Origin of the sequence: Jannaschia seosinensis (genome assembly GCF_001408515.1) — a bacterium.
GTDB classification, from domain to species: domain Bacteria; phylum Pseudomonadota; class Alphaproteobacteria; order Rhodobacterales; family Rhodobacteraceae; genus Jannaschia; species Jannaschia seosinensis.
Map to the genome: position 1 here is coordinate 1 of NZ_CYPR01000162.1, position 54,233 is coordinate 54,233.

Here is a 54,233-nt window from a genome sequence, read left to right on the forward strand (position 1 = left end):
GGGTGAGGTGATCGACGATCACCGCCTGCGCACGCCGCTTGGCCTGCGTGCCCTCGCCCGGATCGTTGACGATGAAGGGATAGACATTCGGCATCGGGCCGAGCGCGATTTCCGGCCAATCCTCGTCTCCGAGCGCCAGCGCCCGGCCCGGCAGCCATTCGAGGTTCCCGTGCTTGCCCATATGGACCGCCGCATCCGCCTCGCGCCGCAGAAAGGCGTAGAAGGCGAGGTAATTGTGCGGCGGGACGAGGTCGGGGGAATGATAGCTGTCTGTGGGATCGACGTTGTAGCCCCGCGCCGGCTGTAACCCCACGAGAACCTGCCCGAAGCGATGGATCGAGAGCGCGAACCCGCCAACCCCGAAGAACGGGTCGTCCTCGGGCGCGCCCCATCTCTCGGCGATCTGCGCGCGGGCCTTGAGGGGCAGGGCATCGTGGAAGGCGCGGTAATCCTCGAGGCTCAGCGTCTCGCCGCCCGTGCGTGTCGCCCGGTCGGTCAGCCAGTTCGTCGGCCCGGCCATCAGGCGCGTCATCAGCGCGGCGCTGTCGACCGGGGGCGCCACGTCGTAGCCGGCATCGCGCAGCAGGGTCATCGCATGAACCGTCGCGGCCGGCGTATCGAGGCCCACACCGTTGGCAAGTCGGCCATCACGGTTGGGATAATTCGCCAGCACCAGCGCGACGCGCCGCCGCGCGGGCGGGGTCCGGCGCAGGTTCGTCCAGTTGGCGATCAGTTCGGCGGTGAAGGCGATCCGGTCGCCCTGCGCCTTCCAGGTGGCGATCGGACATTGCGTGGCGTCGTCGAAGAACACCTCGCCCTTGAAGCCGATGGCGCGCGTCAGGACGCGGCCGTCGAGTTCCGGCAGCGCGACGTTCATCGCGATGTCGCGGGCCGACAGCCCCGTCAGCCCGTCTTCCCAAGCCCGTTCGGTCCCGCTCGACAGGACGGCCTGGAAGACCGGGGCGTCGTTCGCGCCGTGCAGCGGGTTCGCATCGGCATCTCCCACGGCGAAGGAGGTCAGGTTCACGACCGCATCCGGCGGCGCTTCGGCGAACAGCGCCTCAAGGGTCGCGCGGCTGACGGGATCCTTGAGGGAGGCCACGAAGACCGGCATCGGGTTCTGGCCCGCGCGCAGGAGCGCCTTGACGAGCCGGTTCACGGGATTGAGGCCCGCCCCCTGAAGTAGCGCGCGGTAGAAGATCACCGGCACGACCGGCGCCCCGTCGGTCCAGTTCGCGCGCAGGGTCGCGAGATCCGCATCGGCCATGCCGGGCCAGTAGAGCCCCGCCCGCAGGAGCGGACGGGCGGGGGCGGGGCGCGCCTCGTCGCGGATCATGGCGCGCGCATGGGCGAGGAAGGTCGCGGCGTTGGCCGGGCCGCCCTCCACGAGGCAGGACCACAGCGCGTCGTAATCCTCGGACGTGACGGTCGAAAGCTCGCGCAATTCGGCGTCGGGATTGTCGTCGCCGGGCAGCGCCGCGAACGGCACGCCCGCCTCGTGCAGTCGGGCGGCATATTGCTCCAGCCCGTAGGTCCAGTAGCCCCGCCCGCCGAGAATGCGCGCGACCACGAGGCCCGACCGCGCGGCGCAGGCATCGAGATGCATGTCCACCGACATCGGATGGCGCAGATGCATGAGGCTCGTCAGCCGGGTCTCGGGCGGATCCTCCATCGCGGCACGGGCCGCCGACAGGGCGGCGAGTTCGGTATCGGCCGCGGTGATGACGACGAGTTCGGCCGGGCTCTGCCCCGGATCGACGGGTTCGCCGTCATCGACGGCGCCGGGCTGTGCGGCGAGCAGGTGCATGGAGGTCTCCCTTCGTCGGCCCCGTGTGCGCGGCGGGGCAGGGGGGTGCAAGGGGGCGCGGCGCGACCTATCTGTCGCGGCATGGCCAAGATACCAAGCCCCTGCATCGACGTCTGCAAATTCCGCCGCACCGGCCCGGAAGGAGCACATCACTGCATCGCGTGCTCGATGACCAAGCCGCAGAAGCGGGCGTTCAAGCTGGTCAAGGCGCCCGGCCCGCGTGCCGCGCTGGTGCGGCTGATCGCGCTGCAGCAGGAGGTGATGGGGCGCTACGACCATTGGCGGCCGGCCTATCTGAAACGCTGCCGGAAGAAGGACGTGACGCCGCCGCTCTGAGCGGGCATGACGTGCCTTTTGACGGAGGTGCTCATGGCCGGATCTGAGAATGTCGCGATGACGCGGGAGGTTGCCGAAGCGCTGGCGGAGGGCGGCCCCGTCGTCGCGCTGGAGAGCACGATCATCAGCCACGGGATGCCATGGCCGCAAAACGCCGAGGTTGCGATGGCGGTCGAGGCGGCGGTGCGCGAGGCGGGTGCCGTGCCGGCCACGGTCGCGGTGATCGACGGCGTTCCGCGCGCGGGCCTGAACGCGGATCAGGTCGCGCGTCTGGGGCAGGGCGGGGACGTGGTGAAGGCCGCGTCGCGCGATCTCGGGGTGGCGATCGTGCGCGGCCTGACCGCGGGAACCACGGTGTCGGCCACAATGCGGATTGCCGCGTCGGCCGGAATCGGCGTCTTCGCCACCGGCGGTATCGGCGGCGTGCATCGCGGCGATGCCTTGGACGTGAGCGCTGACCTGACGGAGCTGTCGGTGACGGATGTTCTGGTCGTCTGCGCGGGGGTGAAGTCGATCCTCGACATCCCGCGCACGATCGAGGTGCTGGAGACGCTCCGAATCCCGGTCGCCGTTTTCGGACAGGACGCCTTTCCGGCCTTCTACACCCGCGATTCGGGCGTCGTGGCCGGCGAGCGGTGCGACGATCCCGCCGAGATCGCCGCGATCCGGGCCGCCAACCGGACGATGGGGCTCGGGACGGGAATGCTGGTGGCCAATCCCATCCCCGAAGCGCATGCGCTCGAGGCAGGCGAAATCGGCGCGACGATCGAGGCCGCGCTGGCTGCCGCCGAGGCGCAGGGCGTGCGTGGCAAGGACGTGACGCCGTTCCTGCTGGGCCGGCTCAACGCGGTGACCGAGGGACGTGCGCTGAGGGCGAATATCGAACTCGTTCTCGACAACGCCCGACTTGCGGCCCGGATCGCGGTGGCGGAGGCGGCGCAGGCTGCCGAGTAACTTGGACGGCGACGCATTCGCGTCCGCTCCGGCTGTTGAAGAAGCAGCGGTGATTGCCCGCTTTACGCAGCCGCCTTGGGAAGTGGGCAGGCCGCGCATGAAAGTGGCTCGCGAGATGACGCATCGGAGGGCACAGGATGCGCTCCGATGCCCAAGGCTGCTCTTCGAAACTGCGGTCGCTGGAAGGTCCTGGGGCGAAAGCTCGATCGGATCAGACGGTGTCAGGAAATCGGCCTTCACCGGTACACTTGGTGTTTTCAAGTCAAGCTTCCGCGGTTGCAGGTAAACGCGCATTTTCCCGTTGTGCGGATACTGCGGCCAAGTGGGTTCCCGTTGATCCTCCTGACATATTATGAGCGGGATCCGATGGACGCGCATGATCGATCCACGGGGGCCAAGTAGAAAGCAGACAACGTGAAAAGCTGCTTCAGCGTTTTTTCGAACATTGCCTGCAGCGTTGCGGTTTCCGTCCCGAAGCGGCTGAGAAACAGCCAGCTCCTAGCCACCGCTTCGCAACGGGCTCAGGTGGAGCGCTCGAAAAACAGGGAAGATCCGTCGTCGGGATAGGGCCCGAACCGGCCGCGGCGCCGGAATCCGTGGCGGGCATAGAGCCTGTGGGCCACGTCAAGTCCGGGAGCGGTTTCGAGGCGCAGGCAGGGGCGCCCCTCCATACGGGCCAGCGCGATCAAGTGCCGCAGGACGGCATCGGCCACACCACGGCCCCGCGCGTCGGACGCCGTGAACATGGCTTTCACCTCGGCATGATCGTCGTAGAGGACGATGGCGCCGATGCCACACACGCACATCTCGTCGTGCGCGGCCACGAACCGGATTTTCGGCGCGATCAATGTCTCCGGATCCGGAAACTCACATGCTTCCCGCGGGAACATGGCCGTCATGAACATATGCCGCTGCGCCACGAGCGCGGCGCAGCCCGGTTCGCGCGGGTCGGCGGCCGCGACCTTCAGGACAAGGCGGCCGCGATCGCCTCGCGGTCCAGCCCGGCCTGGCCAATCACCACGAGTTGTGCCCCGCGAGGATCGGTGCCGAGGGGGCGGTCGAAGTAATGGTCCACGCGCGGGCCTACAGCCTGCACGGTCAGACGCATCGGGCGGCCCGCGACGGAGGCAAATCCCTTGAGCCGAAGGATGCCGTGTTCGCGGATCACATCCGAGACGCGGGTGGCAAAGGCGGCCGGATCGGACACTTCCGGTATGGTCACGGTGAAACTCTCGAAGGCGTCGTGGCCATGTTCGTGCTCATGGTCGTGGTGGTCGTCCTCCGCATCGTCGTGGTGATGATGGTGGTGGATCTCGTGCCGCGCGGCCAGATCGCCCTCGGCCTCCTGTCCGCGCCCGAGCAGGACCTCCACCGGCAGCGCGCCCATCGTGGCGGGCACGACCTGCACGCCGGGCCGGGCCTCGGCGCGAAGGCGCGCGATCAGCGGTTCGGGATCGTCCATCAGGTCGGTCTTGTTGACGACGATCATGTCCGCGCAGGCGACCTGATCGGCATAAAGCTCCGACAGCGGCGTCTCGTGGTCGAGCCCGTCATCGGCGGCGCGCTGGCGATCCACGGCGGCCACATCGGCGGCGAAGGTGCCGGCGGCCACGGCGGGGCCGTCCAGCACCGTGACCACACCGTCCACCGTCAGTCGCGTCTTCAGGTCAGGCCAGGCGAAGGCGCGGACGAGGGGCTGGGGCAGGGCAAGGCCGGATGTTTCGATCACGATGTGATCCGGCGGCACGTCGCGCGCGAGCAGGGCCTGCATCGTCGGCACGAAATCGTCGGCCACGGTGCAGCAGATGCAGCCGTTCGACAGCTCCACCACGTCATCGTCGGTGCAGTTCTCGATGCCGCAGCCCTTGAGGATGCCACCATCGACGCCGAGGTCGCCGAACTCGTTGATGACCAGCGCGATACGCCGGCCGCCGGCATGGGTGAGGAGGTGGCGGATCAGCGTCGTCTTTCCCGCGCCGAGGAAGCCGGTGACGATCGTGGCGGGTATCTTGGGCATGCGGCGTTCTCCATGAAAAGGGCCGCCGCCCTCGCGGAGCGGCGGCCCGGATGCGTCGAGGATCAGCCCGCGAGGGCGGCGACGATCGGCCCTTCGGCGAATTCCAGCGCAAGAAAGGCGCCGATGCCGAACACGGCCGCGCCGGCCAGACGGGGGGCGGTCGCGCCCGCCCGTGTGGCGCGAAGCCCGAAGCGGGTCACGGCCATGACGGTCAGCGCGATGAGGTATTGCGTGGCCGCGAGACCGATCAGATAACCGGCGAAGACCGCGCCGCCGACGCCGCCTTCCTGCCCCGCAATGGAACCGCCGAAGGCCGCGCCGTGGAACAGGCCGAACCCGGCGAAGAGGACGAGCGCGGGGGTCATGGCCATCGCCCGGCCGGAGGCGACGATGCCGCCAACCAGAAGGAGCGAGGCGACGATCACCATCTCCTTGGCGGGAAGTCCGACACCCGAAGCCACCATCACGCACCCGGCAAGCATCGCGGCGATATAGGCCATCGGCGTGACGGTGCGGGCGGGCGTGAACGCCGCGGCCAGGCCCATCACGATCACGAAGGCGAGGTGATCGAAGCCGAGGACCGGATGGCCGACACCGGACAGGATGCCGTGTCCGAACGTCTCCATCGGGAGGCCGCCGAGCGGATGATGCGCCATCGCGGGGCTCGCCAGGAGGGCGAGGGCGGGCGTGAGTGCGAGAAGTCTTTTCATGTCGGTCCCCTTCGGGTGTCTGCTGAAGGGGGGGTCCTGGGCGGGCCTGCACGACCCGATCACGGAACACCCCGTCCGTTACGTCTGGCCGCCCAGAAGGACGGTGCAGGGCTGGTCTCCTGGCTCGCGGGTCGATGCTCGGCGCCGCCTTCCCGAACCCCGTCGCGGGGCCAGTGGCATCTCGGCGCGTCGCTCTCCGCTCACAGTCGCGGGGGCGGCTGCGGTCTCGGGCCCCGGATTGGGTCGCCTTCACCGCATTCCCATTTCATCCCCTCGGATCTCATACGTCGGGGAACCTTGCGGGGGCGACGATGCGCGCGCGGGCGGGGCGGGTCAAGCGCGTTCGCGTCGATTCGACGCGCAGCCGCGACACCGTTTTGCACAGTCCGAGACAATTCCATGCCCGCTCGCATGAAAAAAACGTGCCGGGAGGGGCAAATGCAGCCCGCGCGCCTTGACCCCCGGGGCTTGGGCGGAAAGATCGGCCGGATGCGCTTCTCTCGCCTGCGGTTGAACGGCTTCAAGAGCTTCGTCGATCCGACCGATCTCGTGATCGCGGACGGGCTGACGGGCGTGGTCGGGCCAAACGGATGCGGCAAGTCGAACCTGCTCGAGGCGCTTCGCTGGGTGATGGGCGAGAACCGCCCCACCGCCATGCGCGGCGGCGGGATGGAGGACGTCATCTTCGCCGGCACGTCGTCCCGGCCCGCGCGCAACTTCGCGGAGGTGATGCTGGCGCTCGACAATGCCGACCGGACGGCGCCCGCCGCGTTCAACGATGCCGATGCGCTCGACGTCGTGCGGCGGATCACGCGGGATGCGGGATCGGCCTACCGGCTCAACGGGCGCGAGGTGCGGGCGCGCGACGTGCAGATGCTATTCGCCGATGCCTCGACCGGGGCGCATTCGCCGGCCTTGGTCCGGCAGGGGCAGATCAGCGAGCTCATCAACGCCAAACCCAAGAATCGCCGCCGTATTCTGGAGGAGGCGGCGGGAATTTCCGGGCTCTACCAGCGGCGGCACGAGGCGGAGTTGAAGCTGAACGCGGCCGAGGGGAATCTCACGCGCGTCGATGATGTGGTCGAGCAGCTTGCCACGCAGCTGACTGCGCTCGCCCGACAGGCGCGGCAGGCCGCGCGCTACCGCGAAATCGGCACGGCGCTTCGCGCGGCCGAAGGACTGTTGCTCTACCGCCGCTGGCGGGAGGCGGATACGGGACGTGCGGCGGCCGACGATGCCCTGCGTCAGCGTCTGAACGCGGCGGCGGCGGCGGAGCGGTTCGCGGTCCGCGCCGAGGCGGCCCGCGCGGCGGCGGAGGCCGCGATCCCGCCTCTGCGCGAGGAGGAGACGGTCGCCGGTGCGGTGCTGCAGCGGCTTTCCGTTCAGCGCGACACGTTGGACGAGCGCGAGGCGCAGGCGCGCGGGGCTATCGAGGGGCTGGAGGCGCGGATCGCGCAGCTCGATTCCGATGTGGCGCGCGAGGGGGTTCTCAATCGCGACGCGGGCGAATCGATCGCGCGGCTGGTCACGGAGGAGGCCGCGCTTGCCGCCGCGATGGCGGGGCAGGACGACGTGCTGGCTGCCGCGCAGGGCGAGGCCGCCGAGGCGGCACGGCTTCTGGCGGAGCGGGAGGCCGAGTTGAGCGAGGTGACCGAGGAACTTGCCCGGCTCTCGGCGCGACACCAATCCGTCACGCGGATGGCCGAGGATGCGGACAAGCGGCTTGCGCGCGTCACGGCGGAGGCGGACGGTGCCCGCAGACAGGCCGAGACGGCGCAGGCCACGTTGGAGGAGGCGGAGGCGCAGGCGCGGGCGGCGGCGGCTGACCAAACTGGGGCCCAGGACGCGGCGGTCGCGGCGGACACGGCGCTGACGGAGGCCGAAACCGCGCGCGAGGCGGCGCAGGAGGCCGAAGGCCGTACCCGGGCGGAGCGGGCGGAGGCGGAGGGTGCGGCCAACACCCTGAGCGCCGAGGTTGCGGCGCTGGCGCGTCTGCTGGCCCGCGAGACGGGGAAAGGGGAGTCGCTGCTCGACCGCGTGCGCGTCGCGCCGGGTTACGAGGCGGCGCTCGGCGCGGCCTGCGGCGACGACCTCCGGGCCTCCGAATTGGGGCCGGAGAAGGGCGAGGAGACGGGCTGGGCCACGATGCCCCCCTATGACGACGCGCCGGCCTTGCCCGATGGCGCGGAGCTGCTGGCCGCTCACGTTACGGCGCCGCCGGTGATGGGGCGGGCGCTGGGGCAGGTGGGGATCGTGGCCGCGGCGGATGCGGCGGCGATGCAGGCCCGGCTGCGCCCCGGTCAGGTTCTCGTGTCGCGGGAGGGCGATCTGTGGCGGTGGGACGGGTTCCGCGCATCCGCCGCGGGGGCGCCATCGGCCGCGGCGCTGCGGCTGCAGCAGGTGAACCGACTGGCGTCGCTGCGTCAGGAACTCCAGGAGGTCGAACGCCGCGCCGACGGTGCCCGTGCCGCACATGATGCGCAGGCGGCGACGCTGACGACGCGCAAATCCGACGAGGCCACCGCACGCGCGGCGCGCCGCGACGCCGATCGCGCGCTGACCGAGGCGGGGCGGCGGCTTACCCAGGCCGAGGGCGCGCAGGGAACTGCGGGCTCCCGGCTCGAGGCCGCGCGCATGGCCCTGTCGCGGCTCGAGGCGGAGATTCTGGAGGCGCGCGAGGCGCAGAGGGCGGCGGATGCGGCGCGCGCGGACCTGCCCCCGCTCGATGGTGCGCGGGCCGCGTTGGAAACGCGCCGCACCGGCGTCGAGGCGGCGCGGATGGCGATGATGAGCCGCCGGGCGCAAGCCGACGAACTCAAGCGCGAGGCGCAGAGCCGCACGACCCGGGCCGCCGCCGTCACCAGGGAGCTTGCGGGCTGGCGGACGCGGCTGGCCGAGGCGGATACGCGGCTTGCGGACCTGACGAAACGCCGGGACCGCGCGGATGCGGAGCTGACCGAGGCGCGCGCTGTGCCCGCCACCCTCGCCACGCAGCGCGCCGACCTCGCGCGGGAAATCGCGCGGGCCGAGACCCGAAGCAGCAAGGCCGCCGATGCGCTGGCCATGGGCGAGACCGCCCTTCGTGAAGCCGTTCAGGCCGCCCGCGACGCGGAGCGCGCGGCCGGCGATGCCCGCGAGGACCGCGCCCGCGCCGAGGCCCGGCGCGACGCCGCCCACGAAGCCGTCGCCCAGGCCGAGGAGCGGATTGCCGAGGCGCTGGATTGTTCCCCGGCGGAGCTGCTTGATGCCCTCGGCGCCGATCCCGACACGTTGCCGCCGGTCGAGGAGATCGAAATTCGCGTCAACACCCTCAAACGCCAGCGCGACGCGTTGGGCGCGGTGAACCTGCGCGCCGAGGAGGATGCCCGCGAGGTGCAGGAGGAGCACGACCTTCTGACCCGCGAGAAGACCGATCTGGAAGAGGCCATCGCCGAGTTGCGCGCCGGGATCGCCGGGCTCAACAAGGAGGGGCGGCAGCGCCTGCTCGACGCGTTCAGCACGGTGAACGGCAACTTCGCGACGCTGTTCCGCCACCTGTTCCAAGGCGGCGAGGCGAGGCTGGAGCTTGTCGAAAGCGACGACCCGCTGGAGGCCGGGCTCGAGATCATGTGCCAGCCGCCGGGCAAGAAGCTCGCCACGCTGTCGCTCCTGTCGGGCGGAGAGCAGACGCTAACGGCGCTGGCGCTGATCTTCGCGGTGTTTTTGGCCAATCCCGCGCCGATCTGCGTGCTCGACGAGGTCGATGCCCCGCTCGACGATGCCAATGTCACGCGCTTCTGCGACATGCTCGACGAGATGACGCGGCGCACCGATACGCGGTTTCTCATCATCACCCATCACGCCGTGACGATGGCGCGGATGGACCGGCTGTTCGGTGTGACCATGGTGGAGCAGGGGGTGAGCCAACTGGTCTCCGTCGACCTCAAGAAGGCCGAGGCGCTCGTGGCATGACGCCAAGTCCGATGAAAGTGCGGGTTTCGCCGCGCGCGATTTCGTCTAGTTGTGTCGGATGAAGCTGAACATCGAAGCCGCCCTCTCCTACGAATTCGCCGCGCCCACCGACATGCTCATGCAGGTCGAGGTCGCGCGCATGGCCGGGCAGGAGATCGTGTCCGACGGGTTGTGGACGACGCCGGTGGAGGATTTCTCGCGGATCTCCGCCGAATCCGCGCTGGGCACGCGGGCCTGGATGCGCGCCGAGGGCCGTCTCGACGTGACCTACCGCGCCGAGATCGACGTGATCCGGCCCGATTGGAACATTTCCGCTCTGCCCGCCGTCGCGCCCCGGTTCCTGAACGCCGAGGCGACCTCCTTCCTGATGCCCTCGCGCTACTGTCCCTCCGATCAGTTCCAGTCCTTTGCCGGTGCCGAATTCGACGGGCTGTTCGGCGGGGCGCTGATCATGGCGATGCGCGACTGGATCGAGGAGACATTCGAATACGTCGCGGGCGTCAGCACTTCGGCGACGACGGCCCGCGACACCTTCCTCCAGCGGCAGGGCGTCTGCCGTGACTATGCCCATGTCATGATCGCCATGTCGCGGGCCATGGGCGTGCCCGCCCGGTTCGCCAGCGTCTATGCGCCATTCGTCGATCCGCCGGATTTCCACGCCGTCGCCGAAGTCTGGCTCGACGGCGCCTGGCATCTCGTCGATCCGACCGGCATGGCGACGCCGTCGCAGATCGCGATCGTCGGCATCGGGCGGGATGCGGCGGAGGTGTCGTTTTTGACCACGTTCGGTCCCGCGGTGCTGGTGTCGCAGAAGGTGATGGTCACGGAGGCCTAGGCCAGCGCTCAGCCCCCGGCCCACAATGTTCCGAATCCCGCGACGACGGCGAGGATCAGAGCCGCGCCCCAGCTTCGCCACAGCACGCCAACGGCACGCTCGACATCCGCCGGGCCCGCGTCTCGCCTGCCATGCGCGTTCACCCAAGGGAAAACCTGCCGACGGCCCTCATAGCTTCGCGGTCCCGAAAGCGCGATACCGAGGAGCGGCGCCATCGCCGCCTCCGGCCAACCCGCATTGGGCGACCGATGCAGGCGGGCATCCTCCGGTACGCGGCGCCACAGGCCGAACGCCCCGTGCGCCCCGAGGATTAGGAGCGCCGTCAGCCGCGCTGGCACCCAGTTGAGCACGTCATCCAGACGTGCCGCGGCCCAGCCGAAGGCCGCATGGCGCGGCGTCCGATAGCCGATCATGCTGTCGGCCGTGTTGACCATCTTGTAGAGCGCCATGCCCGGCAGGCCCGCCACCGCGAACCAGAAGGCCGGCGCGATCACCCCGTCGGACAGGTTTTCGGCCGCGCTTTCGATGGCGGCACGGGCGATCTCGGGCTTGGTCATCGCGGTCGTGTCGCGGCCGACGATCATGCCGACGGCGGTCCGCCCGTCCCGCAGGCTGCTCCGCAGGCCCGTCGCGACGGCACGGACGTGATCGACGAGGCTGCGCTGCGCGAGCAGGACGGCCGCCACGATCGCCTCGAGCAGGCCTGCATCGGGGATTGCGGAGACGGCCAGGCCGATGAGCCACGCGAGCGCGCCGAGCCCGATGATCGAAAGAACCCCCTTCATCCGGCGGAAACTGCCGCGATTGAACCGCGCGTCACACCATCCCACGGCGCGTCCCATCAGGATCGCGGGGTGGGGGATGCGGGACCAGACCGCGTCCGGCTCGCCGAAGACGGCATCCAGAATCATGGCCGCCGCGAGGATCACGCCAGCGCAGCCTCGATCTGCGGCCAGCGATCCGACGGCGGCAGGCCGAGGCGCAGCCATGTGCGCGAATAGGGGAAGATGCGCGACCAGATCCGGTGCCGGGCGAGGCGATCCCGAAACGCCGCCGCATCTGGCACATCGTAGAGGCGGAACAGGTCCGTTCCGCCGGCCAGTGTCGCATGTGGGGCCATGAGCCCATCAAGACGGCGCGCATCTCGCGCAAGGCGTCCGCGCGTCGCCTCGGCCCAGTCACGATCCCGCAGGGCCGCCGCCCCGATCCTGAGCGCCGGGCCGGAGACGGGCCAGGGGCCGAGCGCCTCGCGCAGGGGGACGACGACGTCCGGGTGGCCGATGGCGAAGCCGAGGCGGAGGCCGGCGAGACCCCAGAACTTGCCGAAGGATTTCAGGACCAGCGTGCCGGGTCTGGCGGTGGCGGCGACATGGCTGACCTCGGGCGCGGTGTCGCAGAAGCTTTCGTCGATGATGGTAAAGCCGTCGTCAGGGCGGGACCAGAGCCGCCCGTCGGGGTTGTTGGGGTGCACGATCACGCGCGCCGACCCGCCCGGGCCGATCTCTCGTCCCGCGGCGCGCAGGGCGGCTTCGTGCTCGTTATAGGTCGGCCCCGGAACGTCCACCGGCCCCGGCGGCACGATCAGCGGCATGCGCGCGATCAACGCGGACGCCCCCGGCGCCGCGAGCAGGTCGGCCGCGTCCGGGACCTTCCAGAACCCGCGTGCGGCATCGAGCAATTCCGCTTCGGCCGCGCGATCGGGAAGGCGGGTCCAAGCCTGTGCCGGCAGGTCGGGGAGGGGATAGGGCCGGGGATTGATGCCGGTGGAGAGGTCGAGCCATTCGGCCTCCGCCCCGCCCCATCGAGCCCGCGCGGCGTCGAGACCGCCGCCATGATCGCGGGGTGCCGTCACGGGCGGATCATTCCGGCAAGGGCGGGTGGCGGGTGACGAAATGGCCCTTGATCGCGACGGGCCATTGCCGGAACGGAACCACGCCGTTCGGCTGCTCCGCATGCAGCGCGGCATAGTCCACGATGCCCTGCGCCGCCGCCGCATCGGGTGTGAAGCGGCCCAGCGTGTAGGCCATCTTGCCGGGTGCCTGGAGCGCGACGTTGCAGGCGTTGGAGCAGCCCATCAGGCAGGAGTGGCGCCGGACCGTCACCGCATCGTGGCCCACCGCCGCCGCCTCGACCAGAACGGCCAGCGCCTCGCCGTCGCTGGCGCCCGATGCCGAATCCCAGTCGTCGCGCTTGCAGGTGTCGCAGATGGTGATTGTCGTGGTCATGAAGCCCTCCGGTCGCCCGCGCCGGCATAGACCGGGCGGCGGGGCGGGGGCAATCGGCGGGTTCGCGCCCAAGCCGCCGGTCCGGCAGGTGGCGTTAACCTATGATTAACTCGCGGAGCCAAGAGTCGGCGCGACGAGAGTACAACGTTCAGCGTGGAGGCGCATGATATGCCACAGTCCGGCACCCTGATCCTTGCTATCGGCCCCTGCGAAGTGGCGGCCTCCGATCTGGCGATCTGCTCCCGCCAAGGCGCCCGCCTCATCCATGTCACGTCGCGACAGGATGCGCTGCTTTGGGCGCGGGAGGCCTGCCCCGACGTCGTCCTGATCGACCGCGATATCGCGGATGCCGACCCGGAGGAGATCGCCCGCCAATGCTGCCGGATCGCTCCGAGGGCCCGCGTCGTCATGCTCGACGCCGAAAGGCCGCTGCTCACGGCGGCCTGAGGTCACGCGGCCGCAGGCAGCCTGTCGCGGTCATGCGGCGCGTCCCAGTCGATCTCCGGGTTGATGGGGATGATCCGGTGCGGATTGATGGTTTCGTGGCTGTAATGGTAATGGCGCACGATATGGGCGAGGTTCACCGTCTCGGCCACGCCCGGCCATTGAAACAGCTCCCGCGTGTAGGCCCAAAGGTTCTGGTAATCCATCAGGCGGTGCCGGTTGCACTTGAAGTGCAGGTGATAGACCGGATCGAACCGCACCAGCGTCGTGAACAGGCGCCAATCCGCCTCGGTGATGCGATCCCCGGCAAGGTAGCGCCGCTCGCCCAGAAGCTCCTCGATCCAGTCGAGCGCCTCGAATAGCGGCACGACCGCCTCCTCATACGCGGCCTGCGTGGTGGCGAAGCCCGACTTGTAGACGCCGTTGTTGATGTCCGGATAGACGCGGTCGTTGATGCGGTCGATCTCGGGGCGCAGGTCTTCGGGATAGAAGTCCTGCCGGTCGCCGGTGATCCCGTCGAAAGCGGAGTTGAACATGCGGATGATCTCGGCGGATTCATTCGACACGATCGTCTGCCGTTCCTTATCCCACAGAACCGGCACGGTGACGCGGCCTGAAACATCCGGTTTCGCCTTGATGTAGATGTCGCGAAGGAAGGGAAGGTCGTGCAGCCTGTCGCCGGTGGCGCCCTCGAAATCCGTCTCGAAGGTCCAGCCATCCGAAAGCATGTCGGGATGAACGGCCGAAACCGCGATCAGATCCTCCAGCCCCTTCAGCTTGCGAAAGATCAGCGTGCGGTGCGCCCAGGGACAGGCCAGCGAGACGTAAAGGTGGTAGCGCCCTGCCTCGGCCGGAAATCCGCCCTCACCCGAAGGGCCGGGCGATCCGTCGGCGGTAATCCAGTTGCGGAAGCCCGAGGTGGAGCGGACGAACTTCCCGCCATGTTTGTCGGTATCGTACCAAGTGTCGTGCCATTCGCCGTCGACGAGTTGTCCCATGGTGACCTCCTGCTTCTCTAGCTCGTGAGGAACTTAGTCTGCGCGGCATGCGGGTAAATCCCGGCCGCCGCAGGCTTCCGGTGCGGCAGCGAACAAAGGTTGACGATTGCCCGCGACGGTGCGACAAAACGACCGGCCTCAGCCGTAATCGCGCGCGGCCCCCTCACATCGTCGATCGTCGCAACCTGACCCATAACGGGAGTGTCATGTTTTTCCGTCCGCCGTCTTCCGCACAGCCCTCCGAACGTCTTGCGGATTGGCTCGGGCGGCATGAACAGCGGCTCAAATGGGCCGCGCTCATGCTCGGGATCGGAAGCACGGTGTCGATCGTGCAGAACTGGCATCCCTGGCCGATGATCCTGGGATTGCCGTTCTGCCTGATCTGGATGTTCTGCGCTTGGCTGCACGGTGAGCGGCAGCTCAAATACATCAACGTCCTGTTCACCGCGCTCTATGTCTACGGGTTGACCCGCTGGGCGGTGGTCGGAGCCTGATCGAACAGGCCCGCCGCGCGCGCCGTGACCATGAAGGCACGGGCGGTGCGCGTGTCGGCGAAACGCAGAATTTCCGCATCCGACGCTTCTGCGGCAAACAGGGCGAAAACCCGATCGAACGTCTGAAGGAAATGCTGGGCGGCGTCGCGAAACACCGAATCGTCGTTCAAGCGCCCCGTCGTCAGCGCAAGGCTGGACCGGTCGCGAACCCCGCCGAGCGCCGCGACATCCGGCCCGCGCGTGCCCCCGGCGAAGGCGCGCCAGATCACGGGATCGGCCTGCTGCACCGCGAGGTCGTCCATGTAGATCCCGTCCTGTGCCAGAAGGGTCAGCAGATCCTGGCTCGCGGTGACGAGCTGCGCCGTCGGGTGATGGTCAAGCGCAGCGCGCAGGACGCGGAAGCCGTCCTGGTCACGCTCATTGTCGGGAAAGTTCAGCGCACGGATGAAATCCTCGGCAGGCAGGGCGTTCGGATCCGGCGCCACGTCGAGCGCGAACGCCGTCTGCGGCACATTCTCTTCGTCCTCCGCCTCGGGCTCGGCGGGGGGCGTCGTCTTCAGGGTCAGCGGCTCTGTCTGCGGCCGGCGCAGCACCGCCATCTCCGCCTGCAGGTCCGGTTGCGCGCGCGTCACGTCGGGGCCTTGGAGCAGGCTCCGGTCAAGCCGCGCCGACCCGGCTTCGCGGCTCTCAAGATAACTGGCCCGCATCGCATCGATCGCGGCTTCAAGGCGACTGCTCTCTTCGCGCATGACGCGGGCGGTGCGCGCGGCAGAGGCGGCGACCCAGATCAGCGCGACCGGCAGACCGACCCCCAGAATGGTCATCATCAGGCCGAGCGGATCGGCCGCGGACAGGCGCGCCTGTCCGGCCGGGATCATCACGAAGAACCAGATCATGAACCCGATCCAGACGAGCGTCAGCACCAGCGCGACGGTCTCGATCAAGGACAGGCCGCCGCGGGGCGGGCGACCCGATCGCATCACCGGCCCGTCGCGTCCGGCCGGCCCGGATCGTTCGTCGCTCACTTGTAGGTGACCGACGCGATCTCGTAATCCCGTACGCCGCCGGGGGTGCGGACCTCGACGCTGTCGCCCTCGTCCTTCCCGATCAGGGCGCGGGCAATCGGCGACTTGATGTTGAGCAGCCCGTTCTCGATGTCGGCCTCCTGCTCGCCGACGATCTGATAGGTCTTCTCCTCCTCCGTCTCCTCATCGACGATGGTGACGGTGGCGCCGAACTTGATCGACCCCGACAGCTTGCTCGGGTCGATCACGTCGCCCAGCGAGATCAGACCCTCGAGTTCCTTGATGCGGCCCTCGATGAAGGACTGCTTCTCGCGCGCGGAATGATATTCCGCGTTCTCCGAAAGGTCGCCATGTTCGCGCGCCTCGGAAATGGCGCGGATGATGGCGGGGCGCTCCTCCGATTTGAGGTGCTTGAGCTCGGTCTGCAGGGCTTTCATGCCCCGCGGTGTCATCGGAAACTTTTCCACCACATCTCTCCTGCGCGGGGCACGATCTGTCCCGGTCCTCCGGTTCCGGGGACCGTATCGATGCCGAAAGACAGGTGCAACGGCCCCGCCACGATGCCGGCCGCGGACACCTCCGCGTGATGTGACGCCCCTGCGCCGCCGGTCCCGATCCGGTCAGAAGGTGCGCGAGACGCCCATCCCGACGCTGCCGCTGATGACGGGGCCCGTACGGGGCGCCGCCTCGTCCTCGACTTGGGAGGGCGGCACGGGCGGGCCGTCCACGCCGCAGGCCGCCAGCCATGCCGTCAGCGCGAGGGGGATCAACCGAATCATGCCAGCCGCTCCATCCAGCGCGCGACCTGGGCGCGGACATTGTCGGGCGCGGTACCACCATAGGAGGTGCGCGACGCGACCGAATTGTGCACGCCGAGCACGCCGAACACGTCGTCCGTGATGCCGTCATGGACCGACCGCATGTCCGCCAGTGTCAGGTCCGGCAGGTCGGCGCCGCGATCTTCGGCCATCTTCACCAGCGCGCCGGTGACGTGATGCGCCTCGCGGAAGGGCAGGCCCAACTCCCGCACCAGCCAGTCGGCGAGATCCGTCGCCGTCGAAAAGCCCGAGGCCGCCGCCGCCTCGAGGTTTTCCCGCTGGGCGGTCATGTCGCCCACCATCCCCGTCATCGCCGCCAGCGCCAGCATCAGCGCGTCGGCCGCGTCGAAAACCTGCTCCTTGTCCTCCTGCATGTCCTTCGAATAGGTCAGCGGCAGTCCCTTCATCACAGTGGTCAGCGCCACCTGCGCCCCGAAGATGCGGCCGATCTTGGCACGCAGCAATTCGGCCGCGTCGGGGTTCTTCTTCTGCGGCATGATCGAGGATCCGGTCGTCCAGCGATCCGAGAGGGCCACGAAGCGGAACTGCGCCGAGGACCAGATCACCAGCTCCTCCGCCAGCCGGCTCAGATGCATCGCGCAGATCGTCGACGCGCCGAGGAATTCCAGCGCGAAATCCCGGTCCGAGACCGCGTCGAGCGAGTTGGCGGCGGGCCTGTCGAACCCGAGCGCGGCGGACGTCATCTCCCGGTCGATCGGAAACGACGTTCCGGCCAGCGCGGCGGTGCCCAGCGGGCATTCGTTCATCCGCCGGCGCGCATCCTCGAACCGCGACAGGTCACGGGCGAACATCTCGGCATAGGCCAGCATGTGATGGCCCCACGTCACCGGCTGCGCGGTCTGCAGATGGGTGAAGCCCGGCATGACCCAATCCGCGCCCGCCTCGGCCTGACCCACCAGCGCCGAGAGCAACCGGGGCAGTGCGTCGATGGCCGCATCGCACTGGTCGCGCACCCACATCCGAAAATCGAGCGCCACCTGGTCGTTGCGCGACCGCGCCGTGTGAAGGCGCCCCGCCGCCGGGCCGATCAGCTCCGTCAGCCGCGCTTCCACGTTCATGTGGATGTCCTCCAGCGCGGTGGAGAACTCGAACGTCCCCGCCTCGATCTCCGACAGGACCGTCAGAAGTCCCTCGCGGATCGCCTCGGCATCGGCCTCGGTAACGATCCCCTGCGCAGCCAGCATCGCGGCATGCGCGCGGCTCCCCTCGACGTCCTGGCGCGCAAGCCGGCGGTCGAACCCGATCGAGGCGTTGATCGCCTCCATGATCGCGTCGGGACCTTCGGCAAAGCGGCCGCCCCACATCGCGTTGGAACCGGTCTGGGATGTCTCGGACATGGGGGCCTCGTCGTGCGGATTGTTCGGGATTGGATACAGTCTCGGCCCGCTGGCGACCAGCCCGGCGGATCGCGCGCAATTGAAGAAAACTCTCGGGACACGGGGCGGCAGGGTTAAGATTCCCGCGAGATCCGGCGAACAGGGTGGCCAATGCACGCCACGCATCGCTGCCACGGGGGCCGACATCCTGAACGGTTTCGCTCTCCGGCGCACCTGTCCGCGCCCCGGCCGCCCATGGCGAATGCGTGATAAAGATTGTCGCTTTGCCGGAACAGGTGGTCGTCCACGCCGGTCCCCGCGGCCGTGCCATGTTGCATCGCATCGCCGCCCCGGCCATATCGGACCGCATGACGGGCCGAACGGGGACCAATCCAAGATGACGCAGTATCTCGACTTTGAAAAACCTCTCTCGGAAGTCGAGGGCAAGGCCGAGGAGCTGCGCGCCATGGCCCGCTCCGATTCCAAGGTCGACGTCGAGAAGGAGGCCGCGCAGCTCGACGTCAAGGCGCGCGAGATGCTGTCGAACCTCTACAAGAACCTGACCCCCTGGCAAAAGGCGCAGGTCGCCCGGCACGGCGAACGGCCTCATTGCAAACATTACATCGATGCGCTCTTCACCGACTGGACCCCCTTGGCCGGCGACCGCAACTTCGCCGACGATCATGCGGTGATGGGCGGGCTCGCGCGGCTCGACGGCCGCCCGGTCATGGTGATCGGGCATGAGAAGGGCCACGATACCCGCACGCGGATCGAGCGAAATTTCGGCATGGCCCGCCCCGAGGGGTACCGCAAGGCGATCCGCCTGATGGGGATGGCCGACCGGTTCGGCCTGCCGGTCGTGACGCTGATCGACACGCCGGGCGCCTATCCCGGCAAGGGCGCGGAGGAGCGCGGGCAATCCGAGGCGATCGCCCGCTCGACGCAGACATGCCTTTCGCTCGGTGTGCCGCTCGTCTCCGTGGTGATCGGCGAGGGCGGATCGGGCGGCGCCGTGGCCTTCGCCACCGCCAACCGCGTCGCCATGCTGGAACACTCGATTTATTCCGTCATCTCTCCCGAAGGCTGCGCCTCGATCCTGTGGAAGGATTCGGAGAAGATGCGCGAGGCGGCCGAGGCGCTGCGCCTGACGGCGCAGGATCTGCTGAAGCTGGGCGTGATCGACCGCATCGTGAAAGAGCCACGCGGCGGCGCGCACCGCAAGGCGGACATGGCCATCGCATCCGTCGGGACGGCCCTCGGCGAGATGCTGACGGAATTTGACGGGCTGGACGCAAATGCGATCCGCCTGGACCGGCGCGAGAAGTTCCTGTCGATGGGGGCGAAGGGTCTCGCCGCCTGACTGGCCGGTCCCGCAGTGCCGCGTCAGTCGCGGCGATACACGCCCTCCGGCAGGTTCAGCGCGGTCGCGAGATCGCGCAGTTGCCCCATCGTTAGTGTCACCCGCACCGGCTCGCCTGATCGCGGATCGGGCTGGGTCAGCGTGACACAATCTTCGAAGGCCGATACGATCACGTCCTCCGTCGGGGCGCGGTCGGATTCGCCTTCGTCGACGAGGGTGATGATCGTTGCGTCGAATTCGTGCTCGATCGAGAACATTGTGTCACCTCCTGCGGGGCCGGACGCGATGTCGGGCGCTGACATTGGATAGCGCGCCCCTATGATGTTCAAGCAGCACGACGCCACACGAGAGAGACCGATGCAAACGTTGCCCCCCTGCAAGCCGATCCTGGCCATGATCGCCGCCGCCTTCGTATCGGCCTGCGTGACCGTGGCCCCGCCCTCCGAACCCCTGCCGGAGCCGCGTGCGCCCACGGCCGACCGGATCTCCACGTCCAACGCCATCTCGAATTACCGCAGCGCCGTCGCGCAGGTCGAACCGGTTGCCGAATCGCTCTGCCGTCAGCGTTCGCAGGACGTGAATTGCGACTTTCTCATCCAGATCGACCCCGATCCCAACGCGCCGCCGAACGCGTTCCAGTCGCTAAGCCCCTCCGGTCGCCCGGTTCTGACCTTCACGCGCGCGCTGATCGCCCAGGCGCGCAACCAGGACGAGATCGCCTTCGTCGTCGGCCACGAAAGCGCGCACCACATCGAGCAGCACATCGCCCGCCAGCGTCGATCGGCCGCGACCGGCGCTCTGGTCGGCGGTCTCATCGCCTCGGTGGCGGGTGCGGACACGAATACCGTCAACGAGGTCAGCCGAATCAGCGCGGGCGTCGGTGCGCGACGGTTCTCCAAGGATCACGAACTGGAGGCCGACGCGCTGGGCACGATCATCACCGCACGGGCGGGCTATGACCCGATCCGCGGCTCGGCCTTCTTCACCCGCATCCCCGATCCCGGCAACCGGTTCCTCGGCACCCATCCGCCCAATGCCGACCGGATCGACGTCGTCCGGCGCACCGCGGCGGGACTCTGAACGGGGGCAGCCCCCGGAACTCCTGTCGGCGGATCGCGGTTCTGACGTCAGGAGGAAGCCATCATGCCCAGTCGCAGGAACATCATCGTCGGCGGCGCGACCCTTGCCGCCGCGGGGGCGGTCGCCGGCGGGGCCGCGCTGATGCGGGGCCCCGCGCTGGTGACCAGCGCACAGCCGGACGGCCCGCCCGTCTCCCTCCCGCCCGAGGAATGGGCCGACCGCCTGACGCCCGCGGAATACGCGGTGCTGCGGGAGGAGGAGACCGAGCCGCCCTATTCCAGCCCGCTCAACGATTTCTGGGAGGCGGGAACCTATATCTGCGCCGGCTGCGCCAACCCGGTCTATGCCTCGCAGCACAAGTACGAAAGCGGCACCGGCTGGCCCAGCTTCTGGCGTGCGATCTCCCCGGCCGCGATCGGCACGCGGGTGGATTACAAGCTCGTCTTCCCGCGCACGGAGGTCCATTGCGCCCGCTGTGGCGGGCATTTCGGCCATATCTTCGAGGACGGTCCGTCGCCGACGGGCCTGCGGCATTGCCTGAACGGCATCGCGCTCGACTTCGTGCCGTCCGAAACCGCCTGAGGCGCAGCACGGCGAGTCCCTTGCCTCAGGATTCCTCGCGCTCGGCGAGATCCTTGGTATCGCCCTCGGCGGCGAGCTTCACCTCCCGCGCGAAGCGCAGCGTGGGCTTGGCCGCGAAGAGGATGGAGCCGACGACGAACAGGCTGATCGCCCAAGGCTCCAGCGCTTTCCAGAAGAACATTACCGATCCCGCGAAGAACGACATCGCCGCGAAGAAGTCGGTTGCCGTGCCGATCAACTCGGTCACGGCATAGATCTTGCGCGTCCGTTCCGTCCGCTGCCGGTTCTCGTGCTTGAAATATTTCATCGACGTCCTCTTTCGGTGCGGTCCCTCAACGCTCCGCACCGAGAGGAAGGTTTCAGACGATCCGGCCCCAGAGGTCGTACTCGCTCGCCTCGTCCACCTCGACTGTGACGATGTCGCCGGGGGCGAGCCCCTCGAAGCCGTCGTCAATGAAGAGATTGCCGTCGATCTCCGGCGCGTCGGCCTTGGTGCGGCAGGTCGCACCCTCGGCGTCGACCGCGTCCACGATGACCTCCTGCCGCGTGCCGACCTTCGCCTCCAGCTTGGCCGCGCTGATCGCCTGCGCCTTCTCCATGAACCGGGCGAAGCGTTCGGCCTTCACCTCCTCGGGCACATGATCGGGCAGGGCGTTCGAGCGCGCCCCGGCGACGTTTTCGTACTGGAACGCGCCCACGCGGTCGAGCTGCGCTTCGTCGAGCCAGTCGAGCAGCGTCTCGAACTCCGCCTCGGTCTCACCGGGATAGCCGACGATGAAGGTGGACCGAAGCGCGATCTGCGGACAGATTGCCCGCCACTCCGCGATCCGGTCCAGCGTCCGCTCGGCATGGGCCGGCCGGGCCATGCGGCGCAGCGTATCGGGATGCGCGTGCTGGAACGGCACGTCGAGATAGGGCAGCACGCGGCCCTCCGCCATCAGGGGCACGAGGTCGCGCACGAACGGATAGGGGTAGACGTAATGCAGCCGCACCCACGCCCCGAGCGACCCCAGATCGCGCGCGAGGTCCACAATATGCGACCCCGCCCCGGCGCGGTCCTTCCAGTCGGTCCCGTAGGCGGAGGTGTCCTGGCTGATGACCAGAAGCTCCCGCACCCCCGCATCGACCAGCCGCTCGGCCTCGCGCATCACCGCCTTGTGCGGCCGCGAGACGAGCCGCCCGCGCATGTCCGGGATGATGCAGAACTTGCACTTGTGGTTACAGCCCTCGGCAATCTTGAGATAGCTGAAGTGCCGGGGCGTCAGCGACACGCCCGAAGCCGGCAGCAGGTCCACGAACGGATCCGGCGCGGGCGGCACGGCGGCGTGGACGGCATCGAGGACCTGCTCGTATTGATGCGGCCCCGTCACGGCCAGCACCTTGGGATGTGCGCCGGTGACGTAATCGGCATCCGCCCCCAGACACCCCGTGACGATCACGCGCCCGTTTTCGCGCAGGGCTTCGCCGATGGCGTCGAGGCTCTCGGCCTTGGCGGAATCGAGAAAGCCGCAGGTATTCACGATCACCGCCTCCGCACCGCGATAGTCGGGCGAAATGGCATATCCCTCGGCGCGCAGCCGCGTCAGGATGCGCTCGCTGTCGACCAGCGCCTTCGGGCAGCCGAGGCTGACCATCCCGATCCGCGGCTGGTCCGGCCGGTCGGCGCGGGGCCCCGCATCGGAGGAAAGAATCGCACGCGGTGCGAGGTCGGGGCGAAGTTCGGGGGGATTTTGCGACATGCGCGCCACATAAGGGGCCCGCACCTGCGGCGGAAGCCCTTGCGGCGCGGTGCGCGGCGATTCACGCTGCTCGAAAAGGGGACGTGCAGATGAAATGGCTGATCCGCGGCGCGCTGACGCTGGTGACATTGATCGTCGTGGCGGTCGTCGTGCTTCTGCTCATCCCGGCGGAACGGGTGGCGGGGCTTGCGGCGCAGCGGTTCGAGGCGGCGACGGGCCGGGAGCTGGTCATCGCGGGGCCGGTCAAGGCGACGCTCTGGCCCCGGCTGGGCGTGCGCGCCGAGGGGGTCACGGTCGCGAATGCCGAATGGTCCGGGGCCGGCCCCATGCTGACGGCAGAGGCGCTTGAGGTCGGCATCGCGCCCGCCTCGCTGTTCGGTGGCGAGATCGGGATCGAGACGCTTCGCGTCGACGGCGCACGCCTCGTGCTGGAGCGGCGGGCGGACGGATCCGGCAACTGGGAGTTCGCGGGCCCCGCGCCGGCGGGCGACGGCGGCAACGCTCCCGTCCGCGACATCAGCATCGACCGCGCCGTCCTGCGCAACGGGGAAATCCTGTTCATCGACCATGGGACCGACGTCCACACGCATCTGCGCGCCGTCGACCTCGAAACCGCGCTGCAGAGCCGCGATGCCCCGATCCGCGTCGTCGCCTCGGCGCTGGTGAACGGCCAGGCCCTGTCGCTGGAGGCCGAGGCGGACGCGCTGCGCCCCCTGCTGGACGGCGACCTGACGCCGGTGCGCCTCGTGGCGACGGCGGGCGACACGTCCCTGCGGCTGGACGGCCGCGCCGATCTGGAGCCTGTCTCCTTCGAGGGTCGGATCGACGCCAGAAGCGGTGACGGCCTCGTGCTGGCGCGGGCATTCGGGATCGCGCCGCCCGATCTGCCGCGCGGGCTGGGGGCCGATTCCGTCGCGCTCGCGGCCGCGGTCACGCTGGCCCCGGAAGGAAGCCTGCATCTGCGCGACATGGTGGTCGATCTGGACGCCAACCGCATCACCGGGGCGGCCGATATCGCGCCCGGTGCCGAGCGTCCGCGCATCACGGCGAACCTTGCGGCGGAGCGGCTGGACCTGACCGCGTTCGCCGCCGGCGGGGGCAATGATTCCATGTCCGGCTGGTCGCGCGACCCGATCGACGTGTCGGGTCTCTTTGCCGTCGATGGCGCGGTCACCTTCGCCTCCGGGCCGATCGCGCTTTCCGGCACCAATCTGGATGCGCTCGATGCGCGGGCCACTCTGGAGGCGGGCCGCGCCGTCGTCACGCTCCGGCCGCTGGTGGCCTATGGCGGCACGCTCGTCGGCGACATCGTCGTCAACGGGCGCGGCGGGCTGTCGGCGCGGGCCGATCTGGACCTTTCCGGCCTCGCCATGCAGCCCCTCCTGACCGAAGTCGCGGGCTTCGACCGCCTCGTGGGGCAGGCCGACGCGTCGGTGAACCTGCTCGGGGTCGGCAACAGCGTTCAGGCCCTGATGAGCTCTCTGGAGGGCAGCATGAGTCTGCGGGCGGGGCAGGGCGAGATCCTCGGCCTCGATATCCCCGGCATGATCCGCAATCTCGACCCGTCCTATCGCGGCGAGGGGCGCAGCACCGTGTTCGAAAGCCTCGAAGCCGCCTTTGCCGTCTCCGACGGCGTGGCCACCGGCGAGACGTTCCGCCTGATCGCGCCCTTCCTCACGGCGACCGGCGAGGGGCGCATCGACCTCGGCGCACGGACCATCTCCTATCGCCTCCTGCCGACGCTGCGCCGGGAGGCCGACGGAAACGGCGTCACCGTGCCGATCCTGATCGAGGGGCCGTGGGCCCTCCCGCGCATCCGCCCCGATCTGGAATACCTCGCCCGCCAGCGCGTCGCCGCCGAGCGTGAGGAGCTGGAGGCCCGCGCCAGAAGCGAGGCGGAGGAGGCGGCCAGCCGGGCCGAAGACGCCCTGCGGCGGCGTCTGGCCGAGGAACTCAAGGTCGCGCCCGAAGCGCTGACCGACCGCCGCGCCGTGGAGGACGCTGTCCGCGAGCGCGTGACAGATCAGCTTCTCGACCTTCTGGGGAACCGCTAGGCGCCTTCGGGCCGTTATATGTGGGCACGGGCGACGCGGCCCCTCGTGCCATCCGCAATCCCTGCGGCGCAGGGCCGCTGGACCGCGCGCGCCCCGCGCGTTAGACCGCGCCAACCTGTCAGGAGCCGTCCATGAGCGTCGATCTCGTCGCAACCGTCGTGAAGCCCCTCCACCGCGAGGGGCCGAAATTCGTCGCCGCCTTCGCGGTCGCGACGCTGATCCTGTGGTTGATCTGGGAGCCGCTGGGCCTGATCGGCCTCGGCCTGACCGTGTGGTGCTACTATTTCTTCCGCGACCCCGAACGCTGCGTCCCGATGGACGAGGGCCTCGTCGTCGCGCCCGCCGACGGCACCGTATCACTGGTCGAGCCGGCGATCCCGCCGGCGGAGCTGGGCCTCGGCACGGTCCCGCTGACCCGCGTGTCGATCTTCATGTCGGTCTTCGATTGCCACGTGAACCGCGCGCCCGTCGCCGGCGAGGTGACGCAGGTGGCCTATCGGCCGGGCAAGTTCTTCTCCGCCGAACTCGACAAGGCCTCCGAGGAGAACGAGCGCAACGGCATGGTCCTGACCATGGCCGACGGCACGCGCATCGGGGTGGTGCAGATCGCGGGCCTCGTGGCGCGGCGCATCCTGTGCGAAGTCGACCAGGGCGCAATCCTTGAGCGGGGCGACCGGTTCGGCATCATCCGCTTCGGCTCCCGCCTCGACATCTATCTGCCCGACGGGACCGCATCGCGGGTGTCGGTCGGCCAGTTGATGACCTCGGGCCAAAGCGTGATCGCCGTGCTGGGCGATGACCGGCCCGCCGCGTCGCGGATCGAATAGATGACCGACGGAACGGAGAAGCGCGAATCCTCGCTGCCGCTACTTTCCCTGGTGCCCAATCTGGTCACGATGCTGGGATTGTGCTTCGGGCTGACCTCGATCCGCTTCACCTTCGACGACCGCTTTACCTTCGCGGCCGGCCTGCTGATCTTCGCGGCCCTGCTCGACGGGCTCGACGGCCTTCTGGCCCGGCGGCTCAACGCGGCGTCGCCCTTCGGGGCGGAGCTCGACTCGCTGTCGGATTTCGTCTGCTTCGGCGTGGCGCCGGCCATGCTGATCTACAATTTCGGGCTGGAGGGGCTGGCTGGCCTCGGCTGGCTTGCCGCGCTCTTCTTCGCGATCTGCTGCTGCCTGCGTCTCGCGCGCTTCAATGTCGCGGCCAAGGAGGAGACCAACCAGAGCGGCTCCTTCACCGGCGTCCCGGCCCCCGCGGGCGCGATGCTGGGCATCTTCCCGGTCACGCTGTGGCTGGCGGGCTTCGCCGACATGCGGCAGGTGCAGATCCTCGTGGCACTCTGGGCGGTGATGGTGGGCGCGCTGATGATCGCGCGGTTCCACACGTTCTCGCCCAAATCGATGAAGATCAGCCGGGACAACGCGGTCTACGTCCTTCTGGCGGCGGCGATCGTGATCGGGCTGATGCTCACGCGGATCTGGCTGTTCCACGTGGCCGCCTCGCTTCTCTACCTCGGGCTGCTTCTCTGGAGCGTTCTGCGCCAGAAACGCGCGACCTGACGGCTGCATCTTACGCATCGCCGCGCAGCGTCGTCTTGGACGTGACCTGCGCGACCGCGTCGGCCCTCACTCCCAGCGGATATCTGCGCCGAGCGCCGTCAGGTTCTCGATGAAGCGCGGATGCGCCCGCCGGATCGGGTCGGCGTTGAGGATGCGCGACGTGCCGTCGATCTGGATCGCCGCGATCAGCAGGCCCACCACAACGCGGATGATGTAGGGGGCCTCGACCTCCGCGGGCTTGAGCCGGCTTTCGCCGAACACGATGAGTCGGTGCGGATCAGACAGGTGGCAGCGGACGCCGAACTTGCCCAGCTCCGCGCTCCAGCCCATCGCGCCCTCGTAGACCTTGTTCCAGAACATCACGTCCCCGCGGCAGCCGACCGAGACGCCGATCGCCTGCGGCAACAGGTCTGCGGGGAAATAGGGCCAAGGCGCGGCCTCGATCTTGGGGGTCATCTGCGCGGTCAGCGGCTGCGTCACCTCGCGGGTCCAGCCCGTCACCGTCACCGAATCCGGCGTCGTCTCGAATTGCAGGCCCAGCTTCGCGAACTGATCGAGGATCAGGGGCATTTCGCCAAGGATGTCGGTCTCGACCGTCACCCGTCCGCCCGAGACGCCGCCCAGCGCGAGGAACGTCGCCACCTCGTGGTGGTCGTCTGGCACGCGCCGGTCCGCCCCGCCAAGCGTCGCCGCCCCCGTCACCGACAGGCGCGACGTGCCGATCCCGTCGATCGTCGCGCCCATCTCCACCAGCATGTGACACAGCGCCTGGACATGCGGCTCCGACGCGGCATTGGTCAGCACCGACGTCCCCTCCGCCATCGACGCGATCAACAGGAACGTCTCCGTCGCCGTGACCGAGGCGTATTCCGCCCAGATCGCCTGCGCGGCCGGCCGGTCGCGCAGGGTCAGGTCCACGGCGTCGCCCGGCGCCATCTCCGCCCCGAACGTGCGCAGGATCGCGATATGCGGATCGATCTCCCGGATCCCCAGCGCGCAGCCCTTGGCATCCACGTCGAAACGCAGATGCCCGTGCCGCAGCAGGATCGGCGCCAGCAGCATGATCGCTGACCGGATCCGCAGCGGCAGCCGCTCGATCGCGTCGTCGGTCAGCGTCGTCGGGTGCCGGACCGTCAGCGTCGCCGCCTGTTGATCATGCGCGACGTCGGAACCGATGGACCGGAAATATTCGATGAACTTTTCCAGATCGGTGATGTCGGGCACGTTCGACAGCCGCACCGGCGCGTCGGTCAGAAGCGTCGCGCAAAGCATCGGCAGCACGGCGTTCTTGTTGCCGTTCGGGCGCAACGTCCCGTTCAGCGGGCGACCGCCGTTGACGACGAGATCGGTCATCGCTCCGGGCTCAGCGGCGGCGGTCGCGACGCGAGGACATCGGCTGGAACGCCACCGAGACATGCGCCTCGCAATATGGCTTGCCGGCTTGGCTGGGCAGGCCGCAGAACCAGAACTTCTCCGTCGCCGGGTCGCCGATCGGCCATTTGCAGGTCCGCTCGGTCAGTTCCATGAGGCTGATCTTCTTGGCGGTCTTCTCGACCGCGTTCACCTTGGCCAGCGCCTCGGGGCTGATCTCGTTGGCCGAAGGCTGCGGCGGCAGGGGCTGACCGGCCATCAGCGGCTTGCGCAGCGAGGTGATGCTCACGCCCTGCGGGACGGCGGCCATGGTGCGCGGCTCGTCCTCGTCCTCCTCCTCGATTTCCGACTCGGGCTCCGCCTCCGGCTCGGCGGCGACCTCCGGCTCGGGTGCTGCATCCGACTCGGGCGTGGCGGTCTCGGGCGCGGGCGCCTCGGGGGCCGGCTCCTCGGCCTTCGGGGCTTCGTCGGCGCTGCGGTTCGACAGGCCCAGGCGGTGCACCTTGCCGATCACGGCATTGCGGGTGACGCTGCCGAGTTCCTTGGCAATGGTCGAGGCCGATGCGCCCTCGCTCCACATCCGCTTAAGCGTTTCGACGCGTTCGTCGGTCCAGGCCATTCCGTCTCTCCTCGTATGCGTCTTTCATGGCGCCTCTCCGCCCGCGACCGGTGGCTCGTGCATCGGCGCACGGGCGCAAGGGGTGGCGATCCCGGAAGAGATGCTATTGTAAGCATCCGGACGGGCGCCCACAACCATCGCGCCCCGCGCAATCGGAGGCTCGATGACCGACACGACCCGGATGCAACAGCCCGCAGCCGCGCCCGCCGACTTCGATCAGGGCGTGCGCCGCTTTGGGGCCGTCAACTGGCTGGGCATGCGCACGCTGGCGACGCGCGAGATGCAGCGTTTTCTTACCGTGTGGACGCAGACGCTTCTGGCCCCGCTGGTGACGGCGGGCCTGTTCCTTCTGATCTTCACGCTCGCCTTGGGCGACCGGCGCGGCGACGTGATGGGGGTCAGCTTCCTGCATTTCCTCGCGCCGGGCATCCTGATGATGACGGTGATCCAGAACAGCTTCGCCAACGTCTCCTCCTCCATCGTCATCTCGAAGGTGCAGGGCAACATCGTCGATACGCTCATGCCGCCGCTTTCGGCGTTCGAGCTGGTGGTGGGCTACCTTGCCGGCGGTGTCCTGCGCGGCATCGTCGTGGCGCTGGCCATCACGCTGATCCTGTTCCCGTTCATCGGCCTGTGGGTGCAGAACCCGCTGGGCGCGTTGGTCTGGGTGGTGATGGGCGGCGCGTTCCTCGGTGCGCTCGGGATCGTGGCGGGCGTGTTCGCCAACAAGTTCGACCAGATCGCGGCCATCACCAATTTCATCGTCACCCCGCTGAGCTTCCTGTCGGGTACGTTCTACTCACTCGAAACGCTGCCCCCCTTCATGCGGGCGATCAGCCACGCGAATCCGGTCTTCTACCTGATCGACGGTCTGCGCGCCTCGGTGCTGGGCGTCTCCGACAGCTCACCCTGGCTGGGCTTCGCGGTGGTCCTCGCCTCGACGCTGGCGGTCAGCGCGCTGGCCTGGTGGATGTTCCGGTCGGGCTACCGGTTGAAATCCTGATCCCGCCGCCTTGCGGAAGCCGCGGCGCGCTCCTAGCTGCGCTGTGACATCCCGGGGCCGGCCACGGAATGTCGTGTCGCTGTTCCGGCCCTTGAGGGTTCTGTCTTGTCCATTCTTCTCGTCGTCGCAGGCTTCGTCGGTCTCCTCGTCGGAGGCGAGCTTCTCGTGCGCGGGGCCGTCGCCGTGGCCGAGCGGCTGCGCGTCTCGCCCATCGTCATCGGCGTCACGCTCGTCGGCTTCGGCACCTCCGTTCCCGAACTTCTCACCAGCGTCCAGGCCGCGCGCGCGGGGTCCGCGGGCATCGCCGTCGGCAACGTCGTCGGCAGCAACATCGCCAACATCCTCCTGATCCTCGGAATGGCGGCGGCGATCCGACCGATCGCCGTGGGCGGGGCGGCGTTCCGGCGCGATGGCACGGTCCTTGCGCTCGCGACCCTGCTCTGCCTCGCCATCGTCCTGTCGGGCAGCCTCGGGCGGGTCAGCGGCCTGATCCTTCTGGCCGGCCTCGCGGGCTACGTAGCCTACGCGATCCGGACCGGCGCGGCGGTGGAGACGGAGCCGTCCCCGACGCTGCCCCGCATGCCGGTCGCGGTCGTCACCTTCGTGGGCGGATTGCTCATCACCCTTCTGGCGGCGCGGGCCCTGGTCACCGGGGCGGTATCCATCGCGGCCGATTGGGGCATCTCCGAGACGATCATCGGCCTGACGATCGTGGCCATCGGCACCTCGATGCCGGAACTCGTGACTTCCGTCGTCGCCGCGCGCCGTGGTCAGGCGGATCTGGCCTTCGGCAACATCGTCGGCAGCAACATCTTCAACATTCTCGGCATCCTCGGCATAACCGCGGCCGTCTCTCCGCTTCAGGTGCCCTCCGCGATAGCCGGGCTCGACATCTGGGTGATGCTCGCCGCGACCCTCGCGCTCGTCATCGCCGCGATCACCGGCTGGCGGATATCGCGCGGAGAGGGGGCGGTCTTCGTGGCGGCCTACGCGGCCTATCTCGGATGGCTCGTCCTCGGGACCTGAGGTGCGTCGCAGGCCGATCCGGCGGCGCCGACCGGATGCCGCCGGGCCAGTCGGGACGTTCCCGTCGGGGGTTGAAATGCCCGAGCCCGACGTGAAACAGACGGCGAGGCCGAGGAGAACGAGCATATGAAGATCGCCGCGCTGAGCTGGGGAACGAACAACATCGGGGACGATGTGCAATCGGTGGCGGTCATGCAGCACCTGCCGCCCGTCGACGTCTTCATTCCCCGCGACCATCTCGATGCCTATGACGGGGAGCGTGCGCTCCTGGTGATGAACGGCTGGTTTCTCGAAGAGCCCCGGAACTGGCCGCCCAGCGACAGGATCGTCCCGATCTTCTTCGGCTTCCACCTGCACAAGAAGGCGCGCGCCTCGGTCTCGGAACATGTCGAATACCTCCGCCGCCACGAGCCCATTGGATGCCGCGACCGGCCGACGATGGAGTTCGTGCAATCCCTGGGCGTCGAGGCCTATTTCTCGGGCTGCGCAACGCTGACCTTCGACGCTCCCGCCGACAGGGCACCGGACTCGTTCTACCTCGTCGAGCCGGACCGCAGCATGCCGATCGGCGCGCTGGACGTGCCCGACGATCTGGCCGTCCGGAACGTCAGCCACCGTCTCGTGGCGGTCCCGCTCGACCTGCGAATGCAATTCGCGCGCGAGATGATCGCGACATACGGGCGGACGGCCTCCTATGTCGTCACGTCGCGCATCCATTGCGCGATGCCCTGTGTCGCCATGGGGATCCCCACGCTCTTTACCGGGCCGGTCGGTCGCCGGACCTCGATCATCGACGAAGCCGGAATTCCCCGCCTCGCGCAGCCGAAACTGCTCGACCGCCTGAAGCGTCCGGCAAAGGTGCCGCTGCCGGAACGGGTCGATATTTCCGCGCTCAAGCGCAAGATCACCGAGGATCTGCGGGGGCGTATCGCGAAGGCACTGGCCGAAGGCTGACGGGCTCCGTCAGCGCTTCACTGCGATCCGGCCTTCCTCGGCCAGCGCCATGGCGATGCGCCGCTCGGCCTCCCAATCGTGCGGACCGCGGTTTTCGCGCTTGCGGTAGAAGGTCGTGCTCGTCTTGAAGTCGAACCCGTAGAGGGTGATCGGCGCATCGGTCAGCCGCACCAGCATGTCCAGCGCCATTGCCCCCACCGACGGACGCGCCCCGAGCCGCTCCGTCAGCGCGTCGAGAAGTTCGGTCGGATAGAAGGCCTGCGCCGGGTCTTGGCACGTCTCCCGGTCGAGCCCGCTCATCCAGATCGGGAACGCGTTGCGAAAGTAGCCGCGCCGCAGCCACGTGCGCCAGCCGCCACGCCGCAGGTTGTATTCGAGGCTGGGCCGGGTGCTGAAGCAGTGGATGTCGATGCGGCGCCCTTGGGCGGATCGTCGGACCGGAATACCGGAATTGAGGCGGACGACACAGCCACGGTCGATCGCCGCCCCGTGCCCCGTATCGAGGAGAGACCTTGCATTGCCCACGAGCGAGATCGGACGACCGGCTATGACCCGGTCGAGATCCGCCCGAAGCGCCGACGCATCGTCAGACACCCAGACACCAGCGCACGACCGCCTTCTGCGCATGCAGACGGTTCTCCGCCTCGTCGAACACGACGGAGCGGGGGCCGTCGAGCACGGCATCGGTGATCTCCTCGCCGCGATGTGCCGGCAGGCAATGCATGACCAGCGCGTCGTCGGGCGCGGCGCGCATCAGGCGTTCGTTGACCTGAAACGGCCGCAGCAGGTTGTGGCGCCGTTGGCGGGAACTCTCGGCATCGCCCATCGAGACCCAGGTGTCGGTGACGACGAGGTCGGCATCCGAGACGGCCCGCTCGGGGTCACGCTCGATCCGCACGTCGCAGCCCGCCTCGCGCGCCGCCTTCACAAGCGCCTCTGGCGGGTCGAGCTGGACCGGACCGGAGAAGGTGAAGTCGAACCCGAAGCTGACCGCGGCGTGCAGGAAGCTCTGCGCCACGTTGTTGCCGTCGCCCATCCACGCGACGCGCTTGCCGGCGATGGGCCCGCGATGCTCCTCGAAGGTCATCACGTCGGCCATGATCTGGCAGGGATGGGAATTGTCGGTCAGGCCGTTGATGACCGGCACGCTCGCATGCTCAGCCATCTCGTGCAGGATGTCCTCGCCGAAGGTGCGGATCATGATGAGATCGACGTAACGGCTGAGCACGCGCGCCGTGTCGGCGATGGTCTCGCCATGGCCAAGCTGCATCTCCGCACCCGACAGGACCATCGTGCCGCCGCCCATCTGGCGCACGCCCATGTCGAAGCTGACGCGGGTCCGGGTCGAGGGCTTCTCGAAGATCAGCGCGACCATCCGGCCCGCCAGCGGCAGGTCGTCGTCGGGCGTGCCCTTGGGGCGGCCCGCGCGGGCCGTCTTCATCGCGTTGGCGTTTTCGAGGATCGCGCGCAGGTCGCCCGGATCGGTTCTGTGGATGTCGAGGAAATGTCTCATGTCGGACTCCGGGTGGAGGGGCCGGAAGGCTGCCTGCTCCCGGACCCCTCCGAAGGTGTTTTCGGCCAGAGGAACCTCAGGCGGTGACGCGGGTGGTGACCGACGCGGCGGCGCGGTGGAGGCGGGCGACCGCCTCGCGGATATCGTCGTCGGCGATGTTGAGCGGCGGCAGGATGCGCAGGACGTTGTCGGCCGCCGGGACGAGGATCATCTCCTGCGCATAGGCCGCCTGAAGCACGTCGGTATTCGCCACCTTGCATTTCAGGCCCAGCATCAGACCCGATCCGCGCACCCCTTCGAAGACGTCGGGATGCGAGGCGACGAGGCCTTCGAGCCCTTGGCGCAAGAGCCCCGCCTTGCGGCGCACGTCGGAGAGGAACCCGTCGGTCGCCACGATATCCATGACAGCGTTCCCGACCGCGCAGGCCAGGGGATTGCCGCCATAGGTCGAGCCGTGGCTGCCCGCGCTCATGCAGGCGGCCGCGTTCTCCGTCGCCAGCAGCGCCCCGAGCGGGAAGCCGCCGCCGATGCCCTTGGCGACCATCATGATGTCGGGCGCCACGCCCGCCCATTCATGCGCGAACAGGCGGCCCGTCCGGCCCATGCCGCACTGCACCTCGTCAAGGATCATCAGCGTGCCGGTCTCGTCGCACAGGTCGCGCAGGCCCTTGAGACACTGGTCGGGGACGGGAACGATGCCGCCCTCGCCCTGCACCGGCTCAAGGAGCACGGCGGCCACGTCCGGCTCGGCCATGGCGGCATAAAGCGCCTCGTGATCGCCGAACGGCAGGTGGCGGAACCCGGGCAGGAGGGGGCCGAAGCCCTTGGTCATCTTCTCCGACCCGGCCGCGGCGATGCCGGCGGAGGAGCGGCCGTGGAAGCTGCCGGTGAAGGCGAGGATCACGTGACGCTCGGGCTGGCCCTTCTCCGACCAGTACTTGCGCGCCATCTTGACGGCCAGTTCGCAGGACTCAGTCCCCGAATTGGTGAAAAACACCGTGTCGGCAAAGGTCGCCGCGACCAGCTTCTCGGCCAGCGCCTCCTGCTGCGGGATGTGAAAGAGGTTGGACGTGTGCCAGAGCATGCCGGCCTGTTCCGTCAGCGCCCGCGTCAGGTCGGGATGCGCATGGCCGAGCGCGTTGACCGCGATGCCCGCGCCAAGGTCGAGGAAACGTCGCCCGTCACGCTCCACCAGCCACGAGCCCTCGCCCGAGACGAAGCTCAGCGGGGCACGGTTATAGGTGGGCAGGATGGCGGGGATCATGGCCTCAATCCTTTCTGGGTGCATGAAGGACTTGGCGTGGCGTAAATCCGGCGACCTGTCAATTCACGCATGCCTTGCGCGGGGCGCTGGCGATTAGGTGTCCGAGGTCGGAAACCCGGGGGATCGGGCCGGATAATTCCGGGTTCCCCTCGACAAGCTTCTGCTGGCGCGGCACACCTGCCTGCATGTGGCCTCGAACGCGTGCACTCTCCGTCCATCTGCTGACCGCCACCGGCGTGGTCTTTGCGATGCTGTCGCTTCTGGCGGCGGTCGAGGGGGCGTGGTCGGGGATGTTCCTGTGGCTGCTCGTCGCGCTGATCGTCGACGGGGTGGACGGGCCTCTGGCGCGCCGCTGGGACGTGACGCTCTACGCGTCGCGGTTCGACGGGGTGCTTCTCGACCTCATCATCGACTACCTCACCTATGTCTTCATCCCGGTCTACGCGCTCTATGCAAGCGGACTGGTGCCCGGCTGGGCGGGGTGGGGGATCCTGATCGTGGTGCCCTTCGCCTCGGCGCTTTATTTCTGCGACACGCAGATGAAGACGCCGGATGCGAGCTTCGAGGGCTTTCCCGGCTGCTGGAACATGGTCGCACTGGTCGTCTTCATCCTGGAGCCGAATCCGTGGCTGACGCTGGCGGTGTCGATCCTGCTGTCGGCGGCGATGTTCCTGCCGCTGCGCTTCGTCCATCCGGTGCGGACGGCGCGGTGGCGGCCGCTGACGCTCGGCGTGACGGCGCTGTGGCTGGCTCTCGCGCTCACCGCGGCGTGGGGAGAGTTCGGTCTGGGCGAGGTTCTGGGTGCGATCTTCGGGATCTGCTCGGTCTACCTGCTGCTTGCGGGGATGGTGCAGCAGGCGATCGAGAAGCGCGGCACCTGAAGGCGATTACCCATGGGTAATTGCCGGAAGTCACTAATTTCGAAGCAGATTTTTCAGAGGTCGACCGAACCGTCCGGGTTCGGCTCGATGTCCTCGAAGGCGTCGGGCGGCAACGGCTCCCGGCGGCGGATGAGGATGTCGCCGTTGGGCAGGATCTCGGGTGCCTCGTAGGCATCGAGATCCTCCACCACCGTGCCGAGCCGGCTCTGCAATTCGCGCAGGAACGGCGCGGCATCCACGGCCAGTCCCTCGAGATCGCGGAGCGCGGGCTCCATCTCCTGCCTCAGCCCGTCCATGAACAGGCGCAGGCCACGCTGCATCATGCCCTCGCCGTCGGCCTCCTGCGCGGCGGCAGGCAGGGGCAGGGCGATCAGGGCGGCGAGGATCAGATGTTTCATGTCATGGAAATTGGGCTGCCGACGCGTCGAGGTCAAGGACGACCGGGCGGGGACGTGTCGATCCGCCGGCGCCCCGGATGCGGAAAGGACGGGGTCAGACCGCGTCGGCCTGGATCCGCTCCCACGCGCGGTTGATGGCCACGAGGCGCTTCTCGGCCATCTTCACCGCTTCCTCCGGCAGGCCGCGGGCGATCAGACGATCGGGATGGCTTTCGCGGACGGCGGCGCGCCAGGCGGCGCGGATCTCGGGCATCGGCGTGTCGGGGGTGACGCCCAGAACCTCGTAGCAATCGGGCTCCGCTCCGGGAACGAAACGCGCGCGCAGGCGGGCAAAGTCGCGATCGGGCAGATCGAAGATCTCGGCCACGCGGGCGAGGAATTCTTCCTCGGCGGGATGATAGGCGCCATCGGCCACGGCGATGTGGAACAGCCCCTCCATCAGATCGCACAGCGTCTCGGTATCGCCGGCGAACATGCGGGCGATGCTGCGGGCATATTCCTCGAACCCGGCGACATCGGTTCGGGCCATGTCGAAGACGCGCGCGGCATTGGCCTCCTCCTGCGGAGGGATGACGAAGACCTCGCGGAAGGCGGCCACCTCGTCGCGGGTCACGCGGCCATCCGCCTTGGCCATCTTCGCGCCCAGGGCGATCACCGCGATGGTGAAGGCGACCGACCGTTCGGGCGGGGCGCGGAGCCTGTCGAACAGGGCGGCCAGCGCTTCGCCCGGAGCGAGGCGGGAGAGAGCTTCGAGGATGCGTTGCCAGAGCGTCATGAACCGTCCCTATGCCGAAGTGAGCGCGACGAGAACGGCGACTTCCGAAATCTGCTGGCACGCCCCCAGCAGATCGCCCGTCTGTCCGCCGATCTTCGCGCGGGCCACGCGGCCGAGCGCCCAGAGCGCCGCCGCCACGAGCGCCGCCGCCGCGAGCCCGTGTGCGCCCGCCGGAAGCAGCGCCAGCGCCGCGAGGGCGACCGCGATCCAGACCGCATGGGCGGGCGGCCGTCCGGTCCCGTGCGACAGGCCGTCGGCGCGGGCATGGGGCTGCCAGCGCATCAGGACCGCCATGGCGGCGCGGCTGACCATCGCGGCGGCGATCACCGTGAACAGGACGTGACCCTGGATCAGCGCCGTCGCGATCAGCGACCAGCGCAGCAGCAGCAGCAGGATCAGCGCGATGACGCCATAGCTGCCGATCCGGCTGTCGCGCATGATCTCCAGCCGGCGGGCGGGCTCGGCACCGCCCCACAGCCCGTCCGCCGTGTCGGCCAGCCCGTCCTCGTGCAGTGCGCCCGTCAGCAGCACCGAGACGGCGATGACGAGCGTCGCCGCCACCGCGGGCGTCGCGCCGAGCGCCCAGCCCGCGACCCCGGCCAGCCCCGCCGCGAGCCCCACGACCAGCCCCACCAGCGGCCAGGCCCAGGCGGCGCGGGCGGCGGGCGCGGTCGGCTCGCCGCGCACCGGCAGGCGGGTCAGCAACATCGCCGCGGAGATCATGTCGGATCGAAAGGTCATCGTCGTCTCTCGCTGGCGGAACGTCGCCCCGTGGCCTATCGCTCCGGACAGAGCCGGTAAAGACCGGGCCGAACCGGGAGATGCCGATGACCGACCTGTCCAGCCACGCCGCGATTCGCGCCGCGCTCGCCGCGCTGCCGGAACCCGATGACGCCGCGCGCGTGGCGGCGCGCAAGCGTGACGCGCAGCTGACCAAGCCGCCGGGATCGCTGGGCCGGCTGGAGGAGCTGGCGATCTGGTACGCGGGCTGGCGCGGGGAGGCGCGGCCGCGCGTCGCGGCGCCGCAGATCCTCGTCTTCGCGGGCAATCACGGGATCGCCGCGCAGGGGGTCAGCGCCTTTCCCACCGAGGTGACCGCCCAGATGGTTGCCAATTTCGAAGCCGGAGGCGCCGCGATCAACCAGCTCGCCGATCTTGCGGGGGCGCGGCTCGATGTCCACGCGCTCGATCTCGACCGGCCGACGGCGGATTTCACCCAAGGCCCCGCGATGGCGGAGGCCGAGGCCTGCGCCGCCTTCGCGCGCGGATGGGGCGCGGTGGCGGACGGGACGGATGTCCTGGTCGTGGGGGAGATGGGGATCGGCAACACGACCTCGGCCACGGCGCTGGCCTCCGCGATCCTTGGCGGCAACGGCTGGGCCGGGCGGGGAACGGGGGTGGACGATGCCGGGCTCGCGCGCAAGGAGGCGGCGGTGGCGCGCGCGCTGGCGGTCAATGCCGACCGGACGGGTCTGGGCGTGCTGACGGCGTTCGGCGGGCGGGAGCTTGCCGCCATGGCGGGCGCCATCGCGGGCGCACGGGCGCGGCGCGTGCCGGTGATCCTCGACGGGTTCATCTGCACGGCGGCGGCGCTGACGCTCTGGGCCGAGGAGAAGGGTGCGCTGGATCATTGCGTCGCCGGGCACCTGTCGGCCGAGGGCGCGCATGGGCGGATGCTCGACGCGCTCGGGATGGCGCCGCTCCTGTCGCTGGGCCTGCGGCTGGGCGAGGGCTCGGGCGCGGCGCTCGCGATCCAGGTGTTGCGCGGCGCGCTGGCCTGCCATTCGGGGATGGCGACGTTTTCCGAGGCGGGGGTGGCGGGGGGCTGAGGCGCGTCAGCGCTCCGCGTCCCGCTCCGCCACCATGAAGGACAGCGCATCGGCGAGGATCTTCGTGTCGCGGCCGTTGGTCACGCCGCCCACGCCGACGCGGCGATTGACGCGCCACCAGAGACCGGGCGCCCAGGCGCGGCCGAGGGGGCGGCGCAGGCGGATCAGGAAGCCGTTCGACGGCTTGAAGGTGAACAGCGACCGGTCAACGGAGTCGATGTCGTCCATCGCGGCGATCCAGGTGCCGTCCTCCTGCCGCAGCCCGTCCGCATCGAGGATCAACGCCACGCCCGAACGCTCCCATCCCCGCCACGCCAGCAGCAGCGCCGCGACCCCCGCCACCACGAGGAACGCCCGCCAGCCGAGGTCTGCCGGCGGAGAGGCCAGCGCGATCCACAGAAGAAGCAGGCCTAGGATCCCCTGCACCCCCACGGCGAAGGCGCGGCGGGACGGAGAGGCGCGGACGATGTGGAGCGGTGCGGACATGCGCCTGCCCTAGCGCCCCGCGCGGGGGCGCACAACGACGGTTCGCGCGGGCAAGTTGTGTCGCGGGCAGGGGGCGCCTACCTCGGCGTCAACACCAGATTCAGGAGACGCGCCATGTCCCTCAGACCCGTCCTCGAGACCCGCGAGGCCCGACCGACCATGGAAGGGGCGGGCGTGCATCTGCACCGCGCCTTCGGCTTCGGCGATCCGTCGGAGCAGGATCCGTTCCTGCTGTTTGATGATTTCCGGGGCGACCACGAGGAGCTCTACAAGGAGGGCTTTCCCTGGCACCCGCATCGCGGGATCGAGACCATCACCTACGTTCTGGCCGGCGAGGTCGAGCACGGTGATTCGCTGGGCAATCGCGGCACGCTCGGGGCCGGCTCGGTCCAGTGGATGACGGCCGGCTCCGGCATCCTGCACCAGGAGATGCCGCGCGGCGATGCGCAGGGGCGGATGCACGGCTTCCAGCTCTGGGCGAACCTGCCGTCGTCGCTGAAGATGACGGCGCCGCGCTATCAGGACATCGGGGGCGACGACATTCCGGTCGTCACCGAGGATGACGGCACCACGGCCCGCATCGTGATGGGCACGTTCTGGGGCAAGACGGGGCCGGTGGACGGGATCGCGGCGGATCCGCAATATCTCGACATCTCGGTGCCGCCGAACGTGAAGCGTCGGTTCAAGGTCGACACCTACCGCCAGACCTTCGCCTATGTCTTCGCGGGGGCGGGGCGGTTTTCGGACGCATCCGCACCGCAGGGGGTTCTGCTGGAGAAGGAAGTGGCCGGGCAGGAGGTCAACATCCGCGACCTGTCGGGCAACCGCACGCTGGTCCGCTTCGGCACGGGCGACGAGATTACCGTGCAGGCCGGGCCGGAGGGCGTGCGGTTCCTCCTCGTCTCCGGCGCGCCGATCCAGGAGCCCGTCGCGTGGCACGGGCCGATCGTGATGAACACGCAGGACGAGTTGAAGCAGGCGATGCGCGAGCTGCGGAACGGGACGTTCATCCGGCCCGCCCACTGATCCCGCGCGTCCCGCTGGCCTTCGCGCCGGCGGGGCGCTACGTCTGCGCCATGCTGAACGTCATCCGCCACGGCGAACCCACGAATGCTCCCCCCCTTCTGATCGCGCATGGCCTGTTCGGGTCGGCGCGGAATTGGCGGGTGATCGCCACGCGCCTTGCGGATGCGCGCGAGGTCGTCGCGGTGGACATGCGCAACCATGGTGCGAGCCCGTGGCACGATACCCATTCCTATCACGATCTCGCGGCCGATCTGGCCGAGGTGATCGGCGATCGTCCGCATGACGTGCTGGGACATTCCATGGGCGGGAAGGCGGCGATGGTTCTGGCGCTGACGCGGCCGGAGGCGGTGCGGCGGCTCGTGGTGGCCGATATCGCGCCGGTAACCTACGGGCACAGTCAGGCGCATCTGATCGACGCGATGCGCGGCGTGGATTTCGCCACCGTCAGCCGCCGCTCCGACGCGGCCGCGCAGCTTTCGCAGGTGCCCGACGGGGGGACGCGGTCGTTCCTGCTGCAATCGGTCGATGCGAACGAGGGGCGCTGGATGCTGAACCTCGACGTGCTGGAGCGCGAGATGTCGAAGATCGTAGGCTTTCCGGAGGTCGACGGCACGTTCGAGAGGCCCGCGCTTTTCTTGTCGGGGGGCGAAAGCGACTATGTCAGGTCGGAGCACCGCGACCGCGTGCGGGAATTGTTCCCGGCGGCGCGCTTCGCGAAGATCCCCGGCGCGAACCATTGGCTGCACGCCGAGAAGCCGCGAGAATTCGAGGCGGCCGTGCGGGTGTTCCTCGACGCCTGACGCGGCTCAGGCCGTCAGGCCCTCCGGCTCCGGCAGGCCATGCGCACGGCAGCAGGCCGTCACGGTGTTGGCCAGAAGGCAGGCGATGGTCATCGGGCCGACGCCGCCCGGCACCGGCGTGATCGCGCCCGCGACCGCGGCGCAGGATTCGAAGTCGCAATCGCCCACCAGCCGGTTCTTTTCGCCGTTCGGGACGCGGTTGATGCCCACGTCGATCACGGTCGCGCCCGGTTTGATCCAGTCGCCCGTCACCATCTTCGGGCGCCCCACGGCGGCCACGACGATATCGGCGCGCCGCACGACGGCCGGCAGGTCGGCGGTGCGCGAATGGGCGATCGTGACCGTCGCGCTGTCGCGCAACAGAAGCTGCGCCATCGGCTTGCCGACGATGTTCGACCGGCCGATCACAACGGCCTCCCGCCCCGAAAGATCGCCCAGATGGTCGCGCAGCATCATCAGGCAACCCAGCGGCGTGCAGGGGACGAGCGCCTTCTGCCCGGTGGCGAGCCGGCCGACATTCGAGATGTGGAAACCGTCCACGTCCTTGTCGGGATCGATCGCGTCGATGACGAGGCCCGCATCGATATGGTCGGGCAGGGGGAGCTGCACGAGAATGCCGTGAATGGCCGGATCGGCGTTGAGCCGCGCGACGATGTCCAGCACCTCCGCCTCCGAGGCGGTGGCATCCAAGCGGTGCTCCTCGGAATGCATCCCGGCCTCGAGCGTCTGGCGGCCCTTGTTGCGCACATAGACCGCGCTGGCGGGATCCTCGCCGACCAGAACGACCGCAAGGCCCGGCGTGACGCCCGCCGCCTTCACACGTGCGACCTCTTCGGCGACGCGGGCGCGGATGGTGGCGGCGAAGGCTTTGCCGTCGATGATGGTGGCGGTCATGGGGGCTCCTCTGGAGGGGCCGGATCGCGGGGATCCGGGGCTCGGGTTCGTTGCCGGCGGGATGCGCTTCTGGCGAACGCGCATCCCGCCGGCAACGTCTGCGACGCGGACGCCTGTCAGAACAACCCCTCGACCTCGCCGGCATCGTTGAGGCGGATATTCTCGGCGCTGGGCACGCGGGGCAGGCCCGGCATGGTCATGATCTCACCGCAGATCACCACCACGAACCCGGCCCCCGCCGAAAGCCGCACCTCGCGCACGGGTACGGAATGGCCGGTCGGCGCGCCGCGCAGGTTCGGGTCGGTCGAGAAGGAATATTGCGTCTTGGCCATGCAGATCGGCAGGTGGCCATAGCCCTCGTCCTCCCACGCCTTGAGCTGGTCGCGGACCTTCTTGTCGGCCAGCACCGCATCGGCGTGATAGATCCGCTTGGCGATGGTCTCGATCTTCTGGAACAGGCCCATCTCGTCGGGATAGAGCGGCGCGAAGTTGGCTTGCCCCGCATCGGCGATTTCGGCCACCCGGCGCGCAAGGTCGGCCGACCCGGCGGATCCGTCGGCCCAGTGCCGCGACACGATCGCCTCCGAACCCTGGCTGGCGACGTAATCCTGCACCGCCTGCACCTCGGCCGCGCTGTCGCCGGTGAAGTGGTTGATGGCGACGACGACGGGAACGCCGAAGGATTTCACGTTGCCGATATGGCGCCCGAGATTGGCGCAGCCCGCACGCACCGCCTCAACATTCTCGGCGCTCAGATCGGCCTTGGCGACGCCGCCATTCATCTTCATCGCCCGCACCGTGGCGACGAGCACGACGCAATCGGGGGCGAGGCCCGCCTTGCGGCATTTGATGTTCATGAACTTCTCGGCGCCGAGATCCGCGCCGAAGCCCGCCTCCGTGACGACGTAGTCGGCCAGCTTGAGCGCGGTCGTCGTGGCGATGACCGAGTTGCAGCCATGGGCGATGTTCGCGAAGGGCCCGCCATGCACGAAGGCGGGATTGTTTTCGAGCGTCTGGACGAGGTTCGGCTGCATCGCGTCCTTCAGCAGCACCGTCATCGCGCCGTCGGCCTTGATGTCGCGGCAGAAGACCGGGGTGCGGTCGCGCCGGTAGGCCACGATCATGTCGCCCAGACGGCGCTGGAGGTCCGACAGATCGGTGGCGAGGCACAGGCAGGCCATCACTTCGGAGGCGACGGTGATGTCGAAACCCGTCTCGCGCGGGAAGCCGTTGGCCACGCCGCCGAGCGAGGCCGTAATCTGGCGCAGCGCGCGGTCGTTCATGTCGACGACCCGCCGCCAGACGACGCGGCGCACGTCGATATCCAACTCGTTGCCCCAGTAGATGTGGTTGTCGATCATCGCCGACAGCAGGCTGTGCGCCGAGGTGATGGCGTGGAAATCACCGGTGAAGTGGAGGTTCATCTCCTCCATCGGCACGATCTGCGCATATCCGCCGCCGGCCGCGCCGCCCTTCATGCCGAAATTGGGGCCCAGCGACGCTTCGCGGATGCAGATCATCGCGTTCTTGCCGATGGCGTTGAGCCCGTCGCCCAAGCCCACCGTCGTGGTCGTCTTGCCCTCGCCGGCGGGGGTCGGGTTGATCGCCGTCACGAGGATCAGCTTGCCGTTCGGGCGGTCACACACGCCGTCGATGAAGCGCTGGGAGACCTTCGCCTTATCGTGGCCATAGGGCAGCAGGTCGTCCTCGCCGATCCCGATGCGTTGGCCGATCTCGCGGATCGGCTGCTTCCTGGCTTCGCGGGCGATCTGGATGTCGGTCTTGTGGCTCACGGGCTGGCTCCCTTCGTGTTTCCCCTCCGCAATAAGACGTTCGGGGACGGGGGGTGCGCGCGAAAACCGACCTGTTCGCGTTCCGGGACGGCGTTGTGGGGGATCGCGGAGGGCGCCGGGTGCGCATCGGAAACGAATTGTTCCGAAGTTGAACGGTGCGAATCGGGGAACTGTAAGGGATCGTTAGATGTTAGCCTGGCAAGGCGGTGGGGAAATGTCGGCAAAGAACTGCCTATTGAGGAGATCGCCCATGAGCGTCCACAGTATCTGCATCCATGCCGGTTTTGCCACCGGCCTCGGTCTCGCGATCCTCACGGGCCTCGCGCTGGCCTGAACCCGTCGGGACAATCAGACACCTCGTCACGGCCTCTGGTCGGGGATGTGCAGCCTCAGACGCTTGCCGAGTCGGATTACGCCCTCACGCTCCACCTACACCGTCACACCGCGACGGCCCTCGGCGACGGCCTTGAACCGTAGGCCATGACCTGGGGCGCCTGTGTCGATGATTAGGCGCCGGCAGGTGGCAGGGTCGGTTCGCCATGTCGACGACCATCGTGGCCCCGCCCTCGGCCTGCAGGCGCGAGGACGGCGGCAGATACGTCAGGTCGGGTATCCCTGAGACGACGAGGGTGGCGCCGATATGGGCCGGGTCCAAGCCGGTCACGCCGATACCGGCAGCAATCTGCGCCACTTCCTCCGACGAGACAACGGAGAGTTGGCGGACGTTCCGGATTTCAGTCTCCTTGGGGTGCTGTGAGACGACCGACTACAGGAGGGCCGGGTCAGGCCGCCATGTGCTTTGCCCGCCGGACCCGCGAAGGTCAGCACCAGTTCCGCACATGGCAGGGAGGCGAGAGCGGCGGCACGACCCGGAACGACGCCGAGCCACGTGATCCGGCCACGGAAATCGTCGGGATGAGTGACGGCATGGCGGTCCTTCGGTTGCGACTTCGGACCTGCCGTGTGGTTCAGCGTCTGCGGCTCACGTACCAAAGGGGAATGGCGACCATGGCGAAGATGGCCGTGCCCAGTTCCATCCACTCCTCGGCACGGGCGAAGCTGTCGACAACGTCCTGAGGCACCTCGACGCCGAAGGGAAGCAGTTTCCGTCCCAGGCCGTCAAACACGCCCTTTGCGATGACGACGAGCGCGACGGAGAGCGCGACGAGCCATGGCCAGACCTGCCCGTCGCGAACTCCACGCACCATGGCAGGCAAGCCGCGGCGGACCAGGCGCACACCCGTCCACAAGGCGAAGATCACGATGGCCAGCCCGATGGCCTTTTCCCACAACGGATAATCGCCGGTGTAGAAGCGGGACTTCAGGATCCCGCCGGACAGCAGCGACTTGTCGAGATCCATTTCCCGCAGGATCGCGAGGATCAGCGTAACGGGAATTTGCCATTCCCGTCCGAAGGCGAGGCCCGGCACCAGCCAGGCATAGAGCAAGGCCGCGCAAAGATAGGCGACGATCGTCGCGACCTCCACCGGGCCATCTTCTCCGTAAAGGCCGCTTTCGCCCCGGACGAACAGGAGTGTCAGGAGGACGAGTGCGGAGGCGAGCGCAAGCGGCAGTGCCACGCCCGCCTTTGTGTCATGGGGGGAGGTCAAATCGATCAATCCGTTCCTGCGGCGTTTCGGCGGACCTCTATCCGGCCGCTTCGGACGATGAAAGCGGTTGCCGGCGGACAGGGTAGACCGCCACGAACAAGCCCCGGTCAGAGACCGGGGCTTTAGAAGAGATTAGGTGGGTTCCGGTGCTGGATCGATTCCGGGCGCCTTCGGTTTTGGCTTGGTCTTCGGGATCGACGTCAGGCTGGAGCCGCCGGTCGTGTCGGCGCCGTCGTCATCGTCCCCCCGCTTCAGCGGCTCTCCGTTGATCACCTTCATGATCTCCGGACCCGTCAGCGTCTCGTATTCAAGAAGGCCCTGAGCGAGATTTTCGAGCGCGTCGTTTTTTTCCGTCAGGATGCGCTTGGCGGTCTCGTAGCCCTCGTGGATGATGGCCTTGACCTTGTCGTCGATCAGCTTCTGCGTCTCGCTGGAGTGGTTCGTGCCGCCGCCATAGCCTCCGAGGAAGCTCTGCTGCTCGTTGGCGTAATCCACCAGACCGAGCTCTTCGGCATAGCCGTATTGAGTGACCATCGCGCGGGCGATCTGGGTCGCCTGCTTGATGTCCTGGCTCGCGCCCGAAGTGATGTTTTCCTTGCCAAACGTCAGCTCCTCGGCGACGCGGCCGCCCATGGCCATCGCGATCCGCGAGGTGAACCACTGGTAGCTGGCCGAGATGCGATCCCGCTCCGGCAGCGACAAAACGAGACCCAAGGCCCGGCCACGCGGAATGATCGTCGCCTTGTGGATGGGATCGTGCTGCGGGACGTTGAGGCCGACGATCGCGTGGCCCGCCTCGTGATAGGCGGTCAGCTTCTTCTCGTCCTCGGACATGACCATGGAGCGACGCTCCGCACCCATCATGACCTTGTCCTTGGCCTGCTCGAAATCGTCCATCGTGACGACGCGCCTGCCGATTCTTGCGGCCATCAGCGCCGATTCGTTGACCAGGTTGGCCAGGTCGGCACCGGAGAAGCCGGGCGTGCCGCGGGCGATGATGCGCAGATCGACATCCGCACCCAAGGGAACCTTGCGCGCATGGACGCCGAGAATCTTCTCGCGGCCCTTGATATCCGGGTTGGGCACCTGGACCTGCCGGTCGAAACGGCCGGGACGCAGCAGCGCCGGGTCGAGCACGTCGGGACGGTTCGTGGCCGCGACGATGATGATGCCCTCGTTGGCATCGAAGCCGTCCATCTCGACCAGAAGCTGGTTCAGCGTCTGCTCCCGCTCGTCGTTGCCGCCGCCATAGCCCGCGCCGCGCGAACGGCCGACCGCGTCGATCTCGTCGATGAAGATGATGCAGGGCGCATTTTTCTTGGCCTGCTCGAACATGTCGCGCACGCGGCTGGCGCCGACGCCGACGAACATCTCGACGAAGTCCGAGCCCGAAATGGTGAAAAAGGGCACACCCGCTTCGCCCGCCACGGCACGGGCCAGAAGCGTCTTACCGGTGCCCGGAGGGCCGACCAGCAGGGCGCCCTTGGGGATCTTGCCGCCAAGGCGCGAGAACTTCTGTGGGTTGCGCAGGAATTCGACGATCTCCTCGAGGTCGTCCTTGGCCTCGTCGATGCCGGCCACGTCGTCAAAGGTGACGCGGCCACTCTTTTCCGTCAGCATCTTGGCCTTGGACTTGCCGAACCCCATGGCGCCGCCTTTGCCGCCGCCCTGCATCCGGTTCATGAAGAAAATCCAGATACCGATCAGCAACAGGAACGGCAGCCAGAGCGACAGCGCGCTGAGGAAGCCAGATGTCTCCTGACTGCGGGCGGCAATGGCGACGTCATTGGCCAGAAGCGTTTCGGTCACGTCGACATCGGCCGGCTTGATCGTCGTCAACTGGGCGCCGGACGCGCTGTCGAAGACGATGCGTTCGCCATCAAGCTCAACCGAGGTGACGGAGCCGCTCTCCACCTGATCGATGAACTCCGAATAGGGGACCTCACGCGAAGACATCGCGGAATTGCCCCCCGAAAAGATCTGGAACAGCGCCATGACGAGGACGAAAAGAACGACCCAGAAGGCGATAGTGCGCGCGTTTCCCAAGAAAAGTACTCCCGATGGCGCGGGTCTGGTCCGCGCGTTGGATCAAGCGACAAGATAAGCATCTGGGCCATGGGTTCAACGGGCGATCAGCACCTGAGCGAAGGTCGGACGCAATGACACGCTCCATTCCGTGAATAATCCGGCCAGCGGCGCGGCGATCAGCCGCGTGCCGTCGCGGATCGCCGGCGATGCCAGAAGCGACATGCGCGGCAGGCCGGCCTCGCGCCATGGCGTCTGCGTGATATCGTGGCCCAGGGCGCCGACCGTCAGGCCGGGGCGGTGCGGTCCGGAACAATGCCATCGTACGTCCCAAGGCCGGTCCGTAGGGCCGGGCGGCGCGCAGAACGCGGCCTCGCGCGCGATGCGCAGCGTCCCGGTCTCGTCGGACATGCGGCATCCGGCCAGCGTCGCCGTTCGGCCCTCCAATGCATTTGCGACGAAGCGCGTTCGTTCGGCGTGGCGTGGACCGTAAGGGCGCCCCCCAATCCAGCGCAGCGCGGCAAGAAGGATCCGCGGGACGGGATCGGGATCGTCGGCATGGAGGGCCGCAAGCGCCGCCCGGTCGAGCAGGAGATCGCCGCGATCCTCCCGCACGTATCGCGCGGCGATTTGCGTTGCATGGGCGACGAGGCTGATACGCGCCTCCTCCAGCACCGCCGCCGAGGCCGCGATGCTCGCGACGTCGAGGCCGAGGCTGGCGATGGCCTGCCGTGCGGCCACGCGCTCGAACGTCGCATCCTCGTTGGAGGAATCCTCGGACCAGCCGATTCTGCGGGCGGTGAGGGCGGCACGCAGGTCCGCGCGCCGGACCGTCAGGGCGGGGCGAAGCCAGTGCAGGTTCCGGTCGTGACGCCCTTCTGCCATCCGCGCCAATCCGTCGATGCCGGAGGCACGGGCGAGGCGCATCATCATCGTTTCGGCCACGTCGTCGGCGGTATGGCCAAGGAGGACCGCTTCCCTGCCGATAGGAGCCGCCTCGGCGATGGCATCGTAACGCGCGGTGCGGGCGCGCGCCTGCAGATTGGGGCCGGGGGCGACGCGGAGGCGGATTACCTCATGCGGATGACCCAGACTTTCGCACAGGGCCGCAACCTGCCGGGCCTCCGCTTGGGCCTCGGGGCGCAGGCCGTGATCCACGGTGACGACATGGAGGCCAATGCCCGTGCTTCGCGAGACCGCGTCCGCGGCGAGAAGAAGCGCGGTGGAATCGCTGCCGCCGGAGACGGCGACACCGAGCGGGTCGGAGTGTGCGGCGGTCAACAGCGCCGCAATCCGGCGCGCGACCGCGTCGATCGCGTCGCCGGACAAGGGCGCGTCAGGAACAGTCGAGGCCCGACATCGCGGCACTCGCCTGCGCGACGGCCGGCGAGTCGGGGAACCGGACGGCGACCTCGGACAGCGTCAGGCAGGCTTCGTCGCGCTGCCCGAGAGCGCCGAGCGCGGTGCCCAACCCGACCAGAGCGCGGGCCGCATACGGACCTTCGGGCGTACCCGAGAAGCTCTCCAGATAGCCGCGGGCCGCTTCGGCGTGACGGTTCTCGGCGGCGAGCGCCTGACCGCGCAGGAACTGCGCCTCGCCGGTCAGAGGACCCGTCGGATAGGCGGTGACGAAGCGGCCGAACGCCTCGGCCGCCGCGGCGGTGTCGCCTGAATCGAGCGCCGTCTTGGCCGCGTCGAACTCGGCCCGCTCGCTCACCGCGAGTTGCGGGCCGGTCGTGGTCGGCGCGGTCGACAGGATGCCGTCGGAGGCGGGGCTTTCGGTGTCGTCCGCATCCGCCTCGCCCAAGGGGCCAGGGTTGGGAAGCGCCGTGAGGTCGCATTCCTCGGTCAGCTCGCAGAGTTGGAACCGCAGATCCTCGATGCGGGCGGCACCGTCGCGCGACACGCTCTCGATGCGGAATTCCATCCGCTCGGTCGCCTGGGTCAGCCGCTGCAATTCCTGCTCGATCGCGTTCACACGGTCGAGCACCGTGGAGCCGCCGACCGCCATGTTCGGCGCGCCGGTCGTGTTCAGCTCGGTGCGCAGCCCTTGGAGCTCGACGTTGAGCACGGCGAGCTGCTGGCGGATGTCGGCAAGCGTCTGCGTCCGGTCCTGCTGTGCAAAGGCGGGCAGCGAGACCGGCGCCGCCAGCGCCGCCACGAAGGCGATGGCGAGGCGCGCGCGCATCACACGCCTGCCCCGGCGGCCAGTACCGTGACGGCACGGCGGTTCTGGCTATAGCAGGCCTCGGTCGAGCAGATCTGGAGCGGACGCTCCTTGCCGTAGCTGATCGTGCGCAGGCGGCCGGCCGAGACGCCTTGGCTGATCAGGTAGTCGCGCGCCGCATTGGCCCGGCGTCCACCGAGCGCGAGGTTGTATTCGCGCGTGCCCTGTTCGTCGGCATGCCCCTCGATCAGCGCGGTGTAGCCCGGATTGGCATTCAGCCACTGCGCCTGCCCGGCGAGCACGGTCTGCGCCTCGGCGCTCAGATTCGACTGGTCGACGGCAAAGAGAACGCGGTCGCCGATATTCTGCTGGAAATAGGCGGCCGAGGCCGGATCGTTCGGCCCGCCGGGGGTGAAGCCGCCGGCATTCGCGCCGACACCCGCGCCGTCGAACCCTTGGCCGCCGGCACCGCCGCCCGCGCCGAGCCGGTCGCCACAGGCGCCGAGCGCGAGCGTCGTGGCGAGGATGAGGGCGGTCTTGGAAATCTTGGAAATCATGTGCGTGATCCTATTGCAGTAGCGGGCCCCAGGAGGGGTCGGAGGCGGCCGCGGGCGTCGCGGCGCGTTGAAGGTTGCGGCCGGTGATATCGACCGAATAGAGCGCCGGCGCACCCTGCGCCCCCGCCGTTTCGCGGGTAAACATCACGACGCGGCCATTCGGTGCCCAGGTCGGCCCCTCGTCGAGGAATGCGCCCGTCAGAAGCCGCTCCTCGGAGCCGTCGGTGCGCATCACCCCGATATGGAAGCGGCCGGCATTCTGCTTGGTGAAGGCGATGTAATCTCCCTTCGGGCTCCAGACCGGGGTGCCGTAGCGGCCCTCGCCATAGCTGATCCTGCTGCCGTCGCCGCCCGAGGCGGGCATGACGTAAAGCTGCGGCTGACCGGAGCGGTCGCTTTCGAACACGATCCGGCTGCCGTCGGGCGAGAAGCTGGGTGCCGTCTCGATCGAGGGCGCCGTGGTCAGGCGGTTCGTCGTTCCGGATGCGAGGTCGAGGACGTAGAGGTCCGTATTGCCGGCGACCTCGGCCGAATAGACGACCCGGCCGGAATCGGGCGAGAACCGGGGGGCGAAGCTCATGTTCTGGTCGACGCCGCCGACGGTCTGCTTCTCCAGTGTGCCCACGTCGATGACGGTCACGCGGGGAAAGCCGGATTCGTAGCCCGTATAGATGATTTTCGTGCCATCGGGCGAAAAGCGCGGGGCCAGCACGATGGAGTCCGAGGAGGTCAGGTACTGCACGTTCGCGCCGTCGTAATCCATGACCGCAAGCCGTTTCTGGCGCGCATCCTTCGGGCCGGTCTCGCTGACGAAGACGACGCGGCTGTCGAAATAGGGGCCTTCGCCGGTGATGCGCGAATAGGCGGCATCGGCGACCTTGTGGGCCATTCTCCGCCAGCCATCCGCCGTGCCGACGAATTGCAGCCCGTCGCCGAGCGGCTGTTCGGAGAAGACGTCGAACAGGCGGAACTGCACCACGATCCGCCCGTCGGGCTCGACGAGGACGGATCCCGTGATCAGGGCCTGCGCGTTGATCGCCTTCCAGTCGGAATACTCGATCGGAGCGTCGAAGCTGGAGACGCGCGAGATATGCGCATCGCGCGGGATCTCGCGGAACAGGCCGGTATTGGACAGGTCGGCGGCGATGACGCGGGAGATGTCCTCGGCCAGATCCTGCGCCGCGGGATTGCGCGCCACGAAGGGCGGGACCGCGACGGTCAGCGGCTCGATCACACCGTCGGTGATGGTGATGCGCAGCGGGCCGGGCGCCGCATCCTGCGCGGTGGCAGGAACGGATAGCGGCAGCGCCAGCATCAGCGCGGCGCAGAGGCCTTTGAAAAATGTCTTCACCCTAGACCTCTTCGTTTCCTTAGCGGAGATTGCTTCGGTATCGCCAAAGTGGCGCGGTTTCTCAACCGTTCTGCCGCGCGCGGCGCTCACGTGCGCGTGTTTCATCAGCGCAGGCGCATCTGCGACGGGTCGAAGGACATCTCGATCTCCTTCCACTGCTCGTATTTCTCGGGCGGCAGGTCGAACCCGTCGCGGCCGCACCGGAAGATGGCGCGGCGGCCGACCTCGAAGGCCTGCTGCGCCGCCGCCTGCGAGCCACCCTCGAACCCGACCAGACGCAGCGTGTTGGGGTTCGGCACGCCGTTCGGGTCCATCTGCATGTAGATCGTCACTGTCGTGCGCAGCGCCTCGGTCGACAGGCTGAAGACGTTCCAGCAGCGGCTGACCGCCACGCGCAACCCGTCCCTCTCGCCTTGGGTGAGCGGGGGGCCGGCGGGTGCGGCGGGGGCCGGCGTGCCGCCGCCGCGGGCTTCCGCAAGGGCGGCGCTTGTGTCGATGGCCGCCGGCGTGTCCTCGACAGGCTCGCTCGGTTCGCTCTGCTGCGCGGCCGCGACCTGCTGCGGCGGCTCCGGCTCCTCGGGTGCCTCGGATGGGGCCTCCTCGGCCGCGACGGGCGTCGGCCGGTTCGGGCGCCGGGACGGACGGGTGGAGCTTTCAGGCGCGCGTCCGGGCGTGTCGGCCTCCGTCACGATGATGGGCGCGGTCTCCTCCGGGGCGGCCGGTGCCTCCGACGGCTCGGCGGGCTCTTCCTCGGCGGGTTCCGGCGTCGGCGGCGCCTCGACTGTCGGCGCGGTGTCGACCATCGGCGGCGGCGCGGGGCTGGGCCGGGTCGAAACGATGTCGGCCGGACGCGGCGCGGGGCGATCCGACAACTCGGCCGTCGGATCGTCGGCGGGGGCCGCGGGCGGGGCGGGCGCATCCGGCGTGTCGGCGGCGACATCGGCCTGCGGCGGCGGGGCGATCTGGCTGAAGTCGGGCTGCGCGTCCGGGGCGGAGGGCGCGGGGGTCTCGGGGCGCGCGACGCTCTGCGGGGGCGGTGTCTCCTCGGCGGGCGCGGGCGCGGGCGCGTCGGGCGTCGCTGGTGCTTCCGGGGCGACGGGGGCGGGCGGCACGTCGGCGGGCGCCGCCGCGATCATCGCGTCGAATTCGGCGGACGATATGACCGAGACCGCCGCGATCTCAATGCTGTCCTCGGGCGGCACGGGCGCGAACAGGCCGGAGATCAGCGCCCAGCCCAGCAGGCCCGCATGGGCCGTTCCGGAAATCGCGACGGCGGTGCGCGTCTCCATGGGCTACTGCCCCGTATCCGCCGCGCCGTCGCCTGCGCCGCTCAGGGTCGGGCCGCCGGGCTCGGTCACGAGACCGATATTGCGGAAGCCGCCGGCATTCAGCGCGCCCATCACCACCATCACGTCCGAATAGGACACGGTGCCGTCGGCGCGCAGGAACACCTTGTCGCCCTGCCGCTCGCCCGCGATGGCGCGAAGTCGCGGCACGAGATCGTCGCGCGGCACCTCGGTCGACCCGATCAGGACGCGACCGTCAGCCGCGATCGTCAGCGCGAGCGGCTCCTCCTGCTCCTGCGGCAGGGGGGCGGCGGCGGTTTCGGGCAACTCGATCGGCACGCCGGCGGTCAGCAGCGGCGCGGCCACCATGAAGATGATCAGCAGCACCAGCATCACATCGACGAAGGGCGTGACGTTGATCTCCGACATCGGGCGCGATCCGCCGGAGGAGCGGCGCCTGCGGCGGGTGCCGCCGCCGGGCTGGACGATGCCGCCGGCCATTCAGGCGGCGTCCAGCTGGCGCGACAGGATGGTGGCGAACTCGTCGGCGAAGGCTTCGTAATTGCCGAGAATGCGATCGCTGTCGCGGCTGAGCTTGTTGTAGAAGATCACCGCCGGAATCGCGGCGACGAGGCCGATGCCGGTGGCCAGAAGCGCCTCGGCAATGCCGGGTGCGACGACGGCGAGGTTGGTGTTCTGGCTGATGGCGATCTGCTCAAAGGCGTGCTTGATGCCCCAGACCGTGCCGAACAGGCCGATGAAGGGTGCGGTCGACCCGATCGTGGCGAGGAAGGTCAGCCCCGAGGTCAGGCGGTCGCGCTCCTTGGAGATGGCGACGTCCATCGTGCGGTCGATCCGGGACTGCGTGCCGGTGATCAGGCCGCCATCGTCGCGGTGACTGCGCGACCATTCCCGCATGGCGGCGGCGAAAATCCGCTCCGACGCGGATTTCGGGCTGTCGCCGATCTGGTCGTAGAGCTCGTCGAGCGGCTCGCCCGACCAGAAGGCCCGGTCGAAGGCGGCGGCGCGGGTCCGGGCGCGGCGGAACTGCACGACCTTCTGGATCAGGATCGCCCAGACCCAGATCGAAGCCGCGAACAGCATGATCATCACGAGTTGCACGACGACGGTCGCGCGCAGGAACAGCGCCCAGATCGAAAAGTCGATCTCGCTGGCGGCTGCCAGAACTTCGGTTTCCATCTGGACTGCCCGTCCTTGTTGATCGGGTCGTTTTCGACCGCATTATGGGCAAATCACCTAGCAGACGAAAAACGCCTTGGCGAGGCGGATCGGGGGGCTCACGGAAACTTGCGAACCGTTCGATATGGGCGAAACGCCGCCGATCAGGGGCCGAACCTGAAATGGTCTGCAACGAAGGGCGGGATCAAGACGCCCGCGCAACGGATCAGCCGGGAGACGCCGCCGCGATCGGGACGAGGGGCGTGTCGAAGGTCAGGCCGGCCCTCGCTCTCTGGGGGAGGGGCGCGAGGAAGTTCAGCCGCGCGCTGCGCAGAATGCCTCCGTAGGCCGGCGCTTCGGCTTCCGGCGGCGCGGAGGCCGTCAGCGTCGGCGCCTGCGGCGTGACGGGCGCATCGGTCCAGTGGCACGCCTCGCGCAGGGTGCTGAGCGGCGCGGCGAGATCGATAATCGGAAAACGCAGGTCGTTGGGCAGGCCGGTCGCGTCGGCGAAACGAACATGCAGGCTCTGCGCGTTCGTCAGCGTCTCGATCAGGGGACGGGCGCTTTGGGTGTTCCAGTGACCGAATGCTTCGCCCCGGCTGTCGACCGTCATGCGCACGGATCGCGAGGCGCCGTCGTCGATCTGCACCTTGACCGGCCAGTCGCCCGAATCGGACGGCGGCGTGGCGCAATCATGGGCGACATAGATGGCGGTTCTGTTCTCGAAGCAGCGCAGCAGGAGAGTTGCCCGCCGGCGGGGGCCGCATTGCAGCGGCTCGTCGCTCGACACCGAAAGATAGACATTCGTGAGATCCGGGCGTTCCGAAGGCTCCGTCCGCAGGGTCCAGCCGATGCGTGTGGGGGTCGCCTGCGTCATGGGCGGCTCGGGCTTGGCCGGAACCGCCGTTTCGGTCCGCGTCTCGCGCGAAACGGGCGCTGCTTCTGCCAATGCGGTTGTCGGATCGTCCGCGTCCCTTGGCAGGGAGTAGCCGATGGAGATGCCGGAAAGGGCGGCGAGGATACAGGCGAAAACGCGAATCTGCGCGGACATGAAGCGAGCCTCCGGTTTCGTGGCAACCTGCACGAAAGGAGGTTAAC

At 68.7% G+C, this 54,233-nt stretch carries 56 protein-coding genes and 1 riboswitch; of the genes, 19 read left to right on the top strand and 37 right to left on the bottom strand.

The genetic code is table 11. The features are described 5' to 3' along the window. Window positions 1–1,807, bottom strand: a 1,807-nt coding sequence (locus JSE7799_RS12330; protein WP_186201928.1) for a cobaltochelatase subunit CobN, incomplete at its 3' end; no start/stop codon positions are given. A gap of 81 nt (window positions 1,808–1,888) precedes the next feature. Here JSE7799_RS12330 and JSE7799_RS12335 point away from each other — a divergent pair. Continuing rightward, the gene (locus JSE7799_RS12335; protein ID WP_055663887.1) at window positions 1,889–2,143 is read left to right on the top strand and encodes a DUF1289 domain-containing protein; all 255 of its coding nucleotides are present in this window, start codon (window positions 1,889–1,891) and stop codon (window positions 2,141–2,143) included. Between the two features lie 33 nt (window positions 2,144–2,176). Further along, entirely contained in the window at window positions 2,177–3,097 is a 921-nt protein-coding gene (locus tag JSE7799_RS12340) for a pseudouridine-5'-phosphate glycosidase (RefSeq protein WP_055663947.1), read from the top strand. A 521-nt stretch (window positions 3,098–3,618) separates the two neighbouring features. Here the strand turns inward: JSE7799_RS12340 and JSE7799_RS12345 are convergent. From JSE7799_RS12345 to JSE7799_RS12355, 3 genes are all read right to left on the bottom strand, one after another. Beyond that, on the bottom strand, window positions 3,619–3,987 hold the full coding sequence (locus tag JSE7799_RS12345; protein ID WP_245624878.1) for a GNAT family N-acetyltransferase: 369 nt from the start codon (window positions 3,985–3,987) through the stop codon (window positions 3,619–3,621). Between the two features lie 74 nt (window positions 3,988–4,061). Continuing rightward, window positions 4,062–5,114, bottom strand: coding sequence for a cobalamin biosynthesis protein CobW (gene cobW / locus JSE7799_RS12350; protein WP_055663889.1), 1,053 nt, complete (start codon window positions 5,112–5,114; stop codon window positions 4,062–4,064). A 62-nt stretch (window positions 5,115–5,176) separates the two neighbouring features. Next, window positions 5,177–5,824: a HupE/UreJ family protein gene (locus JSE7799_RS12355; protein WP_083480540.1), complete on the bottom strand. Its 648-nt coding sequence runs from the start codon at window positions 5,822–5,824 to the stop codon at window positions 5,177–5,179. A gap of 92 nt (window positions 5,825–5,916) precedes the next feature. Next, window positions 5,917–6,139, bottom strand: a riboswitch (cobalamin riboswitch). A 174-nt stretch (window positions 6,140–6,313) separates the two neighbouring features. Here JSE7799_RS12355 and smc point away from each other — a divergent pair. Both smc and JSE7799_RS12365 read left to right on the top strand, forming a co-directional pair. Further along, the gene (gene smc, locus JSE7799_RS12360) at window positions 6,314–9,775 is read left to right on the top strand and encodes a chromosome segregation protein SMC (protein WP_055663948.1); all 3,462 of its coding nucleotides are present in this window, start codon (window positions 6,314–6,316) and stop codon (window positions 9,773–9,775) included. 58 nt (window positions 9,776–9,833) lie between these two features. Continuing rightward, the gene (locus tag JSE7799_RS12365; protein ID WP_055663891.1) at window positions 9,834–10,610 is read left to right on the top strand and encodes a transglutaminase-like domain-containing protein; all 777 of its coding nucleotides are present in this window, start codon (window positions 9,834–9,836) and stop codon (window positions 10,608–10,610) included. 8 nt (window positions 10,611–10,618) lie between these two features. On the opposite strand, the gene cbiB is transcribed toward JSE7799_RS12365, so the two are convergent. From cbiB to JSE7799_RS12380, 3 genes are read right to left on the bottom strand one after another with little or no spacing between them, the layout of a single operon-like run. Next, a complete protein-coding gene (gene cbiB, locus JSE7799_RS12370; protein WP_055663949.1) occupies window positions 10,619–11,521 on the bottom strand; it encodes an adenosylcobinamide-phosphate synthase CbiB in 903 nt (300 codons plus the stop codon). Window positions 11,522–11,535: 14 nt separating this feature from the next. Beyond that, on the bottom strand, window positions 11,536–12,462 hold the full coding sequence (locus JSE7799_RS12375) for an aminotransferase class I/II-fold pyridoxal phosphate-dependent enzyme (RefSeq protein WP_055663892.1): 927 nt from the start codon (window positions 12,460–12,462) through the stop codon (window positions 11,536–11,538). Window positions 12,463–12,469: 7 nt separating this feature from the next. Continuing rightward, a complete protein-coding gene (locus JSE7799_RS12380) occupies window positions 12,470–12,835 on the bottom strand; it encodes a DUF1636 family protein (RefSeq protein WP_055663893.1) in 366 nt (121 codons plus the stop codon). Between the two features lie 168 nt (window positions 12,836–13,003). Here JSE7799_RS12380 and JSE7799_RS12385 point away from each other — a divergent pair, with 168 nt between their 5' ends. Then, window positions 13,004–13,282, top strand: a complete 279-nt coding sequence (locus tag JSE7799_RS12385; protein ID WP_055663894.1) for a response regulator transcription factor — start codon at window positions 13,004–13,006, stop codon at window positions 13,280–13,282. Window positions 13,283–13,284: 2 nt separating this feature from the next. Here JSE7799_RS12385 and JSE7799_RS12390 read toward each other — a convergent pair whose 3' ends face one another. Further along, window positions 13,285–14,277 (bottom strand): glutathione S-transferase family protein, encoded by a 993-nt coding sequence (locus JSE7799_RS12390; RefSeq protein WP_055663895.1) that lies wholly within the window; start codon window positions 14,275–14,277, stop codon window positions 13,285–13,287. 206 nt (window positions 14,278–14,483) lie between these two features. Between JSE7799_RS12390 and JSE7799_RS12395 the strand changes: the two genes are divergently transcribed. Next, window positions 14,484–14,771: a hypothetical protein gene (locus JSE7799_RS12395; RefSeq protein ID WP_055663896.1), complete on the top strand. Its 288-nt coding sequence runs from the start codon at window positions 14,484–14,486 to the stop codon at window positions 14,769–14,771. On the opposite strand, the gene JSE7799_RS12400 is transcribed toward JSE7799_RS12395, so the two are convergent. The 4 genes from JSE7799_RS12400 to argH form a co-directional block, all read right to left on the bottom strand. Then, window positions 14,735–15,715, bottom strand: a complete 981-nt coding sequence (locus JSE7799_RS12400) for a hypothetical protein (RefSeq protein WP_245624879.1) — start codon at window positions 15,713–15,715, stop codon at window positions 14,735–14,737. The two genes, JSE7799_RS12395 and JSE7799_RS12400, sit on opposite strands and share 37 nt — an antisense overlap. A 77-nt stretch (window positions 15,716–15,792) precedes the next feature. Further along, complete coding sequence (gene greA / locus JSE7799_RS12405; protein ID WP_055663898.1) at window positions 15,793–16,263, bottom strand: transcription elongation factor GreA; 471 nt, start codon at window positions 16,261–16,263, stop codon at window positions 15,793–15,795. Window positions 16,264–16,416: 153 nt separating this feature from the next. Continuing rightward, entirely contained in the window at window positions 16,417–16,575 is a 159-nt protein-coding gene (locus tag JSE7799_RS20530; protein ID WP_144431683.1) for an argininosuccinate lyase, read from the bottom strand. Next, window positions 16,572–17,972: an argininosuccinate lyase gene (gene argH, locus JSE7799_RS12410; RefSeq protein WP_055663899.1), complete on the bottom strand. Its 1,401-nt coding sequence runs from the start codon at window positions 17,970–17,972 to the stop codon at window positions 16,572–16,574. The genes JSE7799_RS20530 and argH overlap by 4 nt, the downstream gene beginning before the upstream one ends. A gap of 376 nt (window positions 17,973–18,348) precedes the next feature. On the opposite strand from argH, the gene JSE7799_RS12415 reads away from it, so the two are divergent. After that, window positions 18,349–19,311 (top strand): acetyl-CoA carboxylase carboxyltransferase subunit alpha, encoded by a 963-nt coding sequence (locus tag JSE7799_RS12415; RefSeq protein WP_055663900.1) that lies wholly within the window; start codon window positions 18,349–18,351, stop codon window positions 19,309–19,311. 23 nt (window positions 19,312–19,334) lie between these two features. On the opposite strand, the gene JSE7799_RS12420 is transcribed toward JSE7799_RS12415, so the two are convergent. After that, entirely contained in the window at window positions 19,335–19,568 is a 234-nt protein-coding gene (locus JSE7799_RS12420) for a DUF8831 family protein (protein ID WP_055663901.1), read from the bottom strand. A 100-nt stretch (window positions 19,569–19,668) separates the two neighbouring features. Here JSE7799_RS12420 and JSE7799_RS12425 point away from each other — a divergent pair, with 100 nt between their 5' ends. Together JSE7799_RS12425 and msrB are read left to right on the top strand one after the other, a co-directional pair. Next, window positions 19,669–20,391 (top strand): M48 family metallopeptidase, encoded by a 723-nt coding sequence (locus JSE7799_RS12425; RefSeq protein WP_055663902.1) that lies wholly within the window; start codon window positions 19,669–19,671, stop codon window positions 20,389–20,391. A gap of 63 nt (window positions 20,392–20,454) precedes the next feature. Beyond that, complete coding sequence (gene msrB, locus JSE7799_RS12430) at window positions 20,455–20,973, top strand: peptide-methionine (R)-S-oxide reductase MsrB (RefSeq protein ID WP_055663903.1); 519 nt, start codon at window positions 20,455–20,457, stop codon at window positions 20,971–20,973. A gap of 25 nt (window positions 20,974–20,998) precedes the next feature. On the opposite strand, the gene JSE7799_RS12435 is transcribed toward msrB, so the two are convergent. Further along, window positions 20,999–21,280 carry a YrhK family protein gene (locus JSE7799_RS12435; RefSeq protein ID WP_055663904.1) on the bottom strand — a complete coding sequence of 94 codons (282 nt, stop codon included), beginning with the start codon at window positions 21,278–21,280 and terminating at the stop codon, window positions 20,999–21,001. 52 nt (window positions 21,281–21,332) lie between these two features. Beyond that, entirely contained in the window at window positions 21,333–22,712 is a 1,380-nt protein-coding gene (gene rimO, locus JSE7799_RS12440) for a 30S ribosomal protein S12 methylthiotransferase RimO (RefSeq protein WP_055663905.1), read from the bottom strand. Between the two features lie 89 nt (window positions 22,713–22,801). Between rimO and JSE7799_RS12445 the strand changes: the two genes are divergently transcribed. The 3 genes from JSE7799_RS12445 (at window position 22,802) to pssA (ending at window position 26,328) form a co-directional block, all read left to right on the top strand. Next, window positions 22,802–24,766: an AsmA family protein gene (locus tag JSE7799_RS12445; RefSeq protein ID WP_055663906.1), complete on the top strand. Its 1,965-nt coding sequence runs from the start codon at window positions 22,802–22,804 to the stop codon at window positions 24,764–24,766. Window positions 24,767–24,897: 131 nt separating this feature from the next. Beyond that, window positions 24,898–25,593, top strand: a complete 696-nt coding sequence (locus tag JSE7799_RS12450; protein ID WP_055663907.1) for a phosphatidylserine decarboxylase — start codon at window positions 24,898–24,900, stop codon at window positions 25,591–25,593. Further along, the gene (gene pssA / locus JSE7799_RS12455; protein WP_055663908.1) at window positions 25,594–26,328 is read left to right on the top strand and encodes a CDP-diacylglycerol--serine O-phosphatidyltransferase; all 735 of its coding nucleotides are present in this window, start codon (window positions 25,594–25,596) and stop codon (window positions 26,326–26,328) included. 66 nt (window positions 26,329–26,394) lie between these two features. Here pssA and JSE7799_RS12460 read toward each other — a convergent pair whose 3' ends face one another. Together JSE7799_RS12460 and JSE7799_RS12465 are read right to left on the bottom strand one after the other, a co-directional pair. Continuing rightward, window positions 26,395–27,681, bottom strand: a complete 1,287-nt coding sequence (locus JSE7799_RS12460; protein ID WP_055663909.1) for a UDP-N-acetylglucosamine 1-carboxyvinyltransferase — start codon at window positions 27,679–27,681, stop codon at window positions 26,395–26,397. 10 nt (window positions 27,682–27,691) lie between these two features. Continuing rightward, window positions 27,692–28,318 (bottom strand): GcrA family cell cycle regulator, encoded by a 627-nt coding sequence (locus JSE7799_RS12465; RefSeq protein ID WP_055663910.1) that lies wholly within the window; start codon window positions 28,316–28,318, stop codon window positions 27,692–27,694. 163 nt (window positions 28,319–28,481) lie between these two features. Here JSE7799_RS12465 and JSE7799_RS12470 point away from each other — a divergent pair, with 163 nt between their 5' ends. The 3 genes from JSE7799_RS12470 (at window position 28,482) to JSE7799_RS12480 (ending at window position 31,301) form a co-directional block, all read left to right on the top strand. Next, a complete protein-coding gene (locus JSE7799_RS12470; RefSeq protein ID WP_083480544.1) occupies window positions 28,482–29,321 on the top strand; it encodes an ABC transporter permease in 840 nt (279 codons plus the stop codon). Window positions 29,322–29,426: 105 nt separating this feature from the next. Beyond that, window positions 29,427–30,347: a calcium/sodium antiporter gene (locus tag JSE7799_RS12475; protein WP_055663912.1), complete on the top strand. Its 921-nt coding sequence runs from the start codon at window positions 29,427–29,429 to the stop codon at window positions 30,345–30,347. Between the two features lie 126 nt (window positions 30,348–30,473). Continuing rightward, on the top strand, window positions 30,474–31,301 hold the full coding sequence (locus tag JSE7799_RS12480; RefSeq protein ID WP_055663913.1) for a polysaccharide pyruvyl transferase family protein: 828 nt from the start codon (window positions 30,474–30,476) through the stop codon (window positions 31,299–31,301). Between the two features lie 9 nt (window positions 31,302–31,310). On the opposite strand, the gene JSE7799_RS12485 is transcribed toward JSE7799_RS12480, so the two are convergent. The 3 genes from JSE7799_RS12485 to JSE7799_RS12495 all read right to left on the bottom strand — a co-directional run bounded on the left by JSE7799_RS12485 (window position 31,311) and on the right by JSE7799_RS12495 (window position 34,078). Beyond that, on the bottom strand, window positions 31,311–31,895 hold the full coding sequence (locus JSE7799_RS12485; RefSeq protein WP_055663914.1) for a glycosyltransferase family 29 protein: 585 nt from the start codon (window positions 31,893–31,895) through the stop codon (window positions 31,311–31,313). After that, on the bottom strand, window positions 31,888–32,814 hold the full coding sequence (gene argF, locus JSE7799_RS12490) for an ornithine carbamoyltransferase (RefSeq protein ID WP_055663915.1): 927 nt from the start codon (window positions 32,812–32,814) through the stop codon (window positions 31,888–31,890). Before argF ends, JSE7799_RS12485 begins: the two co-directional genes overlap by 8 nt. A 76-nt stretch (window positions 32,815–32,890) precedes the next feature. Further along, entirely contained in the window at window positions 32,891–34,078 is a 1,188-nt protein-coding gene (locus JSE7799_RS12495) for an aspartate aminotransferase family protein (protein ID WP_055663916.1), read from the bottom strand. Window positions 34,079–34,263: 185 nt separating this feature from the next. Here JSE7799_RS12495 and JSE7799_RS12500 point away from each other — a divergent pair, with 185 nt between their 5' ends. Continuing rightward, on the top strand, window positions 34,264–34,959 hold the full coding sequence (locus JSE7799_RS12500) for a CDP-alcohol phosphatidyltransferase family protein (RefSeq protein WP_055663917.1): 696 nt from the start codon (window positions 34,264–34,266) through the stop codon (window positions 34,957–34,959). A 53-nt stretch (window positions 34,960–35,012) separates the two neighbouring features. On the opposite strand, the gene JSE7799_RS12505 is transcribed toward JSE7799_RS12500, so the two are convergent. The 3 genes from JSE7799_RS12505 to cobS all read right to left on the bottom strand — a co-directional run bounded on the left by JSE7799_RS12505 (window position 35,013) and on the right by cobS (window position 36,873). Next, entirely contained in the window at window positions 35,013–35,357 is a 345-nt protein-coding gene (locus JSE7799_RS12505; protein WP_055663950.1) for a hypothetical protein, read from the bottom strand. A 94-nt stretch (window positions 35,358–35,451) separates the two neighbouring features. Next, window positions 35,452–36,132 (bottom strand): molecular chaperone DjiA, encoded by a 681-nt coding sequence (locus JSE7799_RS12510; RefSeq protein WP_055663918.1) that lies wholly within the window; start codon window positions 36,130–36,132, stop codon window positions 35,452–35,454. Between the two features lie 9 nt (window positions 36,133–36,141). Next, window positions 36,142–36,873: an adenosylcobinamide-GDP ribazoletransferase gene (cobS, locus tag JSE7799_RS12515; protein ID WP_055663919.1), complete on the bottom strand. Its 732-nt coding sequence runs from the start codon at window positions 36,871–36,873 to the stop codon at window positions 36,142–36,144. Window positions 36,874–36,959: 86 nt separating this feature from the next. Between cobS and cobT the strand changes: the two genes are divergently transcribed. Further along, the gene (cobT, locus tag JSE7799_RS12520) at window positions 36,960–37,961 is read left to right on the top strand and encodes a nicotinate-nucleotide--dimethylbenzimidazole phosphoribosyltransferase (RefSeq protein WP_055663951.1); all 1,002 of its coding nucleotides are present in this window, start codon (window positions 36,960–36,962) and stop codon (window positions 37,959–37,961) included. 6 nt (window positions 37,962–37,967) lie between these two features. Here cobT and JSE7799_RS12525 read toward each other — a convergent pair whose 3' ends face one another. Further along, window positions 37,968–38,447 (bottom strand): hypothetical protein, encoded by a 480-nt coding sequence (locus JSE7799_RS12525; protein WP_055663920.1) that lies wholly within the window; start codon window positions 38,445–38,447, stop codon window positions 37,968–37,970. Window positions 38,448–38,561: 114 nt separating this feature from the next. On the opposite strand from JSE7799_RS12525, the gene JSE7799_RS12530 reads away from it, so the two are divergent. Next, window positions 38,562–39,473 carry a pirin family protein gene (locus JSE7799_RS12530; RefSeq protein ID WP_055663921.1) on the top strand — a complete coding sequence of 304 codons (912 nt, stop codon included), beginning with the start codon at window positions 38,562–38,564 and terminating at the stop codon, window positions 39,471–39,473. Window positions 39,474–39,523: 50 nt separating this feature from the next. Continuing rightward, entirely contained in the window at window positions 39,524–40,273 is a 750-nt protein-coding gene (locus JSE7799_RS12535; RefSeq protein ID WP_055663922.1) for an alpha/beta fold hydrolase, read from the top strand. A gap of 6 nt (window positions 40,274–40,279) precedes the next feature. Here JSE7799_RS12535 and folD read toward each other — a convergent pair whose 3' ends face one another. From folD to JSE7799_RS12595, 13 genes are all read right to left on the bottom strand, one after another. Next, entirely contained in the window at window positions 40,280–41,167 is an 888-nt protein-coding gene (gene folD / locus JSE7799_RS12540) for a bifunctional methylenetetrahydrofolate dehydrogenase/methenyltetrahydrofolate cyclohydrolase FolD (protein ID WP_055663923.1), read from the bottom strand. A gap of 116 nt (window positions 41,168–41,283) precedes the next feature. Beyond that, entirely contained in the window at window positions 41,284–42,960 is a 1,677-nt protein-coding gene (locus JSE7799_RS12545; protein ID WP_055663924.1) for a formate--tetrahydrofolate ligase, read from the bottom strand. Window positions 42,961–43,378: 418 nt separating this feature from the next. Beyond that, entirely contained in the window at window positions 43,379–43,651 is a 273-nt protein-coding gene (locus tag JSE7799_RS22320) for a hypothetical protein (protein ID WP_370736657.1), read from the bottom strand. 277 nt (window positions 43,652–43,928) lie between these two features. Continuing rightward, the gene (locus tag JSE7799_RS12550; RefSeq protein WP_222101757.1) at window positions 43,929–44,540 is read right to left on the bottom strand and encodes a hypothetical protein; all 612 of its coding nucleotides are present in this window, start codon (window positions 44,538–44,540) and stop codon (window positions 43,929–43,931) included. A gap of 162 nt (window positions 44,541–44,702) precedes the next feature. Next, the gene (ftsH, locus tag JSE7799_RS12555) at window positions 44,703–46,616 is read right to left on the bottom strand and encodes an ATP-dependent zinc metalloprotease FtsH (protein ID WP_055663926.1); all 1,914 of its coding nucleotides are present in this window, start codon (window positions 46,614–46,616) and stop codon (window positions 44,703–44,705) included. 75 nt (window positions 46,617–46,691) lie between these two features. Next, window positions 46,692–47,924, bottom strand: a complete 1,233-nt coding sequence (gene tilS, locus JSE7799_RS12560) for a tRNA lysidine(34) synthetase TilS (protein WP_186201930.1) — start codon at window positions 47,922–47,924, stop codon at window positions 46,692–46,694. 7 nt (window positions 47,925–47,931) lie between these two features. Next, complete coding sequence (gene ybgF, locus JSE7799_RS12565; protein WP_055663927.1) at window positions 47,932–48,783, bottom strand: tol-pal system protein YbgF; 852 nt, start codon at window positions 48,781–48,783, stop codon at window positions 47,932–47,934. Beyond that, window positions 48,783–49,328, bottom strand: coding sequence for a peptidoglycan-associated lipoprotein Pal (gene pal / locus JSE7799_RS12570; protein WP_370736658.1), 546 nt, complete (start codon window positions 49,326–49,328; stop codon window positions 48,783–48,785). Before pal ends, ybgF begins: the two co-directional genes overlap by 1 nt. 1 nt (window position 49,329) lies before the next feature. Beyond that, window positions 49,330–50,634: a Tol-Pal system beta propeller repeat protein TolB gene (gene tolB, locus JSE7799_RS12575; RefSeq protein ID WP_055663954.1), complete on the bottom strand. Its 1,305-nt coding sequence runs from the start codon at window positions 50,632–50,634 to the stop codon at window positions 49,330–49,332. A gap of 140 nt (window positions 50,635–50,774) precedes the next feature. Beyond that, window positions 50,775–51,959: a cell envelope integrity protein TolA gene (tolA, locus tag JSE7799_RS12580; protein WP_055663928.1), complete on the bottom strand. Its 1,185-nt coding sequence runs from the start codon at window positions 51,957–51,959 to the stop codon at window positions 50,775–50,777. Window positions 51,960–51,962: 3 nt separating this feature from the next. Then, on the bottom strand, window positions 51,963–52,457 hold the full coding sequence (locus JSE7799_RS12585) for an ExbD/TolR family protein (protein ID WP_055663929.1): 495 nt from the start codon (window positions 52,455–52,457) through the stop codon (window positions 51,963–51,965). Continuing rightward, window positions 52,458–53,156: a protein TolQ gene (tolQ, locus tag JSE7799_RS12590; protein WP_055663930.1), complete on the bottom strand. Its 699-nt coding sequence runs from the start codon at window positions 53,154–53,156 to the stop codon at window positions 52,458–52,460. It lies immediately after the preceding gene. Window positions 53,157–53,361: 205 nt separating this feature from the next. Beyond that, on the bottom strand, window positions 53,362–54,186 hold the full coding sequence (locus JSE7799_RS12595; RefSeq protein WP_055663931.1) for a type VI secretion system-associated protein TagO: 825 nt from the start codon (window positions 54,184–54,186) through the stop codon (window positions 53,362–53,364). Window positions 54,187–54,233 lie beyond the last annotated feature (47 nt).

Excerpts from the sequence above, each read along its gene's own strand:
- JSE7799_RS12335 (WP_055663887.1), top strand. The coding sequence starts at position 1,889 with ATGGCCAAGATACCAAGCCCCTGCATCGACGTCTGCAAATTCCGCCGC.
- JSE7799_RS12340 (WP_055663947.1), top strand. The coding sequence starts at position 2,177 with ATGGCCGGATCTGAGAATGTCGCGATGACGCGGGAGGTTGCCGAAGCG.
- JSE7799_RS12345 (WP_245624878.1), bottom strand. The coding sequence starts at position 3,987 with ATGTTCCCGCGGGAAGCATGTGAGTTTCCGGATCCGGAGACATTGATC.
- cobW (WP_055663889.1), bottom strand. The coding sequence starts at position 5,114 with ATGCCCAAGATACCCGCCACGATCGTCACCGGCTTCCTCGGCGCGGGA.
- JSE7799_RS12355 (WP_083480540.1), bottom strand. The coding sequence starts at position 5,824 with ATGAAAAGACTTCTCGCACTCACGCCCGCCCTCGCCCTCCTGGCGAGC.
- smc (WP_055663948.1), top strand. The coding sequence starts at position 6,314 with ATGCGCTTCTCTCGCCTGCGGTTGAACGGCTTCAAGAGCTTCGTCGAT.
- JSE7799_RS12365 (WP_055663891.1), top strand. The coding sequence starts at position 9,834 with ATGAAGCTGAACATCGAAGCCGCCCTCTCCTACGAATTCGCCGCGCCC.
- cbiB (WP_055663949.1), bottom strand. The coding sequence starts at position 11,521 with ATGATTCTGGATGCCGTCTTCGGCGAGCCGGACGCGGTCTGGTCCCGC.
- JSE7799_RS12380 (WP_055663893.1), bottom strand. The coding sequence starts at position 12,835 with ATGACCACGACAATCACCATCTGCGACACCTGCAAGCGCGACGACTGG.
- JSE7799_RS12385 (WP_055663894.1), top strand. The coding sequence starts at position 13,004 with ATGCCACAGTCCGGCACCCTGATCCTTGCTATCGGCCCCTGCGAAGTG.
- JSE7799_RS12390 (WP_055663895.1), bottom strand. The coding sequence starts at position 14,277 with ATGGGACAACTCGTCGACGGCGAATGGCACGACACTTGGTACGATACC.
- JSE7799_RS12395 (WP_055663896.1), top strand. The coding sequence starts at position 14,484 with ATGTTTTTCCGTCCGCCGTCTTCCGCACAGCCCTCCGAACGTCTTGCG.
- JSE7799_RS20530 (WP_144431683.1), bottom strand. The coding sequence starts at position 16,575 with ATGATTCGGTTGATCCCCCTCGCGCTGACGGCATGGCTGGCGGCCTGC.
- argH (WP_055663899.1), bottom strand. The coding sequence starts at position 17,972 with ATGTCCGAGACATCCCAGACCGGTTCCAACGCGATGTGGGGCGGCCGC.
- JSE7799_RS12415 (WP_055663900.1), top strand. The coding sequence starts at position 18,349 with ATGACGCAGTATCTCGACTTTGAAAAACCTCTCTCGGAAGTCGAGGGC.
- JSE7799_RS12420 (WP_055663901.1), bottom strand. The coding sequence starts at position 19,568 with ATGTTCTCGATCGAGCACGAATTCGACGCAACGATCATCACCCTCGTC.
- JSE7799_RS12425 (WP_055663902.1), top strand. The coding sequence starts at position 19,669 with ATGCAAACGTTGCCCCCCTGCAAGCCGATCCTGGCCATGATCGCCGCC.
- msrB (WP_055663903.1), top strand. The coding sequence starts at position 20,455 with ATGCCCAGTCGCAGGAACATCATCGTCGGCGGCGCGACCCTTGCCGCC.
- JSE7799_RS12435 (WP_055663904.1), bottom strand. The coding sequence starts at position 21,280 with ATGAAATATTTCAAGCACGAGAACCGGCAGCGGACGGAACGGACGCGC.
- rimO (WP_055663905.1), bottom strand. The coding sequence starts at position 22,712 with ATGTCGCAAAATCCCCCCGAACTTCGCCCCGACCTCGCACCGCGTGCG.
- JSE7799_RS12445 (WP_055663906.1), top strand. The coding sequence starts at position 22,802 with ATGAAATGGCTGATCCGCGGCGCGCTGACGCTGGTGACATTGATCGTC.
- JSE7799_RS12450 (WP_055663907.1), top strand. The coding sequence starts at position 24,898 with ATGAGCGTCGATCTCGTCGCAACCGTCGTGAAGCCCCTCCACCGCGAG.
- pssA (WP_055663908.1), top strand. The coding sequence starts at position 25,594 with ATGACCGACGGAACGGAGAAGCGCGAATCCTCGCTGCCGCTACTTTCC.
- JSE7799_RS12460 (WP_055663909.1), bottom strand. The coding sequence starts at position 27,681 with ATGACCGATCTCGTCGTCAACGGCGGTCGCCCGCTGAACGGGACGTTG.
- JSE7799_RS12465 (WP_055663910.1), bottom strand. The coding sequence starts at position 28,318 with ATGGCCTGGACCGACGAACGCGTCGAAACGCTTAAGCGGATGTGGAGC.
- JSE7799_RS12470 (WP_083480544.1), top strand. The coding sequence starts at position 28,482 with ATGACCGACACGACCCGGATGCAACAGCCCGCAGCCGCGCCCGCCGAC.
- JSE7799_RS12480 (WP_055663913.1), top strand. The coding sequence starts at position 30,474 with ATGAAGATCGCCGCGCTGAGCTGGGGAACGAACAACATCGGGGACGAT.
- argF (WP_055663915.1), bottom strand. The coding sequence starts at position 32,814 with ATGAGACATTTCCTCGACATCCACAGAACCGATCCGGGCGACCTGCGC.
- JSE7799_RS12495 (WP_055663916.1), bottom strand. The coding sequence starts at position 34,078 with ATGATCCCCGCCATCCTGCCCACCTATAACCGTGCCCCGCTGAGCTTC.
- JSE7799_RS12500 (WP_055663917.1), top strand. The coding sequence starts at position 34,264 with ATGTGGCCTCGAACGCGTGCACTCTCCGTCCATCTGCTGACCGCCACC.
- JSE7799_RS12505 (WP_055663950.1), bottom strand. The coding sequence starts at position 35,357 with ATGAAACATCTGATCCTCGCCGCCCTGATCGCCCTGCCCCTGCCTGCC.
- JSE7799_RS12510 (WP_055663918.1), bottom strand. The coding sequence starts at position 36,132 with ATGACGCTCTGGCAACGCATCCTCGAAGCTCTCTCCCGCCTCGCTCCG.
- cobS (WP_055663919.1), bottom strand. The coding sequence starts at position 36,873 with ATGACCTTTCGATCCGACATGATCTCCGCGGCGATGTTGCTGACCCGC.
- cobT (WP_055663951.1), top strand. The coding sequence starts at position 36,960 with ATGACCGACCTGTCCAGCCACGCCGCGATTCGCGCCGCGCTCGCCGCG.
- JSE7799_RS12525 (WP_055663920.1), bottom strand. The coding sequence starts at position 38,447 with ATGTCCGCACCGCTCCACATCGTCCGCGCCTCTCCGTCCCGCCGCGCC.
- JSE7799_RS12530 (WP_055663921.1), top strand. The coding sequence starts at position 38,562 with ATGTCCCTCAGACCCGTCCTCGAGACCCGCGAGGCCCGACCGACCATG.
- JSE7799_RS12535 (WP_055663922.1), top strand. The coding sequence starts at position 39,524 with ATGCTGAACGTCATCCGCCACGGCGAACCCACGAATGCTCCCCCCCTT.
- folD (WP_055663923.1), bottom strand. The coding sequence starts at position 41,167 with ATGACCGCCACCATCATCGACGGCAAAGCCTTCGCCGCCACCATCCGC.
- ybgF (WP_055663927.1), bottom strand. The coding sequence starts at position 48,783 with ATGCGCGCGCGCCTCGCCATCGCCTTCGTGGCGGCGCTGGCGGCGCCG.
- tolB (WP_055663954.1), bottom strand. The coding sequence starts at position 50,634 with ATGCTGGCGCTGCCGCTATCCGTTCCTGCCACCGCGCAGGATGCGGCG.
- tolA (WP_055663928.1), bottom strand. The coding sequence starts at position 51,959 with ATGGAGACGCGCACCGCCGTCGCGATTTCCGGAACGGCCCATGCGGGC.
- JSE7799_RS12585 (WP_055663929.1), bottom strand. The coding sequence starts at position 52,457 with ATGGCCGGCGGCATCGTCCAGCCCGGCGGCGGCACCCGCCGCAGGCGC.
- tolQ (WP_055663930.1), bottom strand. The coding sequence starts at position 53,156 with ATGGAAACCGAAGTTCTGGCAGCCGCCAGCGAGATCGACTTTTCGATC.
- JSE7799_RS12595 (WP_055663931.1), bottom strand. The coding sequence starts at position 54,186 with ATGTCCGCGCAGATTCGCGTTTTCGCCTGTATCCTCGCCGCCCTTTCC.